General features: G+C 44.8%; 46 protein-coding genes and 2 pseudogenes (1 of these 48 only partly in view). 42 read left to right on the top strand and 6 right to left on the bottom strand.

Features of this window, described 5'->3' with window-relative positions:
* Positions 1-493: 493 nt before the first annotated feature.
* From galE to ABD028_RS08975, 3 genes are all read right to left on the bottom strand, one after another.
* Positions 494-1,510 carry a UDP-glucose 4-epimerase GalE gene (gene galE, locus ABD028_RS08985; RefSeq protein WP_343844315.1) on the bottom strand — a complete coding sequence of 339 codons (1,017 nt, stop codon included), beginning with the start codon at positions 1,508-1,510 and terminating at the stop codon, positions 494-496.
* 11 nt (positions 1,511-1,521) lie between these two features.
* On the bottom strand, positions 1,522-1,815 hold the full coding sequence (locus tag ABD028_RS08980; RefSeq protein WP_343844313.1) for a DUF6170 family protein: 294 nt from the start codon (positions 1,813-1,815) through the stop codon (positions 1,522-1,524).
* Positions 1,816-1,983: 168 nt separating this feature from the next.
* A complete protein-coding gene (locus ABD028_RS08975) occupies positions 1,984-3,537 on the bottom strand; it encodes a peptide MFS transporter (RefSeq protein WP_102798361.1) in 1,554 nt (517 codons plus the stop codon).
* A 394-nt stretch (positions 3,538-3,931) separates the two neighbouring features.
* On the opposite strand from ABD028_RS08975, the gene ABD028_RS08970 reads away from it, so the two are divergent.
* The 36 genes from ABD028_RS08970 to ABD028_RS08795 all read left to right on the top strand — a co-directional run bounded on the left by ABD028_RS08970 (position 3,932) and on the right by ABD028_RS08795 (position 45,684).
* Entirely contained in the window at positions 3,932-6,676 is a 2,745-nt protein-coding gene (locus ABD028_RS08970; protein WP_343844310.1) for an SLBB domain-containing protein, read from the top strand.
* Positions 6,677-6,723: 47 nt separating this feature from the next.
* Complete coding sequence (gene gspG / locus ABD028_RS08965; protein WP_343844308.1) at positions 6,724-7,131, top strand: type II secretion system major pseudopilin GspG; 408 nt, start codon at positions 6,724-6,726, stop codon at positions 7,129-7,131.
* On the top strand, positions 7,109-8,779 hold the full coding sequence (locus ABD028_RS08960) for a GspE/PulE family protein (protein ID WP_343844306.1): 1,671 nt from the start codon (positions 7,109-7,111) through the stop codon (positions 8,777-8,779). The genes gspG and ABD028_RS08960 overlap by 23 nt, the downstream gene beginning before the upstream one ends.
* Positions 8,776-9,984, top strand: a complete 1,209-nt coding sequence (locus tag ABD028_RS08955; protein WP_343844305.1) for a type II secretion system F family protein — start codon at positions 8,776-8,778, stop codon at positions 9,982-9,984. The genes ABD028_RS08960 and ABD028_RS08955 overlap by 4 nt, the downstream gene beginning before the upstream one ends.
* Positions 9,985-9,996: 12 nt before the next feature.
* Positions 9,997-10,392 (top strand): pilus assembly FimT family protein, encoded by a 396-nt coding sequence (locus ABD028_RS08950; protein ID WP_343844303.1) that lies wholly within the window; start codon positions 9,997-9,999, stop codon positions 10,390-10,392.
* A gap of 32 nt (positions 10,393-10,424) precedes the next feature.
* Positions 10,425-10,805 carry a hypothetical protein gene (locus ABD028_RS08945; protein ID WP_486303256.1) on the top strand — a complete coding sequence of 127 codons (381 nt, stop codon included), beginning with the start codon at positions 10,425-10,427 and terminating at the stop codon, positions 10,803-10,805.
* Entirely contained in the window at positions 10,802-11,473 is a 672-nt protein-coding gene (locus ABD028_RS08940) for a PulJ/GspJ family protein (protein ID WP_343844299.1), read from the top strand. Before ABD028_RS08945 ends, ABD028_RS08940 begins: the two co-directional genes overlap by 4 nt.
* Complete coding sequence (locus ABD028_RS08935) at positions 11,454-12,332, top strand: type II secretion system minor pseudopilin (RefSeq protein WP_343844297.1); 879 nt, start codon at positions 11,454-11,456, stop codon at positions 12,330-12,332. Before ABD028_RS08940 ends, ABD028_RS08935 begins: the two co-directional genes overlap by 20 nt.
* 69 nt (positions 12,333-12,401) lie before the next feature.
* On the top strand, positions 12,402-13,469 hold the full coding sequence (locus tag ABD028_RS08930; RefSeq protein ID WP_343844295.1) for a hypothetical protein: 1,068 nt from the start codon (positions 12,402-12,404) through the stop codon (positions 13,467-13,469).
* Positions 13,462-14,019, top strand: coding sequence for a GspMb/PilO family protein (locus tag ABD028_RS08925; protein ID WP_343844292.1), 558 nt, complete (start codon positions 13,462-13,464; stop codon positions 14,017-14,019). Before ABD028_RS08930 ends, ABD028_RS08925 begins: the two co-directional genes overlap by 8 nt.
* Entirely contained in the window at positions 14,019-14,549 is a 531-nt protein-coding gene (locus ABD028_RS08920; protein ID WP_343844290.1) for a hypothetical protein, read from the top strand. Before ABD028_RS08925 ends, ABD028_RS08920 begins: the two co-directional genes overlap by 1 nt.
* Positions 14,550-14,563: 14 nt before the next feature.
* Positions 14,564-16,654, top strand: a complete 2,091-nt coding sequence (locus tag ABD028_RS08915; RefSeq protein ID WP_343844288.1) for a secretin N-terminal domain-containing protein — start codon at positions 14,564-14,566, stop codon at positions 16,652-16,654.
* Positions 16,655-16,851: 197 nt separating this feature from the next.
* The gene (locus ABD028_RS08910) at positions 16,852-18,219 is read left to right on the top strand and encodes a hypothetical protein (protein ID WP_343844286.1); all 1,368 of its coding nucleotides are present in this window, start codon (positions 16,852-16,854) and stop codon (positions 18,217-18,219) included.
* A gap of 361 nt (positions 18,220-18,580) precedes the next feature.
* Positions 18,581-20,071: a tetratricopeptide repeat protein gene (locus tag ABD028_RS08905; protein WP_343844284.1), complete on the top strand. Its 1,491-nt coding sequence runs from the start codon at positions 18,581-18,583 to the stop codon at positions 20,069-20,071.
* Positions 20,072-20,258: 187 nt separating this feature from the next.
* Positions 20,259-20,831 (top strand): acyltransferase, encoded by a 573-nt coding sequence (locus tag ABD028_RS08900; protein WP_343844282.1) that lies wholly within the window; start codon positions 20,259-20,261, stop codon positions 20,829-20,831.
* A 1-nt stretch (position 20,832) separates the two neighbouring features.
* On the top strand, positions 20,833-22,008 hold the full coding sequence (locus ABD028_RS08895) for a glycosyltransferase (protein WP_343844281.1): 1,176 nt from the start codon (positions 20,833-20,835) through the stop codon (positions 22,006-22,008).
* 434 nt (positions 22,009-22,442) lie between these two features.
* Positions 22,443-23,528, top strand: coding sequence for a glycosyltransferase (locus ABD028_RS08890; RefSeq protein WP_343844279.1), 1,086 nt, complete (start codon positions 22,443-22,445; stop codon positions 23,526-23,528).
* A 105-nt stretch (positions 23,529-23,633) separates the two neighbouring features.
* Positions 23,634-24,932 (top strand): Wzz/FepE/Etk N-terminal domain-containing protein, encoded by a 1,299-nt coding sequence (locus ABD028_RS08885; RefSeq protein WP_343844278.1) that lies wholly within the window; start codon positions 23,634-23,636, stop codon positions 24,930-24,932.
* A 167-nt stretch (positions 24,933-25,099) separates the two neighbouring features.
* The gene (locus ABD028_RS08880) at positions 25,100-26,290 is read left to right on the top strand and encodes a UDP-N-acetylglucosamine 4,6-dehydratase (RefSeq protein ID WP_343844276.1); all 1,191 of its coding nucleotides are present in this window, start codon (positions 25,100-25,102) and stop codon (positions 26,288-26,290) included.
* Between the two features lie 9 nt (positions 26,291-26,299).
* On the top strand, positions 26,300-27,466 hold the full coding sequence (locus ABD028_RS08875) for a LegC family aminotransferase (RefSeq protein ID WP_343844274.1): 1,167 nt from the start codon (positions 26,300-26,302) through the stop codon (positions 27,464-27,466).
* Entirely contained in the window at positions 27,459-28,391 is a 933-nt protein-coding gene (locus ABD028_RS08870) for a methionyl-tRNA formyltransferase (protein WP_343844272.1), read from the top strand. Before ABD028_RS08875 ends, ABD028_RS08870 begins: the two co-directional genes overlap by 8 nt.
* A gap of 14 nt (positions 28,392-28,405) precedes the next feature.
* Positions 28,406-29,278: a glycosyltransferase family protein gene (locus ABD028_RS08865; protein WP_343844270.1), complete on the top strand. Its 873-nt coding sequence runs from the start codon at positions 28,406-28,408 to the stop codon at positions 29,276-29,278.
* Positions 29,271-30,329, top strand: a complete 1,059-nt coding sequence (locus ABD028_RS08860; protein ID WP_343844268.1) for an N-acetylneuraminate synthase family protein — start codon at positions 29,271-29,273, stop codon at positions 30,327-30,329. Before ABD028_RS08865 ends, ABD028_RS08860 begins: the two co-directional genes overlap by 8 nt.
* Entirely contained in the window at positions 30,330-31,001 is a 672-nt protein-coding gene (locus tag ABD028_RS08855; protein WP_343844266.1) for an acylneuraminate cytidylyltransferase family protein, read from the top strand.
* A 1-nt stretch (position 31,002) separates the two neighbouring features.
* Positions 31,003-32,040, top strand: a complete 1,038-nt coding sequence (locus ABD028_RS08850) for a nucleotidyltransferase family protein (protein ID WP_343844264.1) — start codon at positions 31,003-31,005, stop codon at positions 32,038-32,040.
* A gap of 15 nt (positions 32,041-32,055) precedes the next feature.
* Positions 32,056-33,219: an acyltransferase family protein gene (locus tag ABD028_RS08845; protein WP_343844262.1), complete on the top strand. Its 1,164-nt coding sequence runs from the start codon at positions 32,056-32,058 to the stop codon at positions 33,217-33,219.
* Positions 33,194-34,402, top strand: a complete 1,209-nt coding sequence (locus ABD028_RS08840) for an MATE family efflux transporter (protein WP_343844260.1) — start codon at positions 33,194-33,196, stop codon at positions 34,400-34,402. Before ABD028_RS08845 ends, ABD028_RS08840 begins: the two co-directional genes overlap by 26 nt.
* 13 nt (positions 34,403-34,415) lie before the next feature.
* Entirely contained in the window at positions 34,416-35,633 is a 1,218-nt protein-coding gene (locus ABD028_RS08835) for a capsular polysaccharide export protein, LipB/KpsS family (RefSeq protein ID WP_343844258.1), read from the top strand.
* Entirely contained in the window at positions 35,620-36,954 is a 1,335-nt protein-coding gene (gene wzy / locus ABD028_RS08830; RefSeq protein WP_343844256.1) for an O-antigen polysaccharide polymerase Wzy, read from the top strand. The genes ABD028_RS08835 and wzy overlap by 14 nt, the downstream gene beginning before the upstream one ends.
* Positions 36,944-38,008, top strand: a complete 1,065-nt coding sequence (locus ABD028_RS08825) for an acyltransferase family protein (RefSeq protein WP_343844254.1) — start codon at positions 36,944-36,946, stop codon at positions 38,006-38,008. The genes wzy and ABD028_RS08825 overlap by 11 nt, the downstream gene beginning before the upstream one ends.
* Before the next feature lie 53 nt (positions 38,009-38,061).
* Positions 38,062-39,189, top strand: coding sequence for a Gfo/Idh/MocA family protein (locus ABD028_RS08820; RefSeq protein ID WP_343844252.1), 1,128 nt, complete (start codon positions 38,062-38,064; stop codon positions 39,187-39,189).
* Positions 39,190-39,203: 14 nt separating this feature from the next.
* The gene (locus tag ABD028_RS08815; RefSeq protein WP_343844250.1) at positions 39,204-41,345 is read left to right on the top strand and encodes a bi-domain-containing oxidoreductase; all 2,142 of its coding nucleotides are present in this window, start codon (positions 39,204-39,206) and stop codon (positions 41,343-41,345) included.
* 12 nt (positions 41,346-41,357) lie between these two features.
* Positions 41,358-43,001 carry a heparinase II/III family protein gene (locus tag ABD028_RS08810; protein ID WP_343844248.1) on the top strand — a complete coding sequence of 548 codons (1,644 nt, stop codon included), beginning with the start codon at positions 41,358-41,360 and terminating at the stop codon, positions 42,999-43,001.
* A gap of 68 nt (positions 43,002-43,069) precedes the next feature.
* On the top strand, positions 43,070-44,170 hold the full coding sequence (locus ABD028_RS08805) for a glycosyltransferase family 4 protein (RefSeq protein ID WP_343844324.1): 1,101 nt from the start codon (positions 43,070-43,072) through the stop codon (positions 44,168-44,170).
* Positions 44,154-45,110 carry a UDP-glucose 4-epimerase family protein gene (locus tag ABD028_RS08800; RefSeq protein WP_343844246.1) on the top strand — a complete coding sequence of 319 codons (957 nt, stop codon included), beginning with the start codon at positions 44,154-44,156 and terminating at the stop codon, positions 45,108-45,110. The genes ABD028_RS08805 and ABD028_RS08800 overlap by 17 nt, the downstream gene beginning before the upstream one ends.
* A gap of 22 nt (positions 45,111-45,132) precedes the next feature.
* Positions 45,133-45,684 carry a sugar transferase gene (locus ABD028_RS08795; protein WP_343844322.1) on the top strand — a complete coding sequence of 184 codons (552 nt, stop codon included), beginning with the start codon at positions 45,133-45,135 and terminating at the stop codon, positions 45,682-45,684.
* Between the two features lies 1 nt (position 45,685).
* Here ABD028_RS08795 and ABD028_RS08790 read toward each other — a convergent pair whose 3' ends face one another.
* Complete coding sequence (locus tag ABD028_RS08790) at positions 45,686-47,803, bottom strand: O-antigen ligase family protein (RefSeq protein WP_343844244.1); 2,118 nt, start codon at positions 47,801-47,803, stop codon at positions 45,686-45,688.
* 150 nt (positions 47,804-47,953) lie between these two features.
* On the opposite strand from ABD028_RS08790, the pseudogene ABD028_RS08785 reads away from it, so the two are divergent.
* Positions 47,954-48,253: pseudogene (locus ABD028_RS08785) on the top strand (integrase core domain-containing protein); the annotation flags it as partial.
* Here the strand turns inward: ABD028_RS08785 and ABD028_RS23255 are convergent.
* Together ABD028_RS23255 and ABD028_RS23250 are read right to left on the bottom strand one after the other, a co-directional pair.
* Complete coding sequence (locus ABD028_RS23255) at positions 48,211-48,432, bottom strand: DUF4143 domain-containing protein (RefSeq protein ID WP_486303257.1); 222 nt, start codon at positions 48,430-48,432, stop codon at positions 48,211-48,213. The pseudogene ABD028_RS08785 and the gene ABD028_RS23255 overlap by 43 nt on opposite strands.
* Positions 48,399-48,857 (bottom strand): annotated as a pseudogene (locus ABD028_RS23250) (AAA family ATPase); the annotation flags it as partial. The pseudogene ABD028_RS23250 and the gene ABD028_RS23255, both read right to left, overlap by 34 nt.
* Positions 48,858-49,259: 402 nt before the next feature.
* Between ABD028_RS23250 and ABD028_RS08780 the strand changes: the two are divergent.
* The 5 genes from ABD028_RS08780 to ABD028_RS08760 form a co-directional block, all read left to right on the top strand.
* Positions 49,260-51,191 carry a polysaccharide biosynthesis protein gene (locus tag ABD028_RS08780; protein WP_343844242.1) on the top strand — a complete coding sequence of 644 codons (1,932 nt, stop codon included), beginning with the start codon at positions 49,260-49,262 and terminating at the stop codon, positions 51,189-51,191.
* Positions 51,192-51,284: 93 nt separating this feature from the next.
* Positions 51,285-52,490, top strand: coding sequence for a lipopolysaccharide biosynthesis protein (locus ABD028_RS08775; RefSeq protein ID WP_343844240.1), 1,206 nt, complete (start codon positions 51,285-51,287; stop codon positions 52,488-52,490).
* A 30-nt stretch (positions 52,491-52,520) separates the two neighbouring features.
* Positions 52,521-53,240, top strand: coding sequence for a glycosyltransferase family 2 protein (locus ABD028_RS08770; RefSeq protein ID WP_343844238.1), 720 nt, complete (start codon positions 52,521-52,523; stop codon positions 53,238-53,240).
* Positions 53,237-53,587, top strand: coding sequence for a DUF2304 domain-containing protein (locus ABD028_RS08765; protein ID WP_343844236.1), 351 nt, complete (start codon positions 53,237-53,239; stop codon positions 53,585-53,587). Before ABD028_RS08770 ends, ABD028_RS08765 begins: the two co-directional genes overlap by 4 nt.
* A 134-nt stretch (positions 53,588-53,721) precedes the next feature.
* On the top strand, positions 53,722-53,778 hold the beginning of the coding sequence (locus tag ABD028_RS08760) for a DegT/DnrJ/EryC1/StrS family aminotransferase (RefSeq protein ID WP_343844234.1). The gene runs 1,023 nt beyond the window's last position; 57 of the gene's 1,080 nt are visible here — the first part of the coding sequence; its start codon is at positions 53,722-53,724; its stop codon lies off the right edge, out of view.

Below are 53,778 nucleotides of genomic sequence, written 5' to 3'. Positions count from 1 at the left end.
AAACGAGTCAGAACGAAGATACTGGCGTAACTATAAACCTGTGGCCAATATGACTTGACCACTACATACATTGTCACCACAGCGGCACGAAGAACACGGAGATTCACAGAGATTTCAGGGCTTTCTCTCGGCGTACTCCGCGGCTCTGCGAGAATGGCTTTAGCTGAAAGCGGAATGCTTCTCGCAGTGACGCGGTGGCGCAGAGAAAGGCACGCAGAGTATTCAACGCTTTCAATTCCTCTGTGTTCTCTGTGTCTCCGTGGTTTTTCTGCTTTTACGCAAATACATTGTCACCACAGAGGCACGAAGAGCACGGAGATTCACAGAGGTTTCAGGGCATTGTCTCGGCGAACTCCGCGGCTTGGCGTGATACCGGAATCTTCACACAGAGACGCTGAGGGCGCTGAGAAAAGCTCGCAGAGTTATAAAGCCTTTAATTCCTCTGTGTTCTCTGTGCCTCTGTGGTTTTTCTCATCTTTCTTAAAAAGCTGGTTCAGGCTTGGTAGCCGTTAGGATTTTGCGACTGCCAGCGCCAGGTGTCCTGACACATTTCCTCGATGCCTTTTTCTGCTTTCCAATTGAGCTCACGTTCTGCCAGACTGGCATCGGCATAACAGGACGCCACGTCACCAGCGCGGCGCGGGGCAATTTTATAGGGCACCGTTTTACCGCTGGCCTGTTCAAAGGCTTTTACCATATCCAGTACGCTATAGCCCTGACCGGTCCCCAAATTGTAGACTTTAAGGCCCGCTCCAGGCAGTTTATCCAGCGCTTTTAAGTGGCCAGCCGCCAGATCCTGCACATGAATATAATCGCGCACGCCGGTACCGTCCGGCGTCGGATAGTCATCGCCAAATACGGCCAGTTGTTCACGACGTCCGGTCGCCACCTGGGCAACAAAGGGCATCAGGTTATTGGGAATACCATTAGGGTCTTCACCAATTTGCCCTGAAGGGTGGGCACCGACCGGGTTAAAGTAACGCAGCAGGGTAATATTCCAGCTTGGGTCGGCTTTATGCAGATCCTGCAGGATCAGTTCCACCATCAGTTTGGATTGGCCATAAGGGTTGGTCGGACGGCCGGTTGGCATGGATTCCAGCAATGGCAGGCTGACCGGGTCGCCGTACACAGTGGCAGAAGAGCTAAACACCAGGTTTTTTACGCCATTGGCCTGCATGGCTTCACATAAGGTCAAAGTGCCATAGACGTTGTTCTGATAGTAACGCAGGGGCTGTTCAACCGACTCGCCCACGGCCTTGAGGCCAGCAAAATGCACAACCGCGTCAATCTGCTGCTGTGCGAACAAGGTGTTCAGCAGGTCGGCGTCGCGAATATCACCTTCAACAAAGCTAAGGGGTTTGCCACACAGTTCTTGTACCCGCTGCAGGGACGCTTTTGAGGCATTACTCAGATTATCCAGCACGGTGACTTGATGATTTGCTTCAAGAAGTTGCAGCACCGTATGGCTGCCAATATAGCCAGCGCCGCCGGTCACCAGAATATGAGACATAAAGACCTTCCTTATTGGTTGCGATCCAAACTGATATATTTCTCGCACAGGCCATATTGTAAAGGCCTGAGCAGTAAGGGATAAGCCAACAATACCAATGCCACCCAAATAATTGCCGTCCAGTCGTCGGACAAACGTAAAATCAGTACAAAGGGTGGCAGCAATACCAGCAGTTTGACCAGGTTAAGCAGCATCTTCTCGGGGCCGGTAAGCTTGCTACTGGCTTCTCTTAGTTTGTGTAGCCGCTGCTGCAAAGGCAGTTGGGCCAGGGCCGGAATGTGACGAGAAGAAAAATACAATTTCATGGCATAGTTGCTTGTTTGGCAATGGCGGCAAGCTTACCCGAAATTGTCCGGTGATGCAGTGTTTGGCGGGGTTTAGAGCGAGAAAAATAAAAACGCCCGGCGAACCGGGCGTTAGGGGCTGGATTTGAACAAAATCTATACTCGAAAGACAAACAGCCCCTTGATATCTTATCCGTGGCTGGCTTGTGCCTGGCCAACCGGTGTGGCCGGACCACTTTGTGCGTCAGGCTTGTCTGCCAGTTTTTCCCAGTGGCGGGTTTTTAATGCCAGCAGGAAAATCACGATGCCAACCGCAATGCTGAACAGGGTGATTTGCATAAACAGATCCGGCATTTCGGCTGGTTTCTCCGGGTCGAAGTTACCGGCCAACAGGCCTGCTACTACATTGCCTATGGAGTAAGTCAGTACAAACACACCCATCATCTGGCCAGCCATGCGCTTAGGCGACAACTTGCTGACTGCGCTAAGCGCGACAGGGCTTAAGCACAGTTCACCAACGGTATGCAGGAAGTAGGTGGCAATTAGCCAGAAAGGTGCCACTTTCAGGCCACTGGCGGCCAACTGAGCGGCAAAGAACATAGTGATAAAACCGGTGGCCATAATTACCAGGCCTAAGGCGCTCTTAAAGCCATAGGAAGGGTTGATCATACGTTTGCTCAGGTTGATCCACAGCGCCGCGAAGAAGGGCGACATAATCACCAGAAAAATAGAGTTGGCAGACTGGAACCAGGCGGTGGGAATTTCAAAGGTGCCAATCATGCGGTCGGTTAAATCGCGGCCAAATAAGTTCAGCGAAGAACCGGCTTGCTCAAAACCGGCCCAGAAGCAAGTAGATGCCACGCAGACCAGGAACAGTGCCAGCAAACGACGGGTTTCATCGCCGCTCAGTTTGCCAAACATAAAAATAGCCAGGTAGTACAGCAGGAACACCGCAGTGATGGCAATGGCTACATACTGAGCCATGCTAACCGGATTGATGCTGATTTGGCCATTCATGGTTAAAACAGTAATCAGGGCCAATGCGATCAGAAAGCCGACGATAATTGTCCAGCTTAACCTTGCGGCACCAGGTGACAGTGGCTCAGTCGGACCATTACCAATATTGGCCAGTTTGGGTAAGGTCATTCGATACTGAATCAGACCCAGGCCCATACCCACTGCTGCGGCACCAAAAGCCCAGTGCCAGCCCATATTGGTTTGCAGGTAACCACAGACAAAATAACCAATAATGGAGCCCATATTAATACCCATATAATACAGGGTATAACCGGCATCGCGGCGGTCGTCATTGTCGCTGTACAGCTGGCCAACCAAGGCACCAATATTTGGTTTCAGCAGACCGGTGCCCAGTACCACCAGAATCAAACCGATAAAGAAGGTGTGGTCTGAAGGGATAGCCAGCACAATATGGCCGGACATAATAATGATACCGCCGTACCACACGGCTTTTTGCCCGCCGATTAAGCGGTCTGCCATCCAGCCGCCGGGCAGGCCCATAAAATATACCGCACCAGTGTACAAACCATAGATCGCCGTGGCCGAGGCCACCGTGATGGCCAGGCCTTGCTCTTGCAAGCTGGCGGTCATAAACAATACCAGCAGGGCGCGCATGCCGTAGTAACTCATACGCTCCCACATTTCGGTGAAAAACAGGGTGGATAAGCCGCCGGGATGGCCAAAAAAGGCCTTATCTAATTGACTGTTATTTGAAGGCGTTGTCATAGACCAAGCCCCCCCTCAATGCGGCGCAGGGCCGGCAAACTCATGTCGGATGGTTTCATTGATCCTTCCTTATTTAGTAATAATTATCAGGAAACAAAGGCTTAGCCGGTTGAGCTGCAGTGTGGGTACAAAAAACCAGCAAACACGCCTGTTGCAAGCGCCCGGTTATACAGCCGCAGCCGGTTAAATGCAAGCGATGCAGATTGCCTGCAAGCAGTAGGGAACCTTCCTGTAAATGATGAATCAGACAATGTTTGGCATAAAACAGTCACTTACAAATGTCTGGCCCGGCCGACCCCTATTCGGTCAACAATAGATTGTTAGTTGCTGTTATCTTTCGTTAGAATACCGCGGTTTGGAAGACCGCCATATAACCAGATGTTGGACTGATTTGATGAACTTTTTACGGATTACCGCGCTTTTAACTTTCTTGCTGATGCTGATTACGCAGTCTGCAACGGCAGTGACACTTAGCCAGGATCAAATCAACAGGTTGAAAAATATGTCGCCTCAGGAGCGGCAAATGCTGGCCACGCAAATGGGCATTGACCTGTCCAGCCTGGAACAAATGGGGCTAAGTCGCGGGACTGATGGCGCCACTAATAATCAAAATCGTCAGGGCAACCAGATTTACCCCAGAGGCACGCAGTTTGACGAATTCGGCAACCCTATTTCCCCTGAGCAGGAGATGCTCAACGACAAGCTAAGGAAAGAAGAGGACAAAGAGCTCAAACTCTATGGTCTGGATATTTTTGCCAATGCACCTTCCACCTTCACACCAGTAAATAATGTGCCAGTGCCAGCCAATTACCTTATTGGCCCGGGCGATCAATTGCTGGTGCAATTTTATGGCAAGGAAAATCAGGAATTTCAGCTGGTGGTCAATCGGGATGGCACCTTGGTGATCCCAAAACTGGGGCCTGTCAGTGCTGCCGGTAAAACCTTTTCAGAATTGAAAGGTTATCTGACCGACGTGGTTAAACGGCAGATTATTGGTGTAGAGATTGCCGTTTCCATGGGCGAACTTCGCACAATACAAGTGTTGGTCATGGGCGAAGCATTTAAACCGGGTTCCTATAACATCAGTTCATTGTCCACTATCACCCATGCATTGTTTGCCAGTGGCGGGGTGACGGACATTGCCTCGTTACGTAATATCCAGTTAAAACGCGGTGGCAAGTTGGTTGAAACGCTGGACTTGTATGACCTGCTTAACGCAGGTGATTCGTCAAAGGATGCCTTGTTGCAGTCTGGCGATGTGGTGTTTGTACCAGCAGTGGACAAAACCGTGCGGGTTGATGGCTTGGTACGTCGCCCGGCGATTTATGAACTTAAGCACGAAGAAAGTCTGTCTGACGTGATTAAGCTGGCTGGTGGCCGGTTGCCCGAAGGCTATGCCAAGGCGGTTGGGGTAAAACGTTATCAGCAAGGTGTTCAGGTGCAACTCACTGTGGACCTGACTCAGGACGACATTAAAGTTCAATCTGGCGATGAGATTAGGGTTGCCAAAGTGGCGCCGCACGTGGCTGACGCAGTCACTCTGATTGGCGCGGTGGCCAGGCCAGGTAAGTATCAATGGCAAGACGGTATGCGGGTCTCTGCTTTGTTGGGTAATAAGCGTTCCGCACTGCTTGAAACCGCGGATATGAGCTATGTGCTGATTCTGCGCGACAAAAATGACAATGGCGATCTCAGTATTCTGCAAGCTGACTTAACCTTATTACATAGGGGCAGTAACTACGACCCGCAACTTATGCCCAACGACAGATTGCTGGTATTTTCCCGCATAGAAAGCGAGTCCATTGGTGATATCAAGTTAGAAGACCTGGCCTATACCGATGAAGAATTGACGGAGCAGGAAAAGGAAAAGTGGGAAAAGCGCATTGAGGACAAGCTGTTCTGGCAGCAGTTGGGGCTAAACGAAAACCCAACTCAGCAGGACAGTTTTGACGATGATATGCAAATGTTGTCTGCACAGACGCTGGTGGAACTAAGTGAATCTGAGCGTGAGAAAATACTGGAGTTTAAAGATACCACCTATTTCTCCCGCAAACGCATGTTGGCGCCGGTGATCGCCAAGTTGCGTGAGCAGGCCAAGCTTGGCGAACCATTGCAGTTGGTTGAGATTGTCGGTGAAGTTAAAGTACCGGGAGTCTACCCCCTTTCCAACAACGCTGAGATATTGGACCTGATTAAGGCCGCTGGTGGTTTGACCGAATCCTCTTATGGGCATAATTCCGAAATTACCCGCACCCAGATCAATGCCAAAGGTATTGCGGAAGTAAGTCATATTAACTTCAGTCCCATGGCGGTGCTGGAAGATGCTGCGACAGCAAATATCAAACTACAGAGCAAAGACAGGGTAAATATATTTACCATCCCATCTTGGCAAGAGAATCTGCGTGTTACGGTAAAAGGTGAAGTGGAGTTTCCCGGTGAATACACCATTCGCCGTGGTGAGCGTTTGTCAGATCTTCTGACGCGGGTCGGAGGGTTAACTAACTATGGTGAGGCATCAGCTGCCATCTTTACCCGCGAATCCTTGAAAGAAAGAGAAAGAGAAAACCTGGTCAGACTGGCTGAAGAGCTGCGTAAGCAGATTGCGTCTGAGAGCTTGAGAAGACAGTCAGGAGCCGGCGCTATGGTGAGTTACGACCAGGCTAAGAACCTTCTGCGTGACTTGACTAAAGTGGCACCTGTCGGTCGCCTGGTTATCGATCTGAAAGGCGTGATTGAAGGTCAGGATGTCACTGATGTGGTACTGGAAGATGGTGATACCTTGTATATTCCCGGCCGAACGCAGGCTGTTAATGTGATTGGTGAGGTATATGTTCCTACCTCACACTTATATACCGCGGGCCTGACATATGAAGAATATATATCCAGAAGTGGTGGATACAAAGATTTGGCAGCTAAGAGCAAGACCTATGTGATCCACGCTGATGGTTCGGTAACAGTTCCGGGGCGCAATGACAATTTTTGGTTTTCAAGCAGCCAGGAAAAAGCCGGCATTATTCCTGGTGACACCATTGTCGTTCCCTTTGACTCTGACTACATAGACAACATGACACTTTGGACTAACGCTACGCAAATTGTTTATCAATTGGCGGTATCGATTGCCGCGATTAGTAGCTTGTAATTAGGGTTTATTCAGAATTTCGTGAGCATACCAGGAGTTTAGTATTTATGAATAGATTGAGGTTAAAGGTTAATGGTTTCACCATGATGGAGCTGTTGATCGTCATTATGATTATTGGTTTGCTAGCATCACTTGTGGCACCCAAGATGTTTTCCAAAGTAGATTCGACTCAAAGGAAAACTGCCGCTGCGCAAATGCAAATGTTTGAAACCGCTTTGGACACTTACCGCCTTGATTTAGGGAGCTATCCAAAAAGCCTGGATGAGCTGGTGCAATCATCAAGTTCTGGATGGGATGGCCCCTATTTGCCTAAAGCTGTGCCAATGGACCCCTGGGGAACGCCCTATGCTTATCAGTCGCCAGGCCCGGCAGGTGAGCCTTATAGCCTGATGTCATATGGTAAAGATAAGATACCTGGGGGCGAAGGCGATAATGCCGATATCATACACCGTTGAGCAATTTGAATCTGTATTACTAGATGCTGGGGTCAGTCAGCAAGATCTGGAAAAAGCGAAAACCTATCAGAGAAAATTCGGGGGAGAGATTGAGCAATTATTGCTTAATCTGGGGGCGCTTGCTGAAGAGCAACTGACAGATATTTATGCCTCTTTGCTGTCTACACCAGTTCTAGACAATCTGGATGGGTTGGAGAAGCAAAACGAAATTGGGCTAAATGAAACCTTTCTCTTAAGTAGAAAGTGGCTTGCGCTTAATAGACAAGCAAATGTCGTCCGTTTTATTACCAGTCAGCCACTCAATTGGGATGTACAGCAGTATCTTGAACTTACTGAAGTTGAACCTGAGATCCTGCTTTGTAATGACGCTTTGTTTGAACAGGCGCGTTCTTTATGGTTTGAAAGTGTTGACGGAATTGCCAGAAACAAGGACGAAGTTGAAGGACTATCGGATACTGAGGAAGACAGACTTAGAGAACTAGCCAGTGAAGCCCCTACTGTTAATTTGCTTAATTCTTTGATCTCTAAAGGATTGAAGCTTGGCGCTTCGGATATGCATATAGAGCCGGTTGAATCGCGTGCCCGGGTCAGGTACCGCATTGACGGGGTATTGCACGATCTGGATACCATTCCCCGCCGATTACAATTGCCTGTTGTGTCCCGATTGAAGATCCTATCTGGGATGGATATAGCAGAAAAACGTCGTCCTCAGGATGGCAAAATTGAATTGAAAATCGCCAACACTGAACTGGACATACGGGTTTCTGCCCTGCCATTAAATGATGGCGAAAGTGTTGTGTTGCGTTTTTTGCGCAAAGATTCGGTGCGTTATGATATGGAAGTGCTTGGGTTGGCACCGGATATCCAGCAATGGCTGGATGAAGATCTAACACACACCGCAGGCGTGATTTTGCTCACAGGCCCGACCGGATCAGGTAAAACCACGACGCTTTATACTTTCCTTAATAAGCTTAATTCTGATCAAGTTAAGATCATTACTTTGGAGGATCCTGTTGAGTATCAACTGGATGGCGTAAACCAAGTGCAGGTTAACGCAGATATCGGTTTTACCTTCGCAGCCGGCTTACGCAGTATTGTACGTCAAGACCCTGATGTCATTATGGTGGGGGAAATCCGCGATAAGGAATCAGCACAAATTGCTATGCAGTCTGCGTTAACTGGACACTTGGTATTTTCCACCGTGCATACCAATGACGCACCCAGTGCTTATACCCGACTGATTGATTTAGGTGTGGAAGAGTTCCTTCTTAATGCTGCTATTGTTTCTATTGTTGCGCAGCGTCTGGCCAGAAAATTGTGTCCACATTGTGCGAAGAAGCATCCAGAAGCATTGGAACTGATTGATAAATACGGGCTTACCAACTTTGCTTCTAAAGATGAAATTTCTCTTTTGGCGCCAGTGGGGTGTGATAGATGTGATAACACCGGGTACAAAGGGCGGACGGCCATTGTTGAATACCTGAGATGTGACGATAAACTGCGTGCTTTGGACAAAGGGTCAGGGTTTGTGCAGGCTGCCAAAGCGTTGAACAAAGATCTTGGGCGTAGAACCTTACTTGAAGATGGCTTGTTAAAAGCCGTCCGCGGTATTACCAGTATTGAAGAAGTTATAAGAGTTGCCGGATGAGCCAGTTCCAATACACCGCCTATGACAGCATGGGCGCTAAGGTTTCAGGCGAGATCACCTCCGATTCTGAGCAGACCGCAAGAACGGAACTGCAGCGTAAAAATCTTATTGTGACCGAGTTGAAGCTAAAAGCTGCAGATAGGACTTGGTTTTCATTGAGTATGGGCAGAAACCGGGTCTCGCTCAAACAGCTTGAGTTTATCACCTCGGAGTTGGCAATATTGCTACGCAGTGGTGTTCGATTTGACCGCGGACTAACCATATTGCTAAAAGGAGCAAAAGAACCAGGTCTTGCAAGGCTGCTCACCGATATCGCCAAGGAGATAAAATCTGGCAAAGGTATTGCGGAAACATTTTCGCAATTTCCCAATGTATTTGATCCTTTGTATATCAGCATGATCAAGTTGGGTGAAGCGTCAGGAGAGTTGGATGAAGTCTTCCTTCGGTTAGCAAAAGACCTTAAATTCAGGCGCTCGTTACAGCAAAAGATACTGCAAGCAGTGACCTACCCGACGGTTATCCTGTTTGTCTGTATAGCGTCAATACTCTTTGTCCTGAACTACATTGTTCCGCAAATGTCCAGCTTGTTTGAGGGCAATGATGCGTTACCGGTTTATACGGAAATATTGCTTTTTACCAGTCAGTGGTTCAGAGACTATCAGATCTATCTGGGGGGCGGATTATTGCTTTTGGTGATGTTGTTCATCAAGGGGCGTGAGTCCCCGCAAGTGAAATCACGAATGGATGACTGGTTACTAGGACTACCTGTATTGGGTAAAGCCGTGTTGCTGATTGAACGAATTCGCTTCAATTCGTCTATGGCGATGATGTTGTCTAGCGGTGTTTCTTTGATTCAGGCCTTGAACCTTTCTGCTGGAACTATAAAAAATAAGCAAATTGCTAAACATGCTGAAACGTCGGTAAATCATGTCAAGCAGGGAGGGAGTCTGACCAATGCCCTGGGAATGACGCCTTTGTTCAGTGACTTTAATCTGTCTCTTGTTGAAGTTGGCGAAGAGAGTGGTGAACTGGCTCCGGTGTTTGATGAAATTGCCGAGCGTTCACGCAGTGATTTTGAAGGATGGGTGCAAACTTTGACATCAATGATCGAGCCAATGTTGATTTTAGTGATGGGCGCCATAGTTGGCTCGGTCGTTGTGGTGATGCTGCTTAGTATCGTGTCAGCCAACGATGTTGCATTTTAAGCTAGAGTGTCGATGAAGCGCCTCTCCGGATTTACCTTGCTTGAGCTCATAGTGGTGTTGTCCATTGTCGGGTTACTCATGTCTTTAGTCGGCCCGGCCTTATTTACGACACTAGACAAAGTAAGAGTACAATCTGAAGTCAGAAAGCTCGAGGGGGTGATTTTTAAACTTAGCAATCAGGCTTTCTTGTATGGGCGTGAAATTGATGTTGTTTTGGAAGGCCAGCATTGTCAGTTTTTTTTTCAGGGAGAGGAGAAAAAACAAAGCCTCCTGCAATTTGAGCATATTCACTTTCCCAGACAGACATTCAGTGTTAACAGCCACGGATTCCTTAGTGTTTCAGAAGTGAATTATTCTGTGGACGATGTCTTGTGGGCAATGGATTTGAATAAGGTCCTATCCAAGTGAAATCAATGCGTATCGCTTCAGGATTCACACTAATGGAGGTGCTGATTGCGTCCTTCATCTTGTTTATCAGCCTTGGTACCGCAACAATGGTGTTAAATGGCGCTGTCATTGCAAATGATAAAGCCGCACAGGCCGTTGTCGAATCAAGCTCCGTAATACTCTTGCTGGATCGTATTAACCATGAGCTTAAGTCACAACATAAGCAGTCCGAAGCACAGGGAAACGGAAAATTTCGTGAATTGGATTTCAGCTGGAACGCAAGGGTTATTCAGGAAATAGCGCCCCCCGCAGCGGTATCTGATGCTGACGATAAAGTTGCCGCTGCAGCTGTGGTTAAAACCTGGCAGGTTGATTTGAATGTTAGGCTGGGAAACAGGCAGCAGAGCTTTGAATACAAGGAAATAAGTTGGTGAGGTCAATTCGAGGCTTTTCACTGATTGAGTTGTTGGTTGCTACTGCAATTCTATCTTCGGTTCTGCTGATATCTTCAATGGGCTACTCATTTTTTGTTAACAGATGGCAAAAGGAATCCAGCCGGTTTGAACATGTTGTTGAACAGTCAAAGCACTGGCTGTTGGTGAAGGAGGCCATCAGCGCATGTAGCACATACATGTTGAGGGGGGCTGAAAATAAGCCAATCCTGTATTTTGAGGGAAATCGCGACAGTTTTGTGGGTATTACCTCCCGGCCAATTTTTTACAAAGGAAATCCTGCTGCTATCAGGTTGTTTGTTGAACAGAATGATGATTTTTCCTATCGCCTCTGGTATCAGGAGCGTAGCCTGGCAGACATGCCTCTGACAGCCCTGGACTCAGATTTTGATTATCAGGAAAGTCTGCTGCTTTTGGATGGGGTAGGGCAGGTGGAATTATCATATTTTGGTGCAAAGGATTTGAATGCCTATACAAGTCACTTACCTTTCACATGGTGGCAAAGTTTTAATTCATTAAATCGCGGGATTCTGCCTGAGTTGATCCGGATTTCCTATTCCGGTCATCAGGGAACAGACAATTTTGTTTTCCCGCTGGCTGGCACAGATTTACGCAGCAGAAGATTGTTCGATGATACACCGCAAATCTGAGGGTATTGCACTTATCCAAGCATTACTGGTGACCATGCTGATTGCCGTGATGGCATTGAGCTTGAGTTATGGCGCCAGAGAGCGAGTTGCAGTTGCCGGGGCATTTCAGGACAGACTGCAGGCAGAGCTTCTATGGCGTACTACGCAAACTCAAGTATTGGAAGGCTTTTTCAGACATGACCTGACAAGACTCTCTGGTATGCAACTTTATGGAGCGCGTTGGAATTTCTGGGGGCAACCTTTTGTACTGGAATCCGGTGCGCAAGTGACCATTCAAGCGGTGACTGGCTTGGTGTCGCTTAACGGTGGGTCAGATGATTTACTTCAGTCTGTTCTGACTGGTGCAGGAGCGTCCAATGCACAAGCAGAAACCGTGATTAAGAGTCTTGCCGACTGGGTAGACAGCGATGATGTCCAACGCTTTAATGGCGCTGAAGCTTCATTGTATCAACAGTACAATTTTAAAAAGCCGCGTAATGGTGCGATTCAGGATGTCAGTGAATTTCGGGTTATTAACGGGATGAATGACGAGCTCTTTACGCAAATAAAGGATCTTTTGACCATTTATCCTACCTATGAGGTTAATCCGCTTTATGCTCCCCGAGCTGTAATCAATCACATCATTGCAGCTGATGTTGTGGACGAAGTGCTACGTCGTCGGCAAAGTGGTTTATCTGAGTCTGATTGGAGGCAACTACTGGGGCAAAAACAGGCCGTATCAGTAAGCCTGTATCCGGGCAATACGTTTGAGGTAAGTATTCAGGTGACATTAGGAGATGTGATATTGCGTAAGGGGTTTGTGCTGGAACTGCAAAAAAACAACCCGTCGCATCCAATGTTGGTATTGAGTAAATATTAGTTCTTTTGTTGTGACTTGATCAGCTGTTGGGGATAATGCGCTGGTTGGGGAAGGTCATTGGAGACTGGGTTGAGGAAAATATTTAAAGCCAAGCTGTTAGGGTGGATTACCCATGTTGGGGATAAGTGGCAAAGTCTGGGTAAGTATGAGCATGTATCTGAGCATACAGCTGCACGCCTGGTACTAGTCGGTAAAGAACATTGCTACGAGACCACCAAAGAGCTTCCCATCGCCTCAGTATCTGAGGCCGTCAAAGCGGCTAAACAAATGTCGGCGGATGCACCTTTTGCGGGCAAAACATATTACTTAGTTGAGTCTTTGGATCAGAACCGGTGTCTGGTGACTTTCAGTGTCATTAAAGCTGAGGTGTTTGACGCAATCGCGACCCGTGCTTGGATGGTATTGCCAGAATCGTTGCTGATAAAAGTGGCTATGGCCTTGCCCGAAAACCTGGATACCGAACAGTTCAGATTGGATATGTCCGAACGGGTTTTGTCTGTAATGAGACAAGGTGGGCACTTTCGCAGTCAGGTTATATCGGCAAGTCAAAGCGAGCAAACCTCCTCTGGCTACGCTCTTGATTATTCAGCATTTGTTTATTCAGCATTCGGCAAAGTCCCGGGACATTTGTTTACGCAGGCCTTTAACATTCAGCGACTGTCCACAAGCCTGGCGAAAGTCAACTGGCGCTTGAGCCTGCTTGGGGCCAGTATGGTTTTTATCTGCTATTTGGCGGCAAGCAGTCTTTGGCTAAATCACAGATCGGACTCGATTCGCCAGCAAGTTGCTTTGCAGCAAAAGGAACTGGATTATGTATTTAATCTTCAGCACCAAGTCGAGGTGCTGGAGAAAGAGTTGCAAGCCTGGAAAAACGAAACGCAGGCAACTCAGCTGAAGAGTGTTTTGTTGCCATTGCTACTGGACGCGGTTGAACAGAATATCGAGCTCCTTTCTTTTGTGGTCAACCAGGAAGGGATAACCGTCAGGGGCAGAGCGCCAAAGGCGACAGATGCCATTGCTTTTTTTGCCTCCCGGGATGAAATCTCCATGCCGGAATCTGTGGCGCCGGTGGTAAACAGCAGTGGCAGAGAAATTTTTTCTGTCAGATTTAATGCCCTGGGAGCCGCCGGTGAGTAAGCTAAAAAAACAAATTCTTATTGGCTTCTTGCTTGTATTGGCTGTGCTCAAATTTGTGATAGTACCTGTATTGGAATGGCAGGACGAAAAGGTAGCGCAAATTAATACGTTGGGACAGCAGTTGAGCAAAGGCACAAAGTTGCTGGCGGTCCAAAAAGAGCTGGAGCTGAAGTTACAAGCGCTGCAGGCACAAAAAGGCGATGTTCTACCCATGCTGACCACCGATGAACCCTCTGCAACACAATTCCAGTTACAGGTTCAACGAAAAATTGACGAATTGATGGCCAAACATGAATTGAATGTTCAGAACGTTAATTGGCTCACACCCAGACCGAAAGGAATGGCGGTGGAACATCGGCTTGAAATAAGAATGACGGGGGGGCTAAAGGAGTATCTTGCCCTTATGATAGATATAGAACAACAGAAACCTAAATTGGCCATTGTGGAAGTGAACAGCCTTATTTCCAATATGCGCCCGGCAGGGTATACCTTAGGCAGAGTGAACGGCAGACTAGTGATTTCGGCTTGGCAGCAGGGAGAAGCAAGATAATGCAGAAGATACCTATTGCTGTTATTGTCCTGAGTGCGTTGGCCGCAGGGGCAGACTTTTACGGGCGGCTATTAAGTGCACAACAAGAAAGCGGAACCTATGAACTGACAGAAAACACCTTTGAAATACCGCTTGGCGTATTGTCTTCAGAACAAGCGGAAAGTATCAAACAGGCTCTGGATAAGTTTGACAAAAAAGCCCCGCCAAAAGAGAGCAAACCCGCTGCCGAGCAGCCTAAGAAGTTGTATGTCATGTCAAAGGAAGAGCAACTGGCGCAAGCCGGTGCTCTGGATACTCTTTATGACGGTAACAACAAGTACAGGCTGCGCGGCACATTTGACGAAAAGAAAAGCCGCTTTGCGGTATTGGAAGTGCAGGATCTGGAATCTGGTAAGGTTGAACAGATGCAAGTGAGTGTGGGCCAATATTTGTCAGGTTACAAACTTACCGATATGACCGGCCAATCGGTAACGTTGGAGCAGAATAACAGGGTTATCAACCTCTATCTGTTCATCACTAAAAACGGATGATGTCTAAAAATATTATGAAAAATAAAGCAGTGTTTCTTCTTCTGGCGCCATTGTTAACCGCTGTACTGACAGGGTGTGCCACTTCACAACAAACGGGCACTCCCAGTGACGACAAAGGTGATTCGAAATACAGAGTGAACAATATTGGTGATTCCTTTCTGAAAGGAGGGCAGCTACCAGCAGAGCTTAGCGATGAAGCTGGGGGCGATGGACAGCAACAGCCTCAAGGCGGCTTTTCTACACTCGAAAGCATGCAAAAGCAGGAAGTGGTTTTTTCTGACCGCAATTTGGCGGATGCTTTTGCTGACAAAGCTAAGTATCAGGTGTCGGCAAACCAGATGGAAGTGCGCGACTTTTTGCATTACAGCTTCGGACAATTGCTGGGTGTAAATTATCTGCTGGGCCCCGATTTACCGGGTGGGTCACCTGTTACCCTTAATATCAGTGAGCGAATCAGTGCCAGGCGACTCTTCTCACTGGTTGAAGAGGTACTGAACAAACGCAATATGGCCATTCAGTACGACGGTAGCGTTTACCTGATTGTAGCAAAGGATCCAAAAAGCAAAGTGGCAACCAAAGTTGGGGTTGGCAGAGAACTGGCTGATATTCCTAAAAGCAGTGGCAAGGTCGTTCAGGTTGTGCCGCTCTTGTATGGTATTAAAACCACAATTAAACACACCATTGAGCAACTGACAGACGCTAGCGTGACGATTGACGCCATACAGAGCGCCTTGTTTGTTAACGGAGATGTGGAATCGGTCAGGCGCGCTCTTGAACTGGTACAACTGTTGGATTCGCCAGCGACACGTGGCAAATTTATAGGAATGGTGGAGCTAGCCTACATCGACCCGGCGCTGTATTTGGAACAAATGTCCACGTTGTTGGAGAATGAAGGCATTCCCAACAGTATTAATGCACCGCAGAGCAATAATTTGGTTTTTGTACCGTTATATCAAATTGGCGCGGTCGCGATATTTTCAGCCACACAAGACTTGCTGAATCGGGTTAAATTCTGGACCCAAACCCTGGATCAGCCGCCCAAGGGCGATGTGAAGCAGTATTTTGTGTTTAACCCCAGGTATGCCAGGGCCAAAGACATTGGTGAAAGCCTGCGACCACTGTTGGATGCGTCCTATCAGCAAGCGGCAAGAGACAAGCCGACAGCGGCTGCTAATGCGGCAGATGCCAAAGGGCAAAGTACCGGACAGCTGAAAACCGCATCCCGCAATCTTGGCGTAAGTAACGACAGGATGACCTTTGTGGTAGATGAGCGCTCCAATGCGCTGATCTTTTACAGTACCGGTACTGAGTATAAAAATGTGGTGCCGCTGGTCAGAAAGCTGGATGTGTTACCCAAACAGGTGCTGATGGAAGTGGTGATTGCCGAGGTGAATCTTTCCGACTCATTTAAGTTTGGCGTTGAGTGGGCGCTAACCCAAGGGGATGTGAAGCTGAGTACCGACGGCGCGTTTGAAGCTTCAGGTATTGGTGGGTTGGGGCTGTTTGCCGGCGATCTGACTAAAGATTTTGCCCGGGCCAACCTGTTTGCCAGTAACTCAAACATCAATGTGCTGTCCCGGCCAAGTATTCTGGTACGTGATGGGGTAACCGCCAATATCAATATTGGCGAGGAAGTGTCCATCAAAGGCTCTACCACTAATCTTGATGGCGGCGGCGCGGTGGAGTCCAGCGAATTTCGCAGTACCGGTATTACCCTGAATATCACCCCGACTGTGAATGCCCAGGGAGTAGTGATTATGGCGTTAAATCAGTCTTTCAGTAACCAGGTGCCAGATAGCAGCGGCGCGGGTGGTAACCCCAACTTTTTTGAGCGCAGTATCAGCACCGAGGTAGTGGCAGAAAGCGGTCAGACCATTATGCTGGCGGGCCTGATAGATCATAGGTACAACGACAGTACGTCTAAGGTTCCAGGCTTTGGTGACTTGCCGCTTTTGGGCAAATTATTCAAGACTGAAGGGGATACCGGCGAGAAAAAAGAACTGGTTTTAATGATTACTCCTAAAGTAATTACCAATATGGACCAATGGAGTGATATTATAGCCAGATTCAGAGAACAGCTTAGCGGGATCCAACTCCCCGAGTAATTGGTTTGTCAAGTGTTGTATTTTATACCCTGTATGCTGTTCATATGGTTGTATAATGTACATTTTTATTAATAAGTTAGTTGACAGGCAATGGTAGTTCCTTAAGAATTAGTGGCGGACTTCGACGTGTTCAAGAAGAGCATGTTGGAAAATCCTAAGATCTTAGATTAGGAATCTGAAAAAAAAAGGAGTCAAAGATGCGCAGGCAACTTGAGACTCCCAATTTCATGAAATTGGAGATAAGTATGTTTAAGAAGAGTTTAATCGCTGCGTCCATGGCATTGGCGACAGTCTCTACTGCTGCTCTGGCTGCCTCTAGCCTGACCGTGACAGGTTCTACAGAGGGCGTGATTTATTCTAAAGCTGTTGGTCAGGTAGATGTTCCTACAGTGACCTTCACTACAGGCCGTGAATACAGCGCCAGCAACGTAATCACTCTGACTGTTACCGGTGCAGATGTTGCCACAACAAACAGCTCTAACGCAGCCATCGTTCCTACCGTAGTTGTTGCTAATAACACTGCTGCAAGCCCTGGTGCCCTGCAATTCCTTTCCTACGAAGGTAACGTAGTCAAGTTCCTGGTAAACGGTGGTGACCTGTCTACCGGTACTACCGTTACTGTAAGTGGTTTAAAAGTTAATGCCTCTGGTGCTGCTGATAAAGGTACTGTTAAAGTATCTGGTGGCGGTATCGTAGTAGCTGCTGGCACGCCTGTTAACGTTGACGCGACCAAAGCTGAAACTGCAATTACTTTTGCTGCTGAGCTGGCTACCAAAGTAGACACCAAGTTTGACGCTATTGTTGACGTAAACGCTGCCCGTAAAGATTTTACTGGCGCTGGCGCGGACAGCAAGCGTGCTGACACTCTGGTTATTAGCAATACCCTGGCAGCTACTGCTAACCCTCTGACTACCAGTGCAGTTAGCTACACTGTTTACGGTGATTTCGGCTTCCTGGATCAAGACGGCAACGGCAAGCTGGGCGATGCTAAAGACGGTAACGTGACTTCTGCCGCAGGTACTGTTACTTTTGCAGCAGACATGATGTCTGTGTCAATCGCTTCTGCTGCGGCTTATGCAACTGGTACTGTAGGTGTTACTGTTAACACTCCTGCTGGTGTTGTAATTCCTGACCAAGCTTTCAAAGTTAGCCAGGCTGTTACTTATACTAACCCAGCCGGTGCCAACAACCTGACTGCTGCCACCCTGACTATGGCTGATGCCGGTGCCTGGACCCTGAACGGTGCGAAAGTACATGTTCCTGTAATGTACTATGGTCCTTCGTACGCTCAGGCGGTAACTATCTCTAATACCTCAACTCAGGCAGGTAGCGTGGATGTAGTATTCTACATCGGCGAAGATACCTATGAAGTTGAAGGTATTGCAATGGCAGTAGCTGAAGGTGTAACTAACGTTTCTGCTGCTATTCGTGATGCTGCTGCTGCCGCCGGTGTAACAAGTGGTGCAGTATCTTTCGACGTTATCGTAAATGCACCTAACGATGCAGTGTCAGTAGATGCTATCTACTATGCGCGTCATGATGGTGACCGCGTTAAAGTTAAATAATTAATCAATTCGTGTATTGATTTAAAGTGGGGCTTGCCCCACTTTTTTTTTGGCGACATATGCTTAAGATAATTGAGGAACAATGGCTGCGCGACTCTCCGGGATGGGTGCTTTGTTAACCAGAAAATACGTATTCATTGGTGCCTGGATTGCACTATTTGTGGTTACCTTGGTTTGCTACCGAAACATTTTAGCTATACCATTTTACTTGGATGACTATTCCTCAATCGTTAACAACCCACTAATTCACCCGCCATTATCCTTACCAGACTTGTTCAACGCTTACGGTATGCGCACACTGAGCTATCTTGTGTTGGGTACCCAATATCATTTTTTTGGTGCGGAGCCATCTGGCTATCATATGGTCAGTATGCTTTTGCATATGGCGGTATCTGTAGGAGTCGGTGTTTTTGCCTGCTCGCTTTTTAATGGTGCTAAAGGAAAGCTTGTTGGCATATCTTCAGCATCGGTATTCGCCTTGCTGGCACTAAATAGCCAGGCGGTGGTTTACAGTGTTCAGCAACTAACGCTAATGGCGACGTTCTGTTATGTCTGGGCGTTGGTCTGTTACATTCAAGCGCGACGGGCGAAGAATGCGTTAAATACCTTGTTGTGGGTCGCGCTCTGTTCTGGATTGTTTATTGCGGGTCTGTTAATCAAGCAGAATATTGTGACTCTGCCTTTAGCAATATTGCTGGCAGAGCTTTGCTTTTTTGGCAGTTGGAGTCGACGACTTATTGGGTTATATGGCGGCATTTGTATTGTTTTTCTGAGCCTACTGCTCTGGGTTAGTGAATTTAATCTGATGCGCTCACTGGTTTTATTGGACAGTACACTGCGGGAAAGCACAGATATTGCGCGCCTGGACTATTTGCGTACCCAAATGCTGGTACTTTGGGATTATATAGCTAAGTTTTTTTATCCTGTTGCTTTACAACTCGAACATGAATTTCAGTTACAAACTGCCTGGCAAACTAAAAACCTTGTTGGCCTGGCAGCAATGACCGCTTTTGTGTTGCTGGCCTGGTGGCAGAGAAGGCGTTTACCCCTGGTGAGCTTTGGGGTGTTGTTTTATTTTGTTGCACATTTGGTGGAGTCCAGTGTTCTTCCTATCAGAGATCTGGCATTTGAGCATCGGACTTACCTGCCTAATATTGGCCTGACACTGGCCGTGGTTGGTGTGCTGCAGGCCATCTGTCAGAAATTTCAATCGCGGCTTATATTTGGCGCCTCCTTTATATTGTTTGGTGGCTGGGTCGCAGCTTCTGCATTGGCTCTTGAAAAGCGAGTAACACTTTGGACAGATCCAATCGCATTCTACAAAAATGAAGTGGCGTTGGTTAAAGGTAATCCCAGAGTGTATGCCAACTTAGGTGCCAAACTAGTAGAGGGCGGACATTGTTTGGAAGCAATGGGATATTTTACTCACGCCATGTCTCTGTATGAAAAGCAGCACCAGGCCAATATTGGCCTGCAGCCTGAACTTATACAGAATTATATTGAATGTTTGCGAGAGTTTGGTATTGATGATAAAGCTAATGCATACGAGCTGTGGCTGCTTGAGCAGGTGCGAGCCCCTCTGAGACGTGCCCAAATCCTGGTGCAGCGCAGTGTATATTTAATGGATAAGAAGGCCTTTGAGGATGCTTTGCCACTGCTGGAAGAAGCCGTTTCTCTGGACAGCAAAAACTATCCAGCAGTAATGAATCTAGCTATATCAAAAGCTAATTTGGGCCAGTTGGACAGCGCTGAACAGCTTTTTCAGCAAGCTATTGAAATAAAACCTGGCGATCCTTTGGCACTGGATATGTTAAGACAACTGCAAAAAATGCCATCCCAACAAAATTTGTGAGTATTATCTGATAGGTTGTTAATGTGCAATACGTATGTTGCTTAAAAACTCGTCTTATGCAGTATGAGTTTGTATTGGAAAATGTAAATTGCCATCGGTATGAGCTTGGCAGTGATGCTAAACCTCATTGGAACATATCTGTATCTCAATTGCGTAATTTAGTGTTGATTGAACGGTGATATAGCGGATGCCGTATTATTCTGAAGATGAATTGCAACATTTAGGCTTTGCCAGTGTCGGCAGCAACGTATTGGTGTCTAAGCTGGCCAGTATTTATGGACACGCTCGTATTCACTTGGGTTGCAATATCAGAATTGATGATTTCTGTGTGCTCTCTGCAGGTGACGGAGGGATATGGCTAGGAAACTATATCCATATCGCTGTACATTGTTCTTTGATTGGGGGCGGGCGTATCACGCTGAGGGACTTTTGCAACTTATCCTCCCGGGTGGCCATATATAGTAGCAGTGACGACTATTCTGGAAACAGCATGACAAACCCAATGGTCGGAGCGCCTTATACCGATGTTACCCATGCGCCTGTTATATTAAACAAACATGTTATTGTTGGTTGTGGCTCCGTTGTTTTACCAGGCGTTACTTTGGGCGAAGGAGTCGCACTCGGTGCCTTGAGTCTGGCGAATCGCTCACTGCAAAGTTGGGGAGTTTATGCTGGCCAGCCAGCACGCTATCTGAAGCCCAGAAGCCAACGACTGCTGGAACAGGAACGGTGTTTTTTGTCATCAGGCAAGCCTTGTTGAAATGAAGGTGCTTCACTTAGGCAAGTATTTCCCACCTTTTTTCGGCGGTATTGAAAGCTTTATGGCGCAATTGATGCGCCAGCAGCAGCGCCAGGGAATGGACGTAAGTGCCATAGTGCACCAGCAGGTTAAAGATTTTACTGCAAAAACAGCTACCTGGCATGGTTGCAAGGTGCATTATGTCAAGAGTTATGGGCAGCTGATTTATGCTCCTGTCGCCCCCGCTTTTGGTGTTCGACTGCTGCGGTTGCTAAGGTCGGACCGGCCAGATATTGTGCATGTTCATATGCCTAATTTGTCGGCATTCTGGCTACTGTTTCTGGCTCCGTTTACTTATAAATCCAGATGGATAGTTCACTGGCATGCCGACGTGATTGGCTCGGTGCCAGATAAAAAGGTTAAGTTGCTATATCCCCTGTACCGCATTTTTGAGCGCTGGTTGCTGAGTAAAGCCTGCAAAGTTATTTGTACTTCACTAAATTATCTGGATAGCAGTGAGGCACTTAAACCTTATCGGCAAATATGCGAGGTGGTCCCGTTGGGGATAAAGGATGAGGTACAAACTGTAGCGCATGCTAAGCAGGCAGTGGCAAAGGAGCAGATACAAAACAGCTGCACCGACCGACCGTTGCGTCTGATTTGCATTGGGCGCTTGACCTATTATAAAGGTCACTGCTATCTGCTGGATGCGCTTAAACAACTGCGCTTGCAGGGTATTCCTGTACAGCTGGATATCGTGGGCAGCGGCGAACTCGAACAGATGCTTAAACAGCAGGCTGAGCACTATCAATTGTCTGAACAGGTGACCTTTCACGGTTCAGTATCAGAGCAGCGTAAACAGCAGTTGCTGACCGGCGCCGATTTGCTATGTCTGCCGTCCATTGAGCGCACCGAAGCATTCGGCGTGGTAATACTGGAAGCAGCCGCATTGGCCATTCCCGCGCTGGTTACCGATGTGCCAGGTTCGGGCATGAGTTATGTGGTCGAGGATAATAAAACCGGACTGCTTGTTAAAGCCGGAAATACGCAAAGTCTGGTGGACAAGCTCATCTGGGCCAGCTTGAGTAAATCAGCTTTAGCCGTGATGGGTAAGCAAGCCAGGTTACGTCAGCAGCACCGGTTCTCAATCGAATCAGTCGCTAAGCAGATCTCGTCACTGTATCTGCACGGGAAATAACCTGCAGTCCATCCGAAACTGACATTAGTTGTCCTGAACTCTAACAGTTGCTAATGGCATCAGCGAAATATTGGCAGACGTCGGCTGACACCATTCAATGATTAGTTAACCTATAAAAACTAAGCTCTTTTTAAAGGCTTGATGCCAATGGCAAATATACGCGATGCAAAAATATTGCCTCAGCTTGCTGATAAGGTGGAGATGGAACCCAGCCAATATCCCCTTAGGCTAAACCCTCTGCCGCCCATTCACAAAACCCCTCTAGTAGACTATTGATTAACAAGGCTGAATATGCAGGCTTCTTGTCTATCTATTATTCTGACGAAAATCAGGATCACCAAGAAGGTAGTACAAAAAACCAAGACCACTATTGAAATACCAGGCTGAAGCATTACCATCCGTGCTCAGTTTCAAACCACAATCAGTACCGCAAAATGCAGAAAGCCAAAGCCGCTATTCTCTATGATTTTTTACAGGTAAAAGGCGGCGCTGAAGCCGTGACGCTGGATCTTTGCCGACATTTCTCTCACCTGGATTTAGTCACAGCCTTTGTTAACCGTAAGGTATTTACCGAGTCTCCTTTAAGTGCTGAAAGACTGCATACATTGACATCGCAAACTGAGCTGCAAGGCTGGCAAACATTGAAAAGTTGCCTGGCTTTCCAACACAGAACCGGCTTTTTGAAAGAGTATGATACCCTGATATTTTCCGGTTCCAATGCACCCCTGGCGGTGGTTAACAGTCAGGCCAGACAGAATATCTACTACTGCCATACGCCCCCGCGATTTGTATACGATTTGAAGGCGCATTATCTGAATAGCATCCCCGCTTGGCAGCGGCCAATGCTGAAGAGCCTAATCCACTATCTGCAACCAAGATATGAAGTTGCGCTTGGCAGGATGGATAAGATCTTCGCTAACTCAAAGAATGTACAACAAAGGCTGAAGCACCATTTGGGGGTGGAATCTGAAGTGCTGTATCCACTTTGCAGAATCGACAGATTCCGATGGATAGGGCAGGGGGATTATTTTCTGTCCACTGCAAGATTGGAAGAATACAAGCGTGTTGAGCTAATCGTACGTGCTTTTATGCAGATGCCGGATAAGAAGCTAATTGTTACCTCAGGTGGCAGCCAATTGAATAAGCTCAAAGCGCTGGCGCAGAATGCGGCCAATATTCAGTTCACCGGCTGGGTCAGCGAAGCGCAGCTGGCAGGGTTGGTGGGTAACTGCCTGGCGACCATCTATATTCCCATGGATGAGGACTTTGGCATGAGCCCAGTAGAATCCATGGGAGCTGAGAAACCTGTGATTGGAGTGAATGAAGGGGGGGTGAAAGAAACCGTGATTGACGGAGAAACAGGATGGTTACTGCCCGCCAATCCTACGAATACACAGTTAATCGACTGTATTAGCTCGGTTCAATATTACCGGCTTGGCCAGATGCGCGAGCACTGCCAAAAACAAGCCGCAAGTTTTTCTTCGGGGCGTTTTTTTTCTGCTTTCGATCGCTACTTATAAAGCCAAGGCAGTTCAAACTAAATCCTCGTCCAACAAACGGGTTTTAACGGCATGCGGCATGGGCTACAATCGCCGCTTGATCTTTGCAGTATAACTACAAACCACATGGACAGACACAACACTCATTTAGAACTTGCTCAGCCGATACAAGACGACGAAATTGATCTGGGGCAATTATTGATTGATATCGGTAAGCGTTGGAAGACGGTGGTTGCTATTACTTTGGTTGGCACTCTGCTAGCTGTAGCCATTGCATTAGCTATTCCAAAGGAATACCGCTCCAGTGCTCGTATTGCCTTACCCAACGATGTGGACGTAGAACGTTTTAACAACGAAGGCTTGATTAAAATGAATCGTGAGGAGTTGTTCAAACGCTACTTCCAGGAAATACGCTCAGAGTCGAACCTGCGTAAATATTTGGGAGATCATAAGGTACTTGAAACGCTTTACGGTGAGTCGCAGACTGCAAGCAACGGGCAAAGGCTGCTTGCGGACCTGATAAGCAATTACCAGGTTACTGTGCTTGAGCCCTCTGCCCCTAGAGGGGAAATTGTTGAATTTCCGAGCCTGATTGAGATCAGTCTTCAGCATGCAAACGAGCAAAAAACCAGTGAATTACTCAACAACTATGTGCAGGATGCAAACGACAAGTTAGTGAGCGATTTTATCCAGCAGTTTACGCAAATTAAGCAGCAAAGGCTGGAGCAGCTAAATAAGCAAGTTGCCTTGTTGCGACAAGCTGCTAAATATCAGCGCGAGCGCGATATAGTGAAGCTAGAGGCACAAAATAGTTTGAAGATAGTGCAACTGGAACAGGAAAAAGCCCTGCTGGTGGAGCTGGCAAAAAACAACAAGCAAACCCAACTGGCCGAAGTTAAGGAAGCATCGCAGATTGCCAATACCCTGAAGATTGAAAATCCAACCCCTATTGACGAATTCAGTGCCAGTAACCGGGAAGCTGCGACCAATATCAAATTAACTTCAAGCCAAAGCTTACCCCTTTATTTAATGGGGACGCGCTACTTAAAAGCCCTGACCGAGACATTAAGCAACCGCAAAGACGATGCAATCTTTATCAGTAAACTGAACGAACTGGACAAACAAATTCAGACCGTAGCAGATGACCCGTTGTTGGCGCAGTTAAAAGCCAGAGAATCAGACGATGCCTATATCGAAGAGCTGCCAATGTTGATGAAGGAATTGCGGGAATTGCATGCTAAGAGCATCGATATTGCCAACGTTCAGTTTTACAGACTAGATAAAGCCGCAACTGTGACGGGCAAGGCTGTTAAGCCCAATCGACCTTTGATTGTAATTCTAGGTCTGATGCTTAGCGGAATGTTTGCCCTGATAGTGGTATTGATTTCGGCCAGTATGGCTAGAAGAAATGAGCGATTCGCCTGATGAAAAGAGGCTTAGCCGTATCTAGGAATCGCCTTAACGCGATTAAATAGCACCTTTGGTGCAAGTGCTGAAAGAAAACGTCAGATTCTACGTTAGTGTCTGACTGGCACTGTGACCCAGACAATGACCGAAAGGTTTATTATTAATAACGGAGTATGTAGTCAATTATGCTTGATTTGCTTAATCTGGTTGGACGAAGCGAAGCCCTGTTCACTAAAGACATAGCCAGTTTTGAACAGGCATTGAAAGATAAAGTATCGAGTGCTTCATTTCTCGTCCTCGGTGGAGCGGGCTCTATCGGACAGGCTGTCACCAGGGAGATATTCAAGCGGAACCCGTTGAAGTTACACGTAGTCGACCTTAGCGAAAATAATCTGGTTGAGCTAGTTCGTGATATTCGCAGTTCTTTTGGCTATATAAAGGGTGATTTCCAAACATTTGCTTTGGATATAGGCTCTATCGAATATGATGCTTTTATCGCAGCTGACGGAAAATATGATTATGTGCTTAATCTGTCAGCCCTCAAGCATGTGAGGAGTGAGAAAGATCCCTACACACTGATGCGCATGGTCGAGGTAAATATTTTCAATACGGAAAAGACCATCATTCAGGCAATTGAGAAGGGGACGGAAAAGTATTTCTGTGTTTCCACAGATAAGGCGGCTAATCCTGTCAATATGATGGGTGCTTCAAAGCGTGTTATGGAAATGTTCCTGATGCGCCGTAGTAAAGAAATCAATATTTCTACAGCCAGATTTGCCAATGTCGCTTTTTCAGATGGTTCGCTACTGCATGGTTTTAATCAGCGTCTTCAGAAGCAGCAGCCAATTGTGGCGCCCAATGACATCAAGCGTTATTTTGTTACTCCTCAGGAGTCCGGCGAATTGTGTCTGATGTCCTGCTTGTTTGGTGAGAATCGGGATATCTTTTTCCCCAAGCTGAGCGAAGCACTTCACCTGGTCACCTTTGCCAATATTGCCGAACGTTATCTGAAGAAGCGAGGTTTTGAGCCTTATCTTTGTCATACCGAGGATGAAGCCCGCGAATTGGTAACAACCTTGCCCCTATATGGCCAATGGCCGTGCCTGTTCACCTCAAGTGATACCACCGGCGAGAAAGATTTTGAAGAGTTTTTCACCGACCAGGAAGCGCTGGATATGGACCGATTTGACAGTTTGGGGATAATCAAGAATCCAGCTGAATATGAACAAGCATTGCTGGCTCATTTTGAGTCCAGTATCGCCGAGATGAGAGCCCGAAGAGCCTGGACAAAGGAACAACTAGTGACTCTTTTTCACGAAATGATACCGGGATTTGGTCACAAAGAAACGGGTAAATATCTTGACGGCAAAATGTAAGGTAAAAATATGCAAAGTTCAGAGTTAGTTGGCTTTATTCGCGATCTCTATCGCACTAAAGACTTTATACCTTTGCATGCACCAACCTTTTCAGGTAACGAGTTGCGTTACGTTACAGAGACAATAGAAAGCACCTTCGTGTCTAGCGTAGGTAAGTATGTCGATGAGTTTGAGCGCAAGATGGAGCAATTCACTGGTGCTGCCAAAGCGGTAGCAACGGTGAATGGCACGGCTGCATTGCATACCGCCCTGTATATGGCAGGGGTGTTACCTGGTGATTTCGTTATCACTCAGGCATTGACCTTTGTGGCGACTTGCAATGCGCTGCATCACATGGGAGCTGAACCCATCTTTGTTGATGTATCTGAAGTCAGCTTGTCACTTTGCCCCATGGCGCTAGAAAACTATTTGGATGAAAACGCCGAGATCCGCGAAGAGGGATGTTTTCACAAGAAAACAGGAAGGCGTATCAAGGCTGTGGTGCCCATGCATTCTTTTGGGCATCCGGCTCAACTGGACGAGTTGTTCGCCGTTTGTATCAAGTGGAATGTGACTCTGGTGGAAGATGCCGCAGAAAGCCTTGGCTCTTACTACAAAGGTAAACACACTGGTACAATTGGGGAGTTTGCAGCGCTTAGCTTTAATGGCAACAAAATTATTACCACCGGCGGTGGCGGTATGGTGTTATGCAAAAGTTTTGAACTGGGCAAGCGTACAAAACATGTGACCACAACAGCCAAAGTGCCTCACCCCTATGAGTTTTACCACGACGAGCCTGGATTTAACTATCGTCTGCCGAATATCAATGCAGCGCTTGGCTGTGCACAGATGGAGATGCTCGATGCTTTCCTGTTGAATAAGCGAGAAATAGCCAGCAGATATGAGACGTTTTTTGCTGGCACAGGATTCCAGTTTGTTAAAGAGCCTGATTATGCGTGTTCTAACTACTGGCTCAACGCCGTCATATGTCCCGATGAAAAAGTCCGAGATGACTTGTTAAAGGCGACAAATGAAGCAGGTGTAATGACCAGACCAATTTGGAAGCTGATGAACCGGTTGCCAATGTTTGAGGATTGTCTCAGAGGTGAACTTGATAATTCCATTACTATCGAACAAAGATTATGCAACCTACCGAGTTCGTCTTCACTTACTTTTTTAAGCCATAAGTATGAATAAAATATTAAAAATCGGATACTTTGCAGATGGTCCTTGGTCTCACGAAGCCTTCAACCGAATCCATAGTGATCAATCCTTTGATATTAGGTTTATTTGTGTACGTTACGATACACAAGACGATACGCTCAAAAATTTATGTAAAAAAAATAAAATAACCTACTTAAAGAACAAGAATATTAACTCTGAGTCTTTTCTTTCTCAATTGGCTGAATTTGACTGTGACTTATTTGTGTCTATGTCATTTAATCAGATTTTTAAGAAAAATATTCTGAACATACCGCCATTGGGTATAATTAATTGCCATGCGGGAAAACTACCATTCTACCGTGGAAGGAATGTTTTAAATTGGGCGCTGATTAATAATGAGAGTGAATTTGGTGTAACAGTGCATTTTGTTGATGACGGAATTGATACTGGTGATATTATTTTACAGAGTACCTATCCCATAATCGATAGTGATGACTATCACTCTTTATTGCAGAAAGCCTATGTTGGTTGTGCAGAAACTTTATATGCAGCGCTGAAAATGTTTATCTCCGAAGAAAAAGTGATAGGAGTTAAACAGAAAAAAATTCATCCGGTTGGTTTTTACTGTACAGTGCGGAAACCAGGAGATGAAATCATTGACTGGAATCAGACTACGCGAGATGTGTTCAATTTTATTAGAGCAATTAGTTCACCAGGACCCAATGCTATAACATATCTTGGTGAACATGAAATTCAGATTGTTAAAGCTGAACAGATAAAAGATGCCCCTTATTATAAAGGTATTGTTGGTGCTGTGGTAGGTATCGGGAAAGATTACTTTGAAATAAAGACTCAGGATAGTTTTATTCGAGTGATCCAATATATTTCTCCTGTAAAAATAATGATGGGTGACAGGTTTAAAATGACCCCAACACCCTCTTGTCATAGAGCAGATTGAATAAGGGAATAAAAGTGAGTTCAAACCGACCTGCTGTTGCTGTACTAACCACTGCATTCCCTGTTTCCACCAATATCTACTTTGACTACTTCGATAGTTTGGCTAAACAGTCTTTTCAGAATTTCGACATCGTATTAGTCAACGATGGTTTTCAGTTTCTTGGAGATGTTGAAAAGAAGTACGGAAATTTGAATATTGTTGAGGTTGCCGGGACAGGGAATATAGCCAAGAATCGTGAGCTTTTAATTAACTTTTCACGAAGTCGGTATAAAGTAGGTGTTTTCGCTGACTTTGATGATTGTTTCGCTGAGAATAGAGTAGCCTGTTCTCTAGAACTGCTTGCTGAAACAGATATAGTCGTTAATGATGTTGATCTTTTTAATGAATCAGGTATCTATAGTAAAAATCATTTTGATGAGTTAAATGAATTTGGCTCAAAGAGTTATTTGAAATTTGATGCGGTGAAGCAGAAGAATTATTTTGGCATGTCAAATACTGCTATTGACTTGAGCGTTGTTGATTCTGTTATTTTTCCAGAGAATTTGAAAGCTGTTGATTGGTATTTTTTTTCTAGACTCATGATTCTAGGAAAAAAGGCGTTGTTCACTAATGATACAAAAACCTATTACAGACAGCATGATAATAATGTGGCAAATATTGGTGAAAAAACGTTGGAGCAAGCAAGGAGAGAGCTGGAAGTTAAAAGGCTGCACTACAAACTGATGATGAGTGATAATCCTGAGTTTTCCAGTTTATACAGTATGACATGTACTTTGCTTGAAAGTAGTGATTATATTTTACAGGATGTAGTCGAAAAGTCTGTTAAATTGTGTCCGACCAGAGCTTGGTGGTCATTAATTAATTTTGAGGAAATTGAAGATGCTTAAGTTAACTGAATCTGTAAAAATTGGTAATTATCGACGCCCTTATGTTATCGCTGAACTAGGTTCAAACCATAATGGTGATATGGATTTGGCTAGAAAGCTTATTTTAGAAGCAAAAGAGGCTGGAGCAGATTGTGTTAAATTTCAAAGCTGGAGTAAAGAAACTATCTTCTCGAGGAAAAAGTACGAGGATAATTATTTTATCGCAGACGATTATCGTAACAGAACAGATTACACACTAGAGGAAATAGTTGAGGAGTATGCTATATCGGAAACTGAGCTCCTCGAGATGAAAAAGTTTGCTGACGAGGTCGGCATCGATTGTACATCAACTCCATTTAGTAAACGTGAAGCAGACTTTCTTGTAGATGTATTGCAAACACCCTTTATCAAAGTTGCATCGATGGATTTGAATAATCTCCCTTTTCTTGACTATTTAGCCAGGAAGGGAAAGCCAATGGTAATTTCAACAGGATTGAGTGATCTGAGCGAAATCGACAGAGCCGTTAAAACTATAGAGGAAGCAGGCAATAAGGAGATATGTATCCTGCACTGTGTGGCAACCTATCCTCCGGTTGATGCAGATGTAAACCTTAACAACATTATTACCCTGCGACAGTGTTATCCTGATTACCCTATTGGCTTTTCAGATCACACCATAGGTGTTCAGATTCCGCTTGCATCCATCGCGCTAGGTGCTGCATTGATTGAAAAACACTTTACTCTGGATAAGAACATGGTGGGTTGGGATCATAAAGTTTCTGCCACCAAGGATGAGATGCATGGAATCGTAGAAGGCGCTAAGAGAATATGTGATGCCTTGGGTAGCTTCAGGGTTGTAGCGACAGAATCGGCTGAAAGAAAGGCTGAGTTCAGAAGAAGTATCGTATTGAGCCGTGCGATGAAAGCGGGTGAGACCTTGACGTTAGAAGATATTGACTATAAGCGCCCAGGAACGGGAATTTCACCAAGTATGACCGAGCATGTAATTGGCTTTAAGGTAAACAAGGACTTACCTTACGATTATATTTTGAACAAGGAAGATTTGGTTTAAATGCTGGCACTAATTCCAGCAAGGGGAGGCTCAAAAGGACTTCCCCAGAAAAATATCTTGGATTTTTGTGGAAAGCCACTGATTGCCCATACTATAGAGGCTGCGCTCAAGGCTAAGTCGGTGTCTGAAGTGTTTGTGTCTACAGATTGCGAGAAGATTGCCGGTGCAGCAAAAAATGCTGGAGCACTGGTGCCATTTTTGAGACACCCAGCCCTGGCTACCGATACAGCAAAAGCGATTGATGTTTATCTGGAGTTTCTTGAAAAGCTGGCAGTGATGAGGGGGCGGTCTGTAGAGGCCTTTATGGTACTTTTGCCAACTTGTCCCTTGAGGAATGCAGATGATATTGATGCTGCTCACGAGCTCTTTCTACGAACTAATGCTGATTCAGTAGTGAGCTATACACAAGAAGCTCATCCTGTGAGGTGGCATAAGTATCTGACCGCAGATGGAAGGTTTGAGAACATTTTTGAAGACACCATAGAGAATAGGCAAGCGGAGCGGACGTCCTACTATCCCAATGGTGCGATTTATATTTTTAAGTCCAAACTGTTAAAGCAAGGTAAATACTACAGCGACAATAGTTTTTGCTATCTGATGCCTAGAGATCGTTCCGTAGATATCGATACTATAGACGACTTTGAGTTAGCTGAATTTTTATCGAGTAAATAAGATGGAACATGTATTTGTATTGAAGGAAGATAGCACATTACTTGATGCTATTGAGGCTTTGGATAAAGGGGGAATTGGTTTTCTCGCTTTTGTAGATGATTATGGGAAATTAGTAGGAATAATAACAGATGGCGATATCAGGAGAGCTATATTAAAAAATAAAAGCTCAATACAAGATGCAATCAATAATGATCCAGTTACGATGCCGAGCAACTCAAGTAGGGAATCAATTGTTGCAAAACTGAAGCAATTACATAGACGACATATGCCTTTAGTTAGTAGCGATGGTAAATTAAATGCCTTGTTCACACTAGATGATATAGAGTTTATTTCGAGACCCAATCCTGTTGTTATTATGGCCGGAGGCTTAGGGGCTAGATTAGGTGAGTTAACAAAGGACAAGCCCAAGCCAATGCTGAAAGTTGGTGATAGACCTATGTTGCAGCACCTTATTGAACATTTTCGAGACCAAGGGTTTTATAAATTTATCTTGTGTGTGAATTATAAAAAAGAAGTAATAATGAATTACTTTTCCGACGGTACTCAATATGGTGTGTCAATAAGTTATATTGAGGAAAAAAAGCGGTTGGGTACGGCAGGTGCCTTAGGGTTGATTCCAAAACACCAAATTCAAGAACGTTTTTTTGTTGTTAATGCCGATGTTTTAGCCAATGTTGATTTTGGTAGCGTTCTTAATGATCACATCGAGAGTGGTGGGTTGGCTACTATGTGCGTTAGAAATCATGAATTTAAAGTGCCCTATGGTGTTGTAAATGCAAATAAAACGAATATTATAACCTCAATTGAGGAAAAGCCATCCTTTTCTGTAAACATTAATGCTGGTGTCTACATCCTTGAGCCAAGTTTACTATATGACATTCCTGAAAATGAATTCTTTGATATGCCTACGCTATTTGAGCAGGTTTTAATTCCAAAGAGCGCTGCCCAGATATACAAGTTAAATGATTACTGGGTAGATATAGGTCAGGTTAGTGATTACGTACAGGCCAATAATGATTTGGACTTTTTTAAGAAATAGTCAGAGAAATCTGTTTTGTTAGTTGAAAAAAATTTAACTAAATCAGAGTCACAAGTGCTCGACTTTCTAAGAGGAAGTGGAGCATTTTTAGTTTTATGGGCCCATTGCCAGCAGATTTTGGTAAACCCTTATTGGTTTCCACATAAGGATCTTAATGTTGAATTTGTGTGGGTTTTCTACAGGCACATAGGCTCATTTGGGGTTATGCTTTTCTTTGTCTTAAGTGGTTTCTTAATTTTTTTATCTATTGTAAATAATTGGAGAAATAGTTCAACAGGCCAATTCAATATAAAAAAATTTTTAGTATCACGCATGGTGAGGCTGTATCCACCTCTTTTAGTTGCAACAGTGATATCATTATTCGGCTACTTTTTGCTGTGGTATTTCGATTTAACCAACTCTACTCAGTACGGAAACAGGCAAGAAATATACTTTGCCAGAGAAGAAATAGTGATTAAGTGGAGGGATATATTTGGAAGTTTGTTTTTTATTAACAACATAATTGATTCTTTTAAAAGCCCGACAATAAATGGTCCACTATGGTCTTTAGCTGCAGAATTTTGGTACTATATAGTCGCCGCGTTAATTACATTGTTATTAGGAAATCGCAAAAATGTTTTTGCTCTGGTCATTGTGTTCGCATTTTTGGCATACAATGTTAATGAGTTTTGGTGGTACGGGCTGGTCGTGTGGGGGGCGGGCGCTTTTTCTGCTGCGGCTTGGAATCAATGGGAAAAAGCTTGGGTGAGATTTGCTTGCTACATTCTAGTGGCCACATTTTTTTTATTGTGGTTTTACATGTTATTAGAGTCTTCATCTAGTTACTATTATAATAATCGGAATAAGTTTATGTTCGGACTATTTGTTGCGCCATTATTACCAATTCTATTATCACTAAGGCGGGGAAAGGCCTATTCTTCCAATATCAGTATTTTGGCTGTTGCTGAGGGATCGAGATATGCTTATACGTTGTACTTGATTCATTTTCCCATTTTGTTATTGGTTTTTGCCTTCACTAATCGAAATGTGGCTGGTGATTGGGTGTTCATGGCCCTTCAAATAATGCTTTCAATTGCTATTATCATTGCTCTATCTAAAATTGTTGCAGGGCTTGTAGAAAACAAGATGTTTTTGAAAAGATTAGCAGGTTTTATTGTCCGCCAAAGTAAAGGTTTTTGACTTGTTTAAATTGTTGCTTGGTCGCTACATTATATTTTCTCTAATTGGAGTTGAAACGCTCGTTTTACCCTATTTTTTGAATAAGGGTGTTTATGCTCAGGTGGAGTTCCTAAAATTTACATTCATACTATTTAACTTTGTTGCTTTAGGCGCGGGTACTGGTTACATTACTGATACCATCAATTCCAGTAATCGAACAGACTTGAATGCGATGGTGTTGATTGTAGGCGGAGGGTTATATGCGTTTTGTGTATCAGCCATTTTGCTATTTTTAAAGCTAGATGTTCTGGCTGTACTGGTATGGTTTTCTGTGTTGACGATTTTAATAGAATCGATATTGAAGACCAGAGAAAAATATTTGGCTGCCATGTCGTTTAAGCCTATTTTGGCAGTTACATTGATTGCTGGTGCTGTTGCTTTTCAGGTTTCTGATTCATCTGTTAGTTACTACGTATTGTTTTCTGTTGCATTAAGCTTTGTGCTATTTGCAATTTTGGCATGTTCTTTCCTTATAGATAAGGGATATATCAAGTCTCAATTACAAAAGATTAATTTTTTGGCAAGTATTAAAGGGTTCTGGTTCTGCGTGAAAGCGGGTGTTTTGATGAATTCGGCAACGGCAATTTTGTTTATAATGCTTTATATGGATAGATTATTTATCAAAAATCACTTTAATGACTTTCTTGCGGACTATTCACTGGCATTCGCAATAACACAATTAACGATGGTTGCTGTGACAACATTTTCATACACAAATATAGTTGCGCTTGGAAAAGAAGGAAAAAATAGGCTTCACTCGAAAGTCACTGAACAGATGAAAAAATGTTTTTCGCTGTTTGTTCCGTTGGCAATAGCTACATTAGCTTTTGCATATGTGGCTGAGAAATTTTATGGATATAAATATCTATTTGAGATTTGTCTAATTATGGTCATGCTGCTAGGATTGGCAAATGTTTTTATGTCTGTAAATTCTGTTTATATTTACTTAGGAAAAATGAAATTTCTGGTGATTTTATCTTTGATATCATGCGCTATATCACTGCTATTATATCCTCTAATGTTAGTGGCAGGGATCCATGGGTTGTACTTGGTACTTATAAAAACATATTCGGTGTTTTTAATATTATCAATAATTTTGTATGGCTATGCCAGAAAATGTACATCGCATTTACTGTATGAATAGTTTGGAGAAAAATGTGCCAGTACTTGTATACATCCGACGCAGCAAAGAGTTTGATAAAGCGGTTTTAAATTTTGCCAGACATGAACTTAATGCAGAAGATATTCTAACGATCTCTGAGTATTTTAATGGTGACTATCGAATAGATATGAACGATAGCACTTTAGATGATTCGCCCAAGGCCGAGGCGTTTATTAAAACAAATTTGAGTCTGGACAAAATTATTTTTCGTGACAGAGTGCTGCGAAACACTCCTTTAAAGGACTGCTTGATTCTTATCAGGCGTGCTACGGCGGGCCTTTTAGATATTTTTGAGAAAAATGCTTTTGAATCTCTCGTTATTTATCCTGTAGATAATTACATCATGGATATCATGGTGCAAGTTGCAAGATCGTATGGCGTTAAAGTCTATGGTGTTTCAAATTTCTTTATTAGCAATTATAAAAGAATAACGACATATGGTGAGCATAACCAAATTCGAGAACCCTCTCCGAATGAAGTAGGCGAGGTTGTTGAAACGCTTAAAGGACGTTTCCGTTCTCATATGGCACCTAAACGAAGCAAAGCCCTAAAAGCTGCTATCTTCAGATATTTTAAATATAAAGCAAGGTTCCTGTTGTTTTATCTCGTGGGGGCAAAACTCTTGGGGCGTAAGGAGTATGACCTCCTGGCAACGCCATACAATACCTCTGTCAGGGAGTTTCTTAACTTTTTCGTAGAGCGCCATTTCAAAAAGCTAAGCGAGGTCGAATTTTTACAAAACTCCATTTTTATACCGCTGCACTACTTTCCGGAAGCAACCATTGAGTATTGGTCTAACGATACTAAAATGGTTGAGTTTGAAGATATGATTAGGTGCAAGGTTGCGGAATTGTCAAGTAGATACGACCAGATAATACTCAAAGAGCATCCAGCTACTGTGTATGATAATAATAATCACTTTTACACTTCCTTATTGAAGAACCCTAAAGTTGTTTTTATCGATCCGTTTATCGCAACTAGTGAAATATTAACTTCTGCAAATATAATAGGGTGTTGGACAGGAACTATTGGTATTGAGGCGCTGGTAAATGGAAAACAAGTGGAGTTTTTTAGTGAAGGACAGTATTACTTAAATTCTAAAGAAACTCATCCTGAGATATATGAAGTAGACGGAGAGTTGGTGTCTATTAAGGAACCACACATATTTGTCAGAGAAATATTAAAAGGAAGTATTAAAATTGCAAATAGTTAGGAAGCATTTGCTTTTTGTCCCAGGCTTGCTTTTGTTATTTTCATGGACAGTGGTCTTGGTCTTGAGGTCAGTGCCTTTTCTTGACTTCACTCCAATTGGACTTGAAGCATCATGCTTCTTGGCTGGTTTTTTTGTATTGTTCTTTTTGGGGGCGGTCTTATATCCACTTTATAGCTCGGGATTTCGATGCGAAAAGCGTTACGTTACTTATTCTGAGGAGAAGGTACTTAAATCAGCTAATAGGTTGATGATTGTTTCTTTGATTGTTTCAGGGGCCCTAGTTTATAAGTTTTTTCTTCTCAATGGTTTTAGTTTTTCACTTGCCGAGGTTACCGAGTTAAGGCTTTCTCGTGGACGCGATAGTTCTCTACAACAAGGTAGTACGTTTGCTGGCATTATTGGTATGGCTTTTTCAGGGTTTTTCGTATTAGCCTATATCTTTTGTGTATATTTTCAGAAGTATCTGTCCAAATCTAAAGCGCGTCAGCTTTTTATAGTTTTTATTATTGGAATCTTTGTTTCGTTTTTGTCTGGAGGTCGATTTGTCGCGGCGATAGCACTTTTAATTGCCTATTTGTCCAACTATGCATATAAACTACGTTTTGGTATTAAAAAGAAGAGTAAGCTATCTAGTAAGCTCCTCTATATACTACTTGGGTTTGTTGTTATTTATGTCTTTTCCATTATTTTTATAGATAGAACTGGTCACTCCAGTGGAGATAGTCATGAATTGATGTTAGTGCTGGATAATAATTTGCCGGGATTGGCTGTCCCAGACTTTATTAGAAGTTATTTTTCGAATAATCCTGAGTTTGCTCAGTATTACTTTGTGTTGGCTTCTACAGTGTATTATGCCTGCCATGGCGTATTTCAGTTCGACGTTTTATATTCAGCTGATTACCCAGAACAAGCGCCATATTTTTTTGCGTATCAATTCTATCTACAAGGAATACTTGTAAATAAGTTGGGTTTGAATGTTGTTTCAATTCAGGAGATCTTGGCTAGCATTCCCAATCCAGGTGTCTATTTTACACTTGCTGGAGCTTTTTATCTGGATTTTGGTGCTATTGGTAGCTTGCCGGTCATTTTTATTGTGGCAATTTTTGGCGCCTACTTCTGGAGCAGATTCTTAATAGTTGGAGATTTTTTCAGTTTTTACATCAGCCTATTATTTCTCACGCTCATTGTTTTTTCACCGATTGTTGCGATCACATCTGCTGGCGTTTATCCGTCGCTGATAATTCTAATTTTTTGCCTGAAGCTTTTCATCCCAAAAGGTAGACTGGCTTTTTATCAGGAAGGAATTCATTTTGAAAGATAATCGTATCTTTAACAAGTCAATTCATGGTGCAAGGGGACTGGCAGCTTTGCTTGTTTTTTTCAGTCATGTGGGTGCAGGTGGAATTACTGAAAACTTTTTCTCTGATATCGGGCTTGGGTTAATCGTCGCTAAGGCGATACTACTGACGACTCAATATGGAGTAGAAGTATTCTTTATGATAAGTGGTTATCTTATAACGGATAGTATTATTCGCCATGTGGATGTAAGATCGTTTTTGTTAGACCGCTGTATCAGGCTTTACCCGGTGTTCATACCTGTAGTGTCTTTAATATTTATTGTCGGACCATTTGTAGGTTATCACTATTTTGAAGGAGTTGTATTTTACCAGTGGATTGGTTTGTTGGTAATGAACTTATTATTTATCCCGGGGGTTTATCCTATCGAAGCAGCATTGGTTGTAGCTTGGTCCTTGAGCTATGAAGCTGTGTTTTATTTAATGGCTGCGTTTACAAAGAAGTTTTCGTCTGCGCGTATCACAATGGTTATATTTATCCTTATTGTGGTTTTACCATTTATTGCTTTTTATCCCAGAGCTATTTTTTTTGTAATTGGGGTGGCGCTATATTTTTTACACCAAAAAGATAAACTGCCGAGTATTAACAGTAATATAACTGTTCTTTCATCTTTCTTTGCTTTTTTCGCTGTATTATTCTGTCTACAGTACACAGGTCCGGATCTAATAGACTCCCTTCTTTTTTGGTTTATAGCGGTATTATCTGGATTTATCATTTTTCTCACTGTCGTTAATGAGTCTTCTTCGGTGCGATGGCTCCTGCACTCAAGATATATTCAGTTTCTTGGTACTATAAGTTACAGCTTTTACATCTGGCACACACCAGTGATGTTTGGCACAAAGAGGATTTTTTCAGGAATGAGTAACACACTAGGCTCTAGTTTATCATTTCTGGCATTTGCAGTTAGCAGTTTTGTTTTGGCGTTAATCGTTTCATATGTAAGTTTTTTAGTTTTTGAGGACTATTCAGTTAAGAAACTGAAAGGTGGTTTGAAAAATAATCGAGCCGCCTATACTTAAATATCGGATATAACTCGCCTTTCTTTATTTGTGGAATCATGAGGATTAGTTAAATGGACTATACCCAAAGAAGCATTCTGTTTCGTATTAGGAAAGTATTAAAATACGTAAAGCTTTATGGTTTGAGACGTACCTATAATAAGGTTCGCTCCGCATATCATATGAAAAGAACTTTCGAGAAGCTTCCAACGATAACCAGTCACTCTGAAAAATCTCATGTTGGTATTATAGGGTGTGGGAATTTTAGTTATAGTACCATTACTTATTACTTGCGAAAAAATTATGGACAAGTAATAAGAGGAGCTATGGATATCAATACTGATCGCGCCGCCTCTTTGTGTCTTGATTCCAAGGCGGCGTATTATACTACTGAGGCCGATAGAATACTCGAAGACGAAAAAATTGATCTGATTTACATTGCTTCGAACCACGCTAGCCATGCCGAATATGCTATAAAAGCACTTCAAAGAAATAAAAGTGTTCATATAGAAAAACCTCCCGTAGTCAGTGATGATCAGCTTGCGCGATTGATAGATGCCATGAGTAGCTCAAGCGGGAAAGTTGGTCTGGGTTACAACAGGCCGCAAAGCCCTCTGGGGCGTAAGTTAAAAGCAGCACTTGATAAAGAATCCGGACCCATGATGATAAATTGGTTTATCGCGGCTCACGAATTAGAAGATGACCATTGGTATTTTGCACCAGAGGAAGGTGGAAGGGTGCTTGGTAACTTGTGCCATTGGATCGATTACACATTATCTTTGGTTCCAGTAGGACAACAATTTCCAGTAAAGGTCACACCGGCCACCTCAAATAAGTATAAGAGTGACTTTGTTGTATCCTATGAATTTGCTGATGGCTCTCTAGCTGTTTTAACCATGTCTTCAAAAGGGCATACGTTTGAAGGTGTTAGTGAGCGACTGAGCGTGCATAGGGGGAATGTATTAATATCAATGATGGATTTTGATAAGTTAGTTATTAAAGAATTGCACCAATCGAAAGTGATATCTCCATTGCACAGAGATCATGGTCATGAAGGAGCTATTACCCGGTCTTATATGGGGGCTAAAGAGGGGACTGGTTACTCGGTGAAGCAATTGTGGAATTCGGCTAATTTAATGCTGCGAACAAAAGAAGCTGTTGAGACAGGGAATGTGGTAATAGCTAATGAGTTTTCGGATTAGTATTTAGGATAGTCATGAAGCAAATACTTCAAAATATAAGTAGTGGTGAAACTTTGTTGGTTGATGTTCCTTGTCCGCAAGTTAAATCAGGTTATCTTCTTATTAAAACTCAAGTAACCTTGGTGTCACTCGGAACAGAAAGGATGCTGGTTGATTTTGGTAAGGCTAATATTGTCGAAAAGGCACGCCAGCAGCCAGACAAAGTGAAAATGGTCTTAGAAAAAGTACAGACAGATGGTTTACTAGCCACGGTTGATGCAGTTCGTTCAAAACTTGGGCAGCCGATCCCTTTGGGATATTGTAATGTAGGTACAGTGACAGCAGTTGGAAAAGGGGCAGAACAGTTTGGCGTAGGGGAGCGAGTGGTTTCCAATGGGTCGCATGCCGATGTGGTACGTGTACCCAAGAATCTTTGTGCCAAAATTCCAGATAATGTCACAGACGAAGAAGCTGTTTTTACCGTTGTAGCCAGCATTGGCTTGCAGGGTATCCGACTGGCACAGCCAACTCTGGGCGAGAGCGTGGTGGTTACCGGGGTTGGGCTGATTGGCTTGCTCACAGTTCAATTGCTACGAGCCCATGGTTGTCGGGTGCTGGCTATTGACTTTGACGATACAAAATTGGAACTGGCCCGTACATTTGGTGCGCAAACTTGCAACCCCGGCAGGGGTGAAGATCCTGTTGCCGCTGGTATGGCTTTCAGTCGGGGCAATGGTGTCGATGCCGTCATTATTACTGCTTCCACAAAGTCCAACGAACCAGTTGCTCAGGCTGCCCGCATGTGTCGTAAGCGCGGTCGCATTGTATTGGTGGGTGTTACCGGCCTTGAACTGAATCGTGCCGATTTCTATGAGAAAGAACTAAGCTTCCAAGTGTCTTGCTCTTATGGCCCGGGGCGCTACGACCCCAACTATGAGGAGAAAGGGCAGGATTACCCTCTTGGTTTTGTGCGTTGGCCCGAGCAACGTAACTTTGTCGCCGTTCTAGACATGATGGCCTCCGGTCAACTGGATGTAAAACCACTTATCACTCATCGCTTTGCGTTTGACGATGCTCCCCAGGCCTACGGATTGTTTACTATCGACAAAACTGCACTGGGTATTTTGCTGCAATATGGCTCCGAGTCTACTAGATGTAGCCAACGTAATATTAAGTTAAACGAAAGTCAGCGCTTCGAAGCTAGTAAGCCAGTATTGGGGGTAATAGGAGCGGGAAATTATGCTTCCCGGATGTTGATACCAGCCTTCAAGCGGGCAGGTGCACAGCTTCATACTCTTGTTACGACTGGCGGCATCAATAGTGTTATCCATGGTGAAAAAGCTGGCTTTGCTGAAGCATCAACCGACATAGATGCCATGCTGACCAATAGCAGCATCAACACGGTGGCTATTGTTACCCGACACAATACCCATGCCCGCTTTGTGGTGCAGGCGCTAGCCGCCGGCAAGCATGTATTTGTAGAAAAACCGCTAGCCATTAACCTGCAAGAATTGGCCGAGGCCGAAACCGCCTACCAACAGGTTCATAGAGGCCGTCAAAATGTACATTTGATGGTGGGCTTTAATCGACGTTTCTCGCCGCAAATACAGAAGATGAAAACGTTGTTGTGCAATGTACGAGAGCCCAAATCATTCGTTATGACCATGAACGCAGGAGCTATACCCGCAGAGCATTGGACACAAGATACAGAAGTCGGAGGCGGCCGTATTATTGGCGAGGCTTGTCACTTTATAGATTTGATGAGGTATTTAGCGGCCAGTGAGATTGTATCTGTTCAAGCGAGACGAATGGGCGATAATCCATATCAACATATAACCGAAGACAAGGCATCCATTACACTAGCGTTTGCTGACGGTTCCTTTGGTACCATTCACTATTTTGCAAATGGTGCAAGCAACTTTCCAAAGGAGCGGGTAGAAGTCTTCACGGCCGGAAGGGTATTGCAATTGGATAATTTCCGGAAGTTGAAAGGTTACGGTTGGCCTGGTTTTAGTAATATGAATTTGTGGCGGCAGGATAAAGGACAGGCCGAATGTTGTCATCGATTTCTTAATGCTATTGAAAAGGGAACTGAATCGCCAATTCCGGTTAGTGAGATCTTTGAAGTTGCCAAAGTATCTATTGATGCAGCACATCAATTACGTAACCAGTCTTGATTGCAGGTTTTTGTGAAGATCTTAATTCAGCTCTCAAGGCTTTATCGTACCGTTAAAAAGCTAAGATTCGAACAGATATATTTTCGTTTTATATACGAGCTTAAACGTGCTCCTCGTTTGAAATGCGCGTCGGTTGTTCCACAAGTGGAAAATTGGTCCTGGCAGGGCCTACAAATTATGCCCGCCTCTATGAACGGGCCTTATACTCTGCGATTTTTGAATGTAGAATGTGCGATCTCAACCTCGAAAGATTGGAATAGTCCACTACATGAAAAGTTGTGGTTATACAACCTTCATTATTTCGATGACCTAAACGCAGAAAACAGCGCGGATAGATATCAATGGCATTTCGATTTGGTTAGGCGATGGATAAACGAAAATTCACCGATGCACGGTAATGGATGGGAACCCTATACATTATCTTTAAGGATAGTGAACTGGGTTAAGTGGTACCAGCGTTCAGGTTTGTCTGATTCAACAATCGTTTCCAGTATTGAGTTACAGGCACAGGCGTTATCGAAGCAGCTTGAGTACCACATATTAGGGAACCACCTCTTTGCTAATGGCAAGGCGCTGGTTTTTGTTGGCTGTTTTCTTTCTGGAGACATTGGCGAGAAGTATAGGTCTGTTGGGCTTAAGATTCTTGAGCGTGAAGTCCCTGAACAATTTCTCGAAGATGGCGGTCATTTTGAGCTGTCTCCCATGTATCACTGCACCTTGTTATGGGACATGCTGGATTTACTGAACTTGGCAAAGTTAACTGATGATCCTTGCTTTGGGCCTTATTCTGAAAAATGGCAGAGTGTTGTAGAAAGAGGTTTGCAGTGGCTGGACGCAATGACCCATCCCGACGGACAGATAAGCTTTTTCAATGATAGTGCGTTTGGAATTGCTCCAGAACCAAAGTGGATTGTGACCTATGCCGAAGAGCTTGGGCTGCGAGTTCCGAGATCGGACAGTCCAATACAGATACTTTTAGCTACAGGCTACAGCAAGGTCGTCCAGAGAGATCATACCCTTATATTTGATCATGGGGCCGTGGGGCCGGATTATCTTCCTGCGCATGCTCACGCAGATACCCTTAGCCTTGAATGGAGTGTAGGAATTGACAGAGTTTTTGTTAATTCTGGTACATCATTATATGGTGTGTCAGCAGAGCGCCACCGCCAGCGACAGACAGCTTCGCATAATACAGTGGTCGTGGATGATGAGGATTCATCGGAAGTCTGGGGGGGCTTCAGAGTTGCACGACGCGCCTATGCACAGTTAGAAAAACAGACAGAGGAAAATGGCCGAGTTGCTCTGGTCGCCTCCCATGATGGGTATAGAAGACTAAAAGGCAAGGTGATACACCGTCGAGCACTTGACGTTTTTGAAAGGGGTCTGGTGGTCAGTGATTCACTGAGCGGTAAATTTTCAAAGGCAGAAGCTCATTATCACCTTCATCCTGCTATAAGAGTAATAGAGACTAATGAGAGTCGCTTATTGCTAGAGACCCCCTCTGGTCAGCGTTTGCAACTCGAGTCTGGTGTTCCTTTTAGGCTAGAAGGATCTACCTGGCATCCAAGGTTTGGTGAATCAGTACAATCGCAAAAGCTAATCATCCCTTTCCAGTCTTCATCATCCATATCTATCAAGGTTGAGCTATTAAATTGAAGATACTGATTTTGTCGTTTTATTATAAGCCCGACCTTTGTGCCGGATCTTTCAGGTGCAGCGCCTTGGTGGCGCAACTGAGCAAATATGATGTTCAGATTGAGGTAGTTACCACGTTACCCAACAGGTACTCTACTTTTTCAACTAAGGCTAAGGCTTATGAGAAGTCAGAAAATGTGGCCGTTCATCGTATTGCTTTGCCATCCCACAAAAGTGGCATGCTTGATCAGATAAAAGCGTTCTATGCGTACTACAAGCAGGTGAAAAAGCTGGTCAAAGAAGAAGATTACCAGTTGGTTTTTGCTACCTCTTCTCGCTTATTTACTGCGTTTCTCGGGGCGATGGTGGCCAGACAGAAACGCATCCCTCTGTATCTGGATATCAGGGATATTTTTGTAGATACCATGGGAGATGTGCTGCCTAGGAAAGTGGCATTTGTCGTCAAACCTTTTCTTTCCGTTGTTGAGCGATACACGTTTAGTAAAGCACAGAAAATCAATCTTGTTTCTGGTGGTTTTAAAACATATTTCAAAACAAGGTTTCCCGATAAAACGTATCGCTGGTTTTCTAATGGCATCGATGAAGAGTTTCTCAAGACTGATGTTCTGAATTCCAACAAAGAAGATATGGCAAAGCGGCTGATCGTGCTTTATGCCGGTAATTTGGGCGAAGGACAAGGCATGCATAAAATTATTCCTGAGTTGGCAGTGGCCACATCAAATAAACTGTTTTTTCGTATTATTGGCGATGGCGGCAGAAAGCAAGCATTGATGTCTGCGGTCGAAGGATTTAACAACGTAGAGCTGTTGCCACCTGTCAGTCGGACACAGCTAGTAGCCGAGTATCAAAATGCAGATATTCTGCTGTTGCACCTGAATGATTACGCGGCCTTTGAGAAAGTGCTTCCTTCAAAAGTTTTTGAGTACGCTGCTACGGGCAAGCCTATTTGGGCTGGGGTAGGTGGCTTTGCTGCTGAATTTATCAAGAATGAAGTGTGCAATAGTGCTGTCTTCAGCCCCTGCAATCATACTATGGCAATTGAGCGGTTTGACGAGCTTGAGCTTATTCAGCAGCCACGTCAGGAATTTATTAACAAGTTTAGCCGGTCAAATATAATGCAAAAAATGGCTGAAGACATTATAGAGACAACGAATGCCAGCTCCCACTAAACGACTTATATTAACGGGTGCAACAGGCTTTGTCGGTAAAGCCTGCTTAACTCATTTTCAAAATCTAGGATATAAAGTGGTCGCGTTGGGGCGTAAAGCCCCCCTTCAATGTGAAGACTTTATTGAGAAGCAAATAAATGCCGAAGAAGAATACAAAGGTGTGTTTTGTCAAGGCGATGTTGTTATACATTGTGCTGCCAGAGCTCACGTAATGCGAGATGATGCAGAAGAACCTTTAGCTTTGTATCGTCAGGTAAATACGGCTGGCACTCTTAACCTTGCAAAGCAGGCTGAGAAAGCTGGCGTGAAAAGATTTATATTTCTCAGCTCAATTAAAGTTAATGGTGAGTCAACCCAACCCGGTCGACCGTTCTGCGCTTCTGATAACAGAGGCCCTAGTGATCCGTATGCGATCTCCAAAGCTGAGGCAGAGACGGGGTTGCTAGAGCTCGCTGAGCATTCGCAAATGGAGGTGGTAATTATTCGCCCACCTCTGGTTTATGGTCCGGGAGTAAAAGCCAATTTTGCAAGTATGATAAAGTTGGCTAAAGCTAATTTACCTCTACCATTGGCATCAGTTAACAATAAAAGAAGTATGGTAAGTTTACCTAATTTAGTGAGTCTGATTGAAACCTGTATTAATCACCCTAATGCAGCAAACAAGGTTTTCCTTGTCAGTGACAATCATGATGTATCCACATCTGAGTTGCTATCAACCCTGACTAGACTAAATGGTAAGAAACCCCGGCTATGGCTGTTTCCTGTTGGTTTGTTAAAATTTGCTGCAGGCCTTGTCGGTAAATCCGCAGTTACAGATAGGTTATGTAGTAATCTTCAGGTAAACATAGCAGATACGATCAACACGCTTAACTGGCTTCCACCAGTCACCTTTGAACAAGGCCTTGCTGAGTGTCTCCAAGGCACTAAACATTCTCAATAAATTAACTATCTGGTTCAAGATCATGCTGCGACTTTTTGATATTTTTTTTTCTTTGCTCGGATTAGTTTTTGGATTTCCGGTGCTAATAGTTATCTATTTAATAGGCATGTTCGACACAAGAGCGCCGCTCTTCCGCCAGGTCAGAGTAGGGCGCTATCAACAGCCCTTTACCCTAGTGAAGTTCAGAACAATGAAACCGGATACTGCTTCAGTACCTAGTCACTTGGCAGATGCTAATGCAATTACTCCGTTTGGAAAATTTCTGCGAAGAACCAAACTAGACGAGTTGCCCCAGTTATGGAATGTCCTTAAAGGTGACATGAGTTTGGTAGGGCCGCGGCCAGGACTTGCAACTCAGGTTGAACTTACAGAAGCCAGAAGTCTATTAGGTGTATACGATGTCAGACCGGGAATAACTGGATTGGCTCAGATAAAAGGCATCGACATGTCCACTCCTCAACTTCTGGCAAAAGTTGATCGAACCATGTTAACGACGCTTAGTGTCCCTCAATACTTTTCTTATATATTTAAAACTGTCTCTGGAGCTGGTGCGGGTGATGCTGTAAGCAAATGAACTATTCAACCTTGAAATCCCGTAACTCCACTAATTGGTATTCTCGGTTATCTTGATCGAATATGTAATCATGCAGCCTCAGTCTTAAATAGACTCTGGTTGCGTTGCCTGGTGGTGACAGTGTAAAGACTGTGTTTTCACCTACAAATTTTTCTTTTTCACTCCAAACTGCTTCACCAGTATCGCTGTCGTAAATGGTTATGCCGAGTGTTGGATATATCCCATTAGCAGCTCTGGAAGAGGCCTTAAATTGAATTTTGCTATTTTTAGATACTTCAATGATAGGTGACCAGAGAAAGATGCTTTCGTACATTAACCTTAAGCTATTATCTGCTTGTCGCCCATTTCTAACTAAATATTGGTGGTGATTGCTAACCCAGTTCTTGCTGTCTAGTGGGTTGGTTAATGTAAGGGCGCAATCTTCATTAGAATGTGTTGCTATCGTTAGTTTATCGGATATTTTTCTACCTGAATCTAGGGAGGTCCTTTCTTTTCTGTTATATATATATGTGGCTTGCCGATAGAGATAATCGCAATAGTGCTTGCTATCTATAGATGAAAAAAGTTTAGTGATATCGTTCCTTGAAGTATCTTTTGTATCCCAGTCTATATCGTCCGATATAATAATAGGCCCCCCATGTCGATGCCTTTCCGCAATGACAGGGTATATCCTTTTAACTAAATCCTTTGGTTCTAGCTTTGTATTTTGATATCGCTCAAATAAGTAATGTGTCAGTATGCCAAGAATACAAAGTGATGCAATTGAAATCAAAAACCTTTCGTTTTTTCTTGTTGAAATTGTGGTTCTTGTTTTTCCGTGGGGCAGGGGATTGTATTCTTTAATAATTAATGTGCCGGCAGAAAAAATCATCCAAGGTAAGCTGTGATCTGTGAAATTGTCTACTAATAAGCCAATGACACAAACCATCAAGATTAAATAATAAAAGGTATTGTCTGCTCGAGATGTGACTCTAATGAACAAGGCTGTCAGCACTGTAAGACCTAGTAGACCTGCATCTACAGCGGATTGAAGAACTACATTGTGAGTGTTGTTTATTCGAGTCTCACCTAAAGATTCACCTAGTAGCCTAAAACCCCCATTGCTTATGCCTAAAATTGGATTTTGTGTGATTTGGTCTACGGCGCGTTGCCATAATAGTGCTCTTTCTCCTAGGGAGGCTGCCGTAAAATTCGGAATGAAATCTGATGGAACAAATGAAATTCCTAGGTTTAGAGGAAGAACAAAGGGAAATAAGTTGGCAAGTTTTGAGGCTGTATGCACTGGAGCCACCTGCACGAGAAAAAGCGAAGCTGTCACTGTTGCTACTCCCCCCAGGAGGAGAAGCCGTGGTTGTTTTCGAAACATAATGACTAGATAGCTAACACCAGCGGCTAATAGCATCAGGATAAACACTCTTGCGCCGCTGCTAATACCACCACCAAGGTTAAACAGTGTTACCGCGAGTAAGGTGAAGCCAACGAAATAACGTTGTGATTGCAAAAAGCTTACTGAGAGGTAAAAACTTGCTATCGTCAACAGGGCTGAGATCGCTCCCAAATCTGTACTAATCGCCAGTACACTCCTGACAATAGGCGCTTCGTCCACATTACCCGCAATGGAATATTGGTAGAGCTGATAAGCACTCTGGTTATCAATAACTTGCCAGATAGCTACTGCGGGAATCAGTAGGGCTATGAATAATGGAAAAATCCAGCTGTAACGCCAGTGGGAAAGGGAAAACCTGGAATGATTCTGGGGTAGAAAAAAAAGAAACACCGCTGCTGGCAAAGCACCTTGCACAATAATGGGCGTAAGTCCCCACTGAATAATTTCTCCCGTGTCCGCGTAGCGATGTTTGTTTACATACAGGGAAATCAGGCACAGGGCTTGGTAGGCCAGTACCAGTAGCAGTTCGATTTTGTATTTTTGCCAGAAGGCTTTAAAACCTAGGGTGGCGTTGATTTTGTACAGCAGCAGAAAGCCTAGGGCTAAGACGGTTAAGGGCGCGAAGGAGAAGGGGATATCTGGCCAGATGGCTGCTGGGCGCAATACCGACAAAAGAAACAGCAGGGTAAAGCTGCCTATGTGTTTTAGGGGAAAGGGTTGTGCTGTTGTCATTGTTCGGTCTGGTACTGCCTTGTTGGATGGGATGCTACCTTATTTGGGTGTTTTGGGGTAGGGCGTGGGGTTGACTTAAACAAGATTCCCTCTCGGGGCTGGCACGACTGGATCCTTTGATAGGTACCGAGTCGGTGCCCGGCACGACGGCTGTGGCTTTATCAGATAAAACAAAGCATGAGTCGACGTGGCAACTGTTGGGATAACGCCCCGACAGAACGATTGTTCCGCAGCCTGAAGACCGAATGGGTGCCGCCCATGGGGTATCGGGATTATCTGGAGGCGGCATCACACATCAGTCGGTATTTATTGGGATATTACAATCAACGGCGGCCACACAGTTTTAATGCGGGGCTGCCACCAGTGAAAGCAGAAAACCTAAACTGGTGTCTGGAAATAGTTGACCACTACAGCCTTGCTGAAAGGGGGGGGAAGCGTTTTAATCCGTAGAGAAAACTGGAATTCCAGGTGGCAGCGGACTTTATCTCGATACCAGTCAAACCCTCGCCGATTTTATACAGTATGTCGACTTCAATGCAGTGACTGTCCCGAAAATAGTAAAGTCCTGCGCTTAGCCCCTGATTGTATCGGTTTTTTAGCAGCTCCAGCACGACCAGATTTTCAAACAGGGTAACGCCTTCAGCTGTATCAGTTGCCTGACATCACGCTCCACATAGGTTTGATAATAATTGGCATATGCCTTGTTGGGGCGCTGATGCTGATCATGAACCCGGGGCATAAAATTATGGCACGGATACTCTTCGAAGCGTTCAGATTGGACATTTGCGCTGTTTAACTCGTCTATAGTCAAAGGTAGCAAATGCAGTATGCCAGTCCGCCCCGCCAATGATTGTGTTATTACTGCTCGCAATTCCATTTGATGAGATCCTGTGAGAACAAACCGGCAATTGGCTCTATCTTTGTCGACAATACCTTGTAGGTAACTGAGCAACTGCGGGACTCGTTGCACTTCGTCGAAGATGGTTTTGCACGGATAGCGTTGCAGGAAGGCTTTTGGGTCTTCCGTGGCTATTTGTCCATTTTCCGGGTTTTCCTGAGTGGCATATGCTTATTCGGGCAAGATTGCACAAATCAAGGTAGTCTTTCCTGCTTGTCGCGGTCCCAACTCAGTAACAATTGGGCACTCTTTTAACTGGGTTAGCAGCTCCGGTGTTATGGTTCTGTGAATCATCATGTTTATGTGAAAATCGGAAGGTCAACTTCGTTATTGCGCATATAAGTGGGCGGTTCAACTGATGGCACTTTGTGCAAGATAGTTTTTTACGAATCGGACGCCGGTACGACAAACCCAGGGGCGGAGGTTAAACTTACAGTGATAGCCTGTTTGAATTTGCCCATCATGGGGTACAATACGATTTTTCTTTTTCAATCGTATGCCAGCCTGGCTGGAATGCAGGAGTTTCGCCGCTGTGCGGCTGGCCGGACAGAATAATTAATGAAAAATCTTATTCAGCATTTTTTTGAAATCCCACGCATTTATAAGCGTTTGATTACCCTTCTTTTCGATGTCGTGTTTATCGCATCGGCTATGGTACTGGCCTTGTATATCCGCGTTGGGTTTGAAGGTGCCAAAGCTTATCTGGACAAAGAAACCTTGTGGCTAATGTCAGCACTGATTCCTCTGACCCTGGTTTTGTGGATAAGACTGGGGCTATACCGGGCGGTGATTCGCTACCTGGACGTTAAAGTTCTGTCTAATATTTTCTGGGGCAGTGTCGGTTCAGTAGCAGTACTGGTTTTTCTCTCTTTTACTATCAGAGCCGATCTTCCCCGCTCTATTCCTTTCATCTACTTTACCTTGATTCTTATTTTTGTTGCCGGATCTCGTTTGTTTGTCCGCGGTCTCATTAATGCGCAAGGTAGCCAGACGCGCAAGCCGGTGGCGATCTATGGTGCTGGTTCTGCGGGCAGACAGCTCTGCTTGTCATTGCAGAATGGTGCAGAATATCGCCCGGTGGTGTTTATTGATGACAGTTCTCAATTGCAGGGTACTACTGTGGCTGATGTAAAAGTCTTTTCCCCTGAATACCTGCCGGAACTGGTCAAGAAGTACCAGATAGATAAAGTATTATTTGCCATCCCCAGTGCATCCAGTCGCCAGCAGAAAGACATTTTCAACAGAGTTCAGGCATTACATATTGAGATGCTGACGATACCGGGAACGGCAGACCTGGTGAGTGGCAAGGTAAGTGTGAACCAGTTAAGAACGGTGGAAATTCAGGATTTGCTGGGGCGTGAGCCAGTCGCACCCAATACTGAACTATTGAATAAATGTAATCTCGCTAAGTGTGTATTGGTAACCGGGGCCGGGGGCTCTATCGGTTCCGAGTTGTGTCGGCAGATTGTGGCGTTGAAACCGCAGAAGCTGGTGCTACTTGAGCAGTCGGAATTCAATCTGTATGCCATTGAAAAAGAGCTTAGAGAGCTGGCGCCTGGGCTAAAAATTGTGCCTATCTTGGGCTCGGTTCAGGATCCAGCCCTGGTGGACGGAGTTTTAGGTTCTTACCAGATTCAGACCATTTACCACGCTGCTGCGTACAAGCATGTACCTCTGGTGGAATTTAATGTGGTGGCCGGTATCCGTAACAATATCTGGGGAACCAAAACTGTTGCCGAAGCGGCCCTCAGGCATCAGGTTGAGCACTTTGTGCTGGTTTCTACCGATAAAGCCGTGCGTCCCACTAATGTGATGGGCACCACTAAGCGTACCGCAGAGTTGGTAATACAGGATTTGGCTAAACGGTCCGGTTCAACAGTGTTTAGTATGGTGCGTTTTGGTAATGTACTGGGTTCCTCAGGTTCAGTTGTTCCATTGTTTCGTAAGCAGATAGAACAAGGTGGGCCAGTGACTGTTACCCATCCAGATATTACCCGTTATTTTATGACTATTCCCGAGGCTGCTTCTTTGGTGATCCAGGCCGGTGCCATGGCAAAAGGCGGTGAAGTCTTTGTGCTGGATATGGGCCAGCCGGTCAAAATAGTAGAAATGGCCGAGAAGATGATCCACTTGATGGGGTATGATGTGCGCAGTGAGGCCAATCCTGAAGGCGATATTGCCATAGAGTTTACCGGCTTGCGTCCGGGTGAGAAACTCTATGAGGAACTTCTGATTGGTGGCGAAGTTGAGGGGACTGGTCATCCGCGCATTATGCGAGCCAGGGAGGACTCTATGGGGGAGCGAGATTTGAATGACTTACTTGCTCATCTGGAAAAACAAATCACTACAGGAAATATTCAGGCGATTCGCGAGCTGCTTGAAAAGGCACCAACCGGCTTTCACCCCATCACGCCGGTGGCCGATTTGCTATGGTGCCATGGGCGGGGCGAAAGTAAGTCCCAGGAAGAGGTGCGCTTGAAATTAGTTTGACGTGCGGATTAGCACACAAGCGCAAAACTCGATTCATTTTCCGGCAGCCGATGGTCTGTCGGCGATTACTTTATTGAGCAGCATTAGTTACCCGTGAGCATAAAAAAACAATACGGCCACTATCTGGCATTTTCTCTGGGTAATATCCTGGTTAGCTACCTGTTACTGCTGTTTCTGGCGAATAGTTTGTCAAAGTCTGAGTATGCCCAGTACGGCGTACTTACATCTGTGATGAGCTTACTTTTAATACTGGTTAATTTTGGTCACAAGGAAGCCTTATTTAAGCTTAGTAGTCAGAACCGGATTCAGGATGTTGCACGGTATTTTGGAACATTGCAGTTGTGGCTTTGCGGTTGTGTGTTTTTTTCCTTGCTGGCGTTGTTTTTCAATCTGGAAACAGGCTTGGCAGCCCTGGCATTTTTAGCCTTGTACCTTATGACGCTGGTCAGCAATATTCATCGCGGGCTGGGGTTTTATTTACGCGACGCCGTTTCACTGCCTTTATACCGCGGCATCTGGTTGCTTGGTTGCCTCGGGGTTTATTGCCTTGCCGGCGATTTGGATATAGTTGGCGTTTTCGCTGTTGCTGCGCTGGCCAGCTTGATGGCGCTAACAATCGTCAAGGGGGTTTCCACACTTTGTTCTTATGTACAGCCGATTAGCCGACTGACGCTGCCTTTTGGCAACCCTTTGCTGCGTAATTTCTTTTTGTTGGAAGTGGCCACTATTGCCTATATGAAACTGGATGTCTTGCTACTTAGCGCCTATGGGGTAAAGGAAGTACAGGTAGCCGAGTATTTCTTTGCGATACAAGTGTTTGAGGCCTGTGTATTGCTGACATCGCCTTTAAGTTATCTGTTTTTTAACCGCTACAACCGGCGCACAAATGATAAAGACTCCTTATGGCGCCACCTCTGGCCGTTTGTGGGGCTGTTGTTGTTGGTGGTCATCTTTATTCTGGTTGGTTGGCAGTTACTTGGCCCCTGGTTGCTGGCCTGGATGTTCCCGGCATATGAGCAAAGTCACACCTTGATCAGCCTGCTACTGTTGGCCCTGTTGCCCATGGGCTTGAGCATGTTGCTGTCACATTGGTTGTTCGCCAGGGACAAGGAATGGAGTTATGTAAAAATCTGTGCCGCTGGTCTGCTACTCTGCTCAATCGGCAATATTCTGCTTATTCCACATTTTGCTGGAATAGGTGCGGCCATTACCCGTTTAGCTACTGAATGCGTAATTGCTCTGTTGTTAATATGCGTATGTTACTGGCTGCTGGAGCGAGACAAAAAGACGACAGCATAAATATACAAGGGCATTATTGGCGTATTACTAATGTTCGGAGTTGGATCTATTAAAACTGCCATTGTTATTCCCGCCAAAAACGAATCGGCAAGCATTGCTGGGGTACTGGCTGATATTCACAAGAACACCGGTCTGCCGGTTATTCTGGTAGACGATGGCAGTACCGATCAAACCGCCTGCATTGCCAAGGCTGCCGGAGCCAGCGTTCTGGCACACTGCGAAAGCAAGGGCGCCTGGATCGCCATGCAAACAGGGATGCGATATGCCTGGCGGCAAGGTTATCGACGAGTGATTACCATGGATGCCGATGGCCAGCATCTGGCCGGTGAAATTGCCAAGCTCAGGGAGGTGGAGGCAAAGGCGCAGGTTATTGTTGGAGCAAGCTCACTGCGCGGCGGCTTGCTGCGTCAGTTTGCCAGGGCTTTGTTTCGCCGTATTGGTGGGTTGTCGGTGCGTGACTTGACCTCAGGGTTTAGGTTATATAATGCCGAGGCCTTGATGTTATTGGTCAGCTCACGCGCCTCGTACTTGGAATATCAAGATGTTGGGGTATTACTGTTCATCAAGTCAGCAGGACTTTCGGTATATGAGGTCGAAGTTGAGATGAATGAGCGGGCTGATGGTAAGTCGAGAATTTTTTCCTCTTGGTTCAAGGTGGGATACTATATGGCTTCGACATTATTACTGAGTTTTGCCAAATCCATGCCGGACAAGAATGCGCGGCGTGTCACAGCAGAAGACGAGAAATGAATACTCCGCAACTTATTTCTGCCCTAATCAGCCTGGCTATCGGGATCAGTATTATTGTGTTGATCCGTCGTGACCATCTGATGCATCGCGACGGTATTAAATGGATGCTGATTGCCTGCCTTATATTGGTAGCAGGGATATTTCCCTCCTGGGTAGATGTGCTGGGCCAATATCTCAAAATTGGCTATCCACCCATTATTCCTGTGTTGGTGGGAATGGGCGTTATTTTGATTAAACTTCTGCTGGCGGATATCGAAAGAGCCCGCATGCAGGTTACTATTAACCGTCTGGTACAGCGTTTGGCTATTATTGAAGCCGAGCAATCGCATAGCCAACAATCGCTATAAAGGCCGTATCAAGGTATCACCTGCGGCTTCTTCCATGTTGCGATTACACTCTTATACGTTTTGCAAGGTTCGCCAACTGGAAGCAGTTGGCGGATGCTGGCATAATCTCGCCCTTGCGATTTAGGATGTTCCGGATGATCCCTGTAACCAAGCCTTACTTTCCCCCTATTGAAAAGTATCAGAAGTACTTG

This window comes from Bowmanella denitrificans, from assembly GCF_039522935.1.
GTDB classification, from domain to species: domain Bacteria; phylum Pseudomonadota; class Gammaproteobacteria; order Enterobacterales; family Alteromonadaceae; genus Bowmanella; species Bowmanella denitrificans.
This window is presented reverse-complemented; position numbering and strand designations above follow the sequence as displayed.

Bases quoted from the DNA above. Each gene is read 5' to 3' on its own strand.
- galE (WP_343844315.1), bottom strand. From the start codon at position 1,510: ATGTCTCATATTCTGGTGACCGGCGGCGCTGGCTATATTGGCAGCCAT.
- ABD028_RS08980 (WP_343844313.1), bottom strand. From the start codon at position 1,815: ATGAAATTGTATTTTTCTTCTCGTCACATTCCGGCCCTGGCCCAACTG.
- ABD028_RS08975 (WP_102798361.1), bottom strand. From the start codon at position 3,537: ATGACAACGCCTTCAAATAACAGTCAATTAGATAAGGCCTTTTTTGGC.
- ABD028_RS08970 (WP_343844310.1), top strand. From the start codon at position 3,932: ATGAACTTTTTACGGATTACCGCGCTTTTAACTTTCTTGCTGATGCTG.
- gspG (WP_343844308.1), top strand. From the start codon at position 6,724: ATGAATAGATTGAGGTTAAAGGTTAATGGTTTCACCATGATGGAGCTG.
- ABD028_RS08960 (WP_343844306.1), top strand. From the start codon at position 7,109: ATGCCGATATCATACACCGTTGAGCAATTTGAATCTGTATTACTAGAT.
- ABD028_RS08955 (WP_343844305.1), top strand. From the start codon at position 8,776: ATGAGCCAGTTCCAATACACCGCCTATGACAGCATGGGCGCTAAGGTT.
- ABD028_RS08950 (WP_343844303.1), top strand. From the start codon at position 9,997: ATGAAGCGCCTCTCCGGATTTACCTTGCTTGAGCTCATAGTGGTGTTG.
- ABD028_RS08945 (WP_486303256.1), top strand. From the start codon at position 10,425: ATGGAGGTGCTGATTGCGTCCTTCATCTTGTTTATCAGCCTTGGTACC.
- ABD028_RS08935 (WP_343844297.1), top strand. From the start codon at position 11,454: ATGATACACCGCAAATCTGAGGGTATTGCACTTATCCAAGCATTACTG.
- ABD028_RS08920 (WP_343844290.1), top strand. From the start codon at position 14,019: ATGCAGAAGATACCTATTGCTGTTATTGTCCTGAGTGCGTTGGCCGCA.
- ABD028_RS08915 (WP_343844288.1), top strand. From the start codon at position 14,564: ATGAAAAATAAAGCAGTGTTTCTTCTTCTGGCGCCATTGTTAACCGCT.
- ABD028_RS08910 (WP_343844286.1), top strand. From the start codon at position 16,852: ATGCGCAGGCAACTTGAGACTCCCAATTTCATGAAATTGGAGATAAGT.
- ABD028_RS08905 (WP_343844284.1), top strand. From the start codon at position 18,581: ATGGTCAGTATGCTTTTGCATATGGCGGTATCTGTAGGAGTCGGTGTT.
- ABD028_RS08900 (WP_343844282.1), top strand. From the start codon at position 20,259: ATGCCGTATTATTCTGAAGATGAATTGCAACATTTAGGCTTTGCCAGT.
- ABD028_RS08895 (WP_343844281.1), top strand. From the start codon at position 20,833: ATGAAGGTGCTTCACTTAGGCAAGTATTTCCCACCTTTTTTCGGCGGT.
- ABD028_RS08890 (WP_343844279.1), top strand. From the start codon at position 22,443: ATGCAGAAAGCCAAAGCCGCTATTCTCTATGATTTTTTACAGGTAAAA.
- ABD028_RS08885 (WP_343844278.1), top strand. From the start codon at position 23,634: ATGGACAGACACAACACTCATTTAGAACTTGCTCAGCCGATACAAGAC.
- ABD028_RS08880 (WP_343844276.1), top strand. From the start codon at position 25,100: ATGCTTGATTTGCTTAATCTGGTTGGACGAAGCGAAGCCCTGTTCACT.
- ABD028_RS08875 (WP_343844274.1), top strand. From the start codon at position 26,300: ATGCAAAGTTCAGAGTTAGTTGGCTTTATTCGCGATCTCTATCGCACT.
- ABD028_RS08870 (WP_343844272.1), top strand. From the start codon at position 27,459: ATGAATAAAATATTAAAAATCGGATACTTTGCAGATGGTCCTTGGTCT.
- ABD028_RS08860 (WP_343844268.1), top strand. From the start codon at position 29,271: ATGCTTAAGTTAACTGAATCTGTAAAAATTGGTAATTATCGACGCCCT.
- ABD028_RS08855 (WP_343844266.1), top strand. From the start codon at position 30,330: ATGCTGGCACTAATTCCAGCAAGGGGAGGCTCAAAAGGACTTCCCCAG.
- ABD028_RS08850 (WP_343844264.1), top strand. From the start codon at position 31,003: ATGGAACATGTATTTGTATTGAAGGAAGATAGCACATTACTTGATGCT.
- ABD028_RS08820 (WP_343844252.1), top strand. From the start codon at position 38,062: ATGGACTATACCCAAAGAAGCATTCTGTTTCGTATTAGGAAAGTATTA.
- ABD028_RS08815 (WP_343844250.1), top strand. From the start codon at position 39,204: ATGAAGCAAATACTTCAAAATATAAGTAGTGGTGAAACTTTGTTGGTT.
- ABD028_RS08800 (WP_343844246.1), top strand. From the start codon at position 44,154: ATGCCAGCTCCCACTAAACGACTTATATTAACGGGTGCAACAGGCTTT.
- ABD028_RS08795 (WP_343844322.1), top strand. From the start codon at position 45,133: ATGCTGCGACTTTTTGATATTTTTTTTTCTTTGCTCGGATTAGTTTTT.
- ABD028_RS08790 (WP_343844244.1), bottom strand. From the start codon at position 47,803: ATGACAACAGCACAACCCTTTCCCCTAAAACACATAGGCAGCTTTACC.
- ABD028_RS08780 (WP_343844242.1), top strand. From the start codon at position 49,260: ATGAAAAATCTTATTCAGCATTTTTTTGAAATCCCACGCATTTATAAG.
- ABD028_RS08770 (WP_343844238.1), top strand. From the start codon at position 52,521: ATGTTCGGAGTTGGATCTATTAAAACTGCCATTGTTATTCCCGCCAAA.
- ABD028_RS08765 (WP_343844236.1), top strand. From the start codon at position 53,237: ATGAATACTCCGCAACTTATTTCTGCCCTAATCAGCCTGGCTATCGGG.